We start from the raw sequence: 57,671 nt of genomic DNA on the forward strand, positions 1-57,671 counted from the left end.
AAGGCCGTCTGAAAAGTTTCAGACGGCCTTTTATCTTACCGATTAAGCTAGGAAAAGTTTGTAGGCCGGATTGTCAGTTTCTTCTTTATAAACATAACCCAAGCTATCCAAGAAGTCGGCAAAAGCCTCATTGTCGCTTTCAGGTACATCGATACCGACCAAAATACGACCGTAGTCCGCACCATGGTTGCGGTAATGGAATAAAGTAATATTCCACTCGGCACGCATATGGCTCAAGAAACGGGACAACGCACCCGGGCGCTCAGGAAATTCAAAGCTGACCAAACGTTCGTTGGCTACTTTTTCCGTACGGCCGCCGACCATGTAACGGATATGGATTTTGGCGATTTCATCATTGGTCAAATCGACATTGGGCAGGCCTGCTTCAGTCAGTTGTTCACTGATGACGGCCAAGTCTTGCGCACCGGCAGTTTGCAAGCCGACAAAAATATGCGCATTTTTATCACTGCCGTAGCGATAGTTGAACTCAGTAATGTTCCGGCTTCCCAACAAATTGATAAACTTCAGGAAGCTGCCCTTTTCTTCGGGAATGGTAACGGCGAAAATGCCTTCGTTGCCCTCGCCCAGCTCACTGCGCTCCGAAACGTGGCGTAAGCGGTGGAAGTTCATGTTGGCGCCGCTGGTAACGGCAACCAGGTTTTGACCTTGGATATTGTTTTTCGCAACGTAAGCCTTCAGGCCGGCAAGTGCCAATGCGCCCGCAGGCTCGGTAATGCTGCGCGTATCGTCAAAAATATCTTTAATCGCGCCGCACAACATATCCGTATTGACCGTAATAATCTCGTCCAACAGCTCTTTACACAGGCGGAAGGTTTCATCACCGACAACCTTGACCGCCGTGCCGTCTGAAAACAGGCCGACATCTTTCAAATGTACGATTTCCCCTGCTTCTACCGATTGCTTCATACAACAAGAATCATCGGTTTGCACGCCAATCACTTTAATCTCAGGGCAAACCTGTTTGATAAATGCCGCTACGCCTGCTGCCAAACCGCCGCCGCCAATCGGAACAAAAATCGCATTGATATTGCGGTGTTGGCGGAGAATTTCCATGCCGATGGTTCCCTGACCGGCAATCACATCCGGATCATCAAACGGCGCGATATAAGTCAGCTTTTCCTTTTCGGCCAACTCCATCGCATAATCATAGGCATCATTGTAAGACACGCCTTTCAATACCACTTCGCCGCCACGGCTCTTAACTGCGTCAATTTTAATTTTGGGCGTTGTTTCCGGCATCACGATGACGGCGCGGCAACCCAAATACTGCGCCGACAAAGCCACACCCTGCGCATGGTTGCCCGCGCTGGCAGCAATCACGCCGCAATCCAAGGCTTCTTTCGGCAGCTTCGCCATTTTGTTGTACGCGCCGCGGATTTTGAACGAAAACACCGGCTGCAAATCTTCGCGCTTGAGCAAAACCTGATTGTTCAGACGGCCTGACAGACTGCGCGCCAAGTCCAAAGGCGTTTCTATGGCCACATCATAAACGGAAGCGGTCAAAATACGGGTCAGATAATCGGAAAGAGGAAGAGGATGGTTCATGGTATTCAGTGTTCGAAAATAAATTGTCATTCGGCCGAATCGGCCTGAGGAAAAAGTTAAAACCATACCCCTGAGGCCGTCTGAAGGCAAGAAAAATCTTAGCAAAGCCTGAATGAAACGGTATAATGTCCGCTTACTATCTATTTAGTATGCCAAACCGTTTACTCAATAACAGTATCCACCCATATTCAAATCTACAAACAATGATGAAAAAAACGCTACTTAGCTTAATTTTTGCTGCCCTCCTGAATACCCACGCCCTTGCCGCCGACCCGGTTGCCTCCGCACCTGCCGTACAAGGCGAGGCACAGCCGCAGCCATTGTTGCACAGCATCAACAGCCCGACAACGCCGCCGGAAATCGCGGCGACCGCCTACATCGTTACCGACCTGCACAGCAAGCAAACCTTGGCATCCAACAATGCCGACGCGCCTATCGAACCTGCCGCGTTGACACAAATGATGACTGCCTACCTTGCCTTTAAAGCATTAGAAAATGGTACACTTGAAGCAGGCCAAATGCTGACCGTTTCCAATGCCGCATGGAAAGTCGAAGGTTCGCGTATGTTCCTCGACCCCAAAGTGCCTGTCAGCGTCAGCTCCTTAATTAAGGGGACAACCATCCAATCGGCCAACGATGCCGCCATCACCCTTGCAGAAGCCATCGGCAACGGCTCCATCGATGAATTCGTCAAACAAATGAATGAAGAAGCCAAACGCTTGGGCATGAAGCACACCCACTTCAACAACCCGACCGGCATTTCTTCTAACGGCCATGTTTCAACCGTTGGCGACTTGGCTATTTTGGCAGCCGCGCTGATCAACGACTATCCGAAATACTATCCTTTGTTTGCAAACAAATCTTTCAAATACAATAATATCGAGCAGCCCAACCGCAATCTCCTGCTCTATCGCGACAGCAGTATCGATGGTTTGAAAACCGGCTATAGCGAAGGCGCAGGCTACCATCTCGCCGCTTCCAGCAAACGTAACAACCGCCGTATTGTTTCCATCCTTGCCGGTGCCGAATCCACCGAAGCGCGCGCAAGCGAAAGCAGCAAACTGCTCAACTGGTCATTGCAGGCATTTGATACACCTAAACTTTACAACGGCGGAGAAGTGATTTCCCAAGTCAAAGTTTACAAAGGCAGCACCAAAGCCGTAGATATCGGTTTCTTGGACGATGTTTACATTACCATTCCCCACGATACCGGCAAAAACGTCAAACCAATCTTAGAAACGCTTCAGCCCGTCCTCGCCCCGATTGAAAAAGGCCAAGTATTGGGCAAACTGAAAGTCATGAAAGACGGCAAAATCATTGCCGAAAAAGACGTCGTCGCGCTAAACGGTGTGGAAGAAGGCAGCTGGCTGCGCCGTATGTGGGATGCGATTGTGTTGTGGTTTAAAGGTTTATTCAGTTAATGCTCTTCTAAACAATCAACCATAACAAGATAAGCAACAAAAAGGCCGTCTGAAATCTGTTTTCCAGTTTTCAGACGGCCTTTATTTATCCTAAAAGACAGCTAATTAAATGATTCCAGCGTTGGCGGCAGATGCTGCGTCATCATGAACATCAGCCGTATTGACAGACGAGTAGCTCATGCGCTCAGTGTGCGTATTGACGGCTGACAAATGACTGATATTGCCGTTGCCTGACAATCTACCCATCAACTCTTGCAGGCTCAATGTACCTTCATCGAAACGGAAGGTATCAATCACAGCATCAGTTTTACCGGAAATGAACTGATCATTGATGGTTATGCTGTCCCCTTCTGATCCCTTGATGGTAATTTTCCAATCAGTATTGCCTCGAACATCGGTAGCAACATCAATATGCAGGTCATTAACAGAGATATTTTGGCCGAATTGCAGTGCATTATGTTCGCCCACATTATCGATAATCGTATCCTTACCTTCTCCAAGGCTGAAAACATAAGTATCGGCACCCTTGCCGCCTACCAAGTAATCGATTCCTTGTCCGCCGAACAAAACGTCGTCGCCATCACCCCCACTCAAACGGTCATCGCCACTTTCTCCCCATAAGGTATCGTTGCCATTACCTCCATGTACAGAATCATTACCTATACCGCCATTAAGACGATCGTCTCCATCATAGCCGAAAATGACATCATCACCTGAATCACCGTTAATCGTATCATTACCCAAACTACCTCTGATCCGGTCATTGCCATCGCCGCCGCTGACAAGAGCATGGCTGCTGTCCGTAATGGTTATGATGTTATTCTCCCCTAAATGAAGCGAGGCTTGGGTAAGACTATGATCATCTACTTCCGCTACATTTTTTGCAGAATTATTTTCTGCTACCGAAAGGCTGTGATTATTTTCGATGGTCAATGTAGTCTCGTTTACAGACTCCGGAATATTACCTTCTTTAGGATTACGGGTTTTGGTAATTTCTTGATCGGAAAGATTATTCACAATAGTGTTATTTTCAATTTTGATATTTTTGAGTTCTCCCAAAATATCTTTTTTGGGAGTAGCATAATCCCTGCCTTCTTCCAAATCGATAGATCCTTTAACACGACCATATGTATCTGCATTAGTCCCGTTGCTTACCAGTAAATTATCGTGAACGGAAATACCCATATCATTGAAATCAAAATTATGGCTTTTTTTGAATACAGTGTTTAAGCGTACGCCGCCCCAATTAGCATTATCTTTGATAAGGTTATTGGCTACTTCATGACCTTTACCGCCAAAGATGCCAATACCGGCCGCACGCCAGCCTAATTCAACGGTATTATTCAAAAAGCGGTTATTTTCAGCAACATGGGCATTAGTATTTTCATGAATGCTCGACCATGTTGCTAAGCCATCATCACCATTGCCACGGAGATTGGAATTGATAACGGTGGAATTGCTGGTCCCTTGGGCAAAGTTAACGCCATCTGCCAAGTTATTGCGAATAGTGGCATTAGAAATAGTCAAACCATTAGTGTAGTGCATATCAGATGCTGGGGCATAATCACCAATCCAGGCACCTACTTCAAAATGTTCAATTTTGATATCGTGAATCGATGAACCGTTACCCAAGGTACCGGAAATACCTTTATAGTTCGCGCCTTCGTTATAGCGAGAAGTTAAATCCGAATCCATGGAAACATTTCCAAAATCAATTTTGTTGGTGCCGTGTTCAAACACGATACCACCGCCACCTATTTTAGTACTGGTAAAATGCAATTTAGTGTGCCATTGGCCTGCTCCGCTAATTTTTACACCTTCAGGCGCGTAAATGTGCAGTTGTTCACTAAAATCAAATTGACCTTCAGGAATGTAAACAGATTTTTTAGATGCTTTGGCAGATTCAATTGCAGCCATGAATGCTTGGTAATCATCCGAGCCATCATTGGCGACTGCGCCAAAATCAGTAATGCTGACACTGTTTTCAGGCTGTTTAATAGCATCCGGTGCCTTTTCCAAATCAACCAAGTCAATGCCTACGGGCGTGCTGTCGATATTAGTGATGGTAACCTTATCCCCTACCTTGATATTGGCCTCTTTAAATAATTGGCTAACTTCGTCAAATTGGAAACGGGCAAGCCTATCTGCCGCGGGTGTATCATGAACTTTAATATCGCCATCCGGATGATATTTGTAGTTATCCAAATATTGCCAGTTGGATTTGGAAGATAAATCCAAAGTACCGATCACTGTATTATTGACTTTGACTTCTACTTTACCACTTTCACCGTCAGGAACGGTATAACGGACGGTTACGGCATTGGCATCTGCTTGCGCAATAAATGAAACGGACGCATTGGTCGGCAAATCAACATATGCCTGACCGCTTGCTTCACGGACAGTTGCGTGTTCTGCCTCTGAAGAAGGGGCATTTTTAACAACACCGTTTTTCAGTTCACCTTGTTCTGCCTCATAAGTCGTATAGCCAAGTTTGGCACCATATTGAGAGGCATTGGGTACTACTGTTTTAATGTTTACCATTTAATATATTCCTTCAAAAATATCGTAATATTGAGTTATTATTTTGCAAAAAAGCTTTTATTAGTCATAATTTTGGCATAAAAGTTCAATATGATATTGTTTAATTTTGAAAAGAAAATGCCGTCTGAAAATATAGAAATTTTCAGACGGCATCTCAATGCCTTATTAGATTGTGGGTAAAGATTTAAGCCATACTTTTTCTCCAGATAGCTTTCAATTGCCTGTTTATATTCAGATGTATCATTCAATCCAATGATTCATATGGATATTTTCTTCTAGCAAGTACATACTATCTAGAACCTTAATTTACTGTGACTTATCCTTTTGCCATGCTTTGTATGAACGAATGGCTAAAATCAGGCAGGCAATCCAAATTATGCCCAAGAAGCCCCAAACGCCGGTTGCACCAAACTCATTAAATAACCAAGCCACTGCTCGGCCTTTACGAGAAGCATGTTCAGTGTCGACAACATTTACAGCGTCTCCAAGCGTAATGTACCAGCCCAGTACAGGCAACACGATTAGCGCAAGCAGGTTTTGCAGTAGTTTTTTAAGGTTTGCATTCATGCTATTTCCTACACAATTCCTTTTTTCTCCAGATAGCTTTCGTAATCGCCCAAGTAGTGTTCATATCCGCCTTTGCCATCCAATTCAATGATTTGGGTAGCCAGCGAAGATACAAACTGGCGGTCGTGTGATACGAAAATCAGCGTGCCGTTGTATTTTTCCAGCGCCATGTTCAAGGATTCGATGCTTTCCATGTCCATGTGGTTGGTCGGTTCGTCCATGACCAAGACATTGGGTTTCAACAGCAACAGTTTACCGTAAAGCATACGGCCTTTTTCACCACCGGAAAGAACCTTCACTTTTTTCACGACATCGTTGCTGCCGAAGAGCAAGCGGCCCAAAGTGCCGCGGATGACTTGTTCGTCATCGCCTTCCTGGCCCCATTGACGCATCCATTCAGTCAAATCCATATCAACGTCGAAGTCGTTTTCATGGTCTTGCGGATAGTAGCCGACACTGGCTTTTTCCGCCCATTTGATGGTGCCTTCGTCCGGCAACAGGCCGTCTGAATATTCGGGGTTGTACGCGCCGGCCAAAAGTTTCAGCAGGGTAGATTTACCTGCGCCGTTCGGGCCGATGATGGCGAGGCGTTGACCGGCTTCAAGGATAAAGTTCAGGTTTTTAAACAACTGGGTTTCAAAACGTTTGGCCAGTTTTTCAACTTCCACTGCCTGACGGTGCAACTTGGCTTTTTCGTCGGCTTCAAAACGGATATACGGGTTTTGACGGGTAGAAGGTTTGACTTCAACCATTTCCGATTTGATTTTGTCGGCCTGTTTCAGACGGCTGGTTGCCTGACGGGCTTTGGATTTGTTGGCAGAGAAGCGTGCGACGAACTCTTGCAGCTCTTGCAGTTTCTCTTTGGCTTTGGCGTTGTCTTTCAGGGCGCGCTCACGCGATTGGGCGGAAGCGAGCATATAGTCGTCGTAGTTGCCCGGATAGATGGTGATGGTGTTGTAGTCCAAATCCGCCATGTGGGTGCAGACTTCGTTCAAGAAGTGACGGTCGTGCGAGATGATGATCATGGTGGAATCGTATTGGTTCAACACGCCTTCCAACCAACGGATGGTATTAATGTCCAAGTTATTGGTCGGTTCGTCCAAGAGCAATACATCAGGTTTGGAGAACAGGGCTTGCGCCAGCAATACGCGCAATTTGAAGCCAGGGGCGACTTCCGCCATGGTCGCATTGTGCAAATCTTCGGAAATGCCCACGCCGCTCAATAGCTCGGCAGCACGCGCTTCGGCAGTGTAGCCGTCGTATTCAGCGAACTTGGCTTCCAGTTCGGCGGCTTTCATGTAGTCGTCTTCGGTGGCTTCGGGATTGGCGTAAATCGCATCACGCTCGGTCATCGCCGCCCACATTTCTGTATGACCCATCATCACCACATCCAGCACGCGCATGTCTTCGTAGGCAAACTGGTCTTGACGCAATTTACCCAAACGTACGCCGTTTTCAATCGCCACTTCGCCGGCAGTCTGTTCCAAATCGCCGCCGAGGATTTTCATGAAAGTGGATTTACCCGAACCGTTGGCGCCGATCAAGCCATAACGGTTGCCTTCGCCGAATTTGACGGATACGTTTTCAAACAGCGGCTTTGCGCCGAACTGCATGGTGATGCCGTTGGTAGAAATCATTATTCGTAAAACCTTTATAAATAGAATGTTATAATCGGACGCGATTGTAGCATATTTTTGCAAAGACCTCAGGATTGAGGCCATGGCAAATGTGCCCAATACCTGATGCAAGATGAAAACAGGCAACGCTTCGCGCCAAAACGCGTTGTAGTCAGCATCTTAGGCCGTCTGAAACGGAGAAACGATATGGAAACGCACAAAATCTATTACGCCGTGATTATTTTGGTATGTGCCGCCTCCATGCTGCTCAGCCCGTTTTTCTATATCCGCCGCACGCGCTCAGGCTCCGAATTGCGGCGCGCGCCCAGACAGTGGAAACCCATCCTCTTCGCCAACATCATCATGATTGCGGCTTTGTTTGTTTGGTGGAAATGGTTTTAAGGAAAAATAAAAAATGAACAAAATCTGGATCAGCACATTACTGCTCGCTTTGACAACTGCGGTTTCCGCCGCGCCTATTTTTGAATGTACCGATTCTGCCGGCCGCAAAGTCTATACCCAAGCCGGCGGCAAAAACTGCAAAGCCAGCAATATTGGCAAACCGTCCGTATATACTTCTGCGCCTGTTTCAACACCGGTAACGCCGACTTCCCCAAGCAAAACCGAGCAAGCGGAAGAAGCTGTCGCACAGGTCAATCCGGCTGACGTCGGCGCAGCCAAGCGTGCTTTGGATACCGCTAAGAAAAATTTGGAAGAAGGCAAAAAAGTGCGTTATGGCAATGAACGCAACTATGCCCGCTATCTCGAACGGATCAACGGTTTGGAAAAAGCCGTCCGCTCGGCTCAGGAAAACTACGATGCAGCGCAACGCCAGCCTGCCTCTCAAGATCCTGTTGCCTATTGATACTTACCACACCAGCAAGGCCGTCTGAAATATGATGTTCAGACGGCCTTTTCATGTCTTCAATATAACAAAATCGTCTTTATACCAAACAAAGCATTCTTTCCAGTTTCCAGACGGCCTTGTTAAAGTAAGCGCGTATTAAATTTTGACGGTTGCCATTATGTTGTTACTCAAAACGCCTTCTGTATTGCCGGGTTTCAAGCTCAGCCTGGGTTTGACGGTTTTATGCCTGTCGCTTTTGGTGGTTTTGCCGTTTGCCATGATGGCGGCCAAAGCGGCGGAAATAGGCTGGAGCGGATTTTGGAACACAATTACCGAACCCAATGTCTTAGCGGCCGTCTGGCTGAGCTTGCGGATGTCGTTTTATGCGATGTTGACCAATATCGTATTCGGTACATTGGTTGCCTGGGTATTGGTACGCTATGAATTTCCGGGCAAAGGATTAGTAAACGCTTTGGTCGATTTGCCGTTTGCGCTGCCGACAGCGGTAACAGGCATTGCGTTGGCAACCCTATATGCGCCCAATGGCTGGATAGGCCGTTTTTTCGAGCCTTTGGGCATCAAAATCGCCTTTACGCCTACCGGCATCTGGATTGCGCTGATTGTCGTCAGCCTGCCCTTTATCGTCCGCGCCGTGCAGCCGGTATTGGAAGAATTGTCGGGCGAGTATGAAGAAGCGGCGGCAACTTTGGGCGCAAGTCGTTGGACTACGTTCCGCCGCGTCCTTTTGCCTGAAATCACACCGGCACTGTTGACCGGTGCAGGCATGATGTTTGCCCGCTCTACCGGCGAATACGGCTCGGTTATCTTTATCGCAGGCAATATTCCAATGGTGTCTGAAATCCTACCCTTGATTATTACCGGCAAACTGGAGCAATACGATGCTCAGGGCGCGTCTGTCGTTGCTCTGTTTATGCTGATGATTTCGTTTGTCATCCTGCTGATTTTAAACATCATGCAATGGACTTTAAGCCGCCGCGCCGGAGCGAGGGTTTAACAAACAACAGGCCGTCTGAAACATTAAGCAAACATTTTTCAGACGGCCCAAACAGATACAAGAATAAATCGAGACTACCCTACCATGAAAACCCATTCCACCAATCCAAATTTGAGCGAACCGCGTTGGCTGCGCGTATTGCTGACCGCTACCGCCTTGGGCTTTCTGCTGCTGATGCTGGTCGTGCCTTTGGTTGCCGTATTCTATGAAGCCTTAAAAGGCGGTTGGGATTTGTACCTGCAATCTCTGACCGATCCCGAAGCTTGGTCTGCCATCAAATTGACGCTGATTACCGCGCTGATTGTCGTTCCCATCAATGCCGTATTGGGCGTGGCGATGGCGTGGCTGCTGACCCGTTTCGACTTCCGCGGCAAGCAGTTGCTGACCACCCTGCTCGATTTGCCGTTTTCCGTGTCGCCCGTGGTGGCCGGTTTGATGTTCGTCTTATTGTTCGGTGCACACACGGTGTTGGGCGGCTGGCTTGAAGCGCAAGGCATACAGATTATCTTCGCCATCCCCGGCATTATTTTGGCGACGCTGTTCGTTACTTTCCCCTTTGTCGCGCGCGAAATCATTCCTTTAATGCAGGCGCAGGGCGACAGCGAAGAACAGGCTGCCTTGATACTCGGCGCAAACGGCTGGCAGATGTTTTGGCGCGTTACCCTGCCCAACATCAAATGGGCGCTGCTCTACGGCATCATTCTTACCAACGCCCGCGCGATGGGCGAGTTTGGCGCGGTCAGCGTGGTATCGGGGCACATTCGCGGCGAAACCAACACCATCCCGCTTTTGGTCGAAATCTTCTACAACGAATACAACTTCACCGGCGCATTCGCCCTCTCCGGCGTATTGGCACTTTTAGCCTTGGCCACCTTGCTGGTGCAAAACATCATTACCAAATTACAAGATAAAAAACTCGCCGCCGCCGAAAGGAACGCAGCATGAGCATCACTATTCAAAACTTAAACAAACACTTCGGCAGTTTCCACGCGCTGAAAAACATCAACCTCAACGTCCCCACCGGCAAACTCGTTTCCCTGCTCGGCCCTTCCGGCTGCGGCAAAACCACGCTCCTGCGCATCATCGCCGGACTGGAAAACGCCGACGGCGGCGACATCCTCTTTGACGGCCAAGACGTCACCGCCAAGCATGTGCGCGAGCGCAAAGTCGGTTTCGTGTTCCAACACTACGCCCTCTTCCGCCACATGAACGTGTTTGACAACGTCGCCTTCGGTTTGACCGTATTGCCCAAGTCCGAACGCCCGTCCAAAGAACAAATCCGCACCAAAGTCGAAGAATTGCTCAAACTCGTGCAACTCTCGCATTTGGCAAAATCCTATCCGCACCAGCTCTCCGGCGGCCAACGCCAACGCATCGCCCTTGCCCGTGCCCTCGCCGTCGAACCGAAACTCCTGCTTTTGGACGAACCCTTCGGCGCGCTGGATGCCAAAGTGCGCAAAGAATTACGCACCTGGCTACGCGACATCCATCACAACCTAGGCGTAACCAGCATTCTGGTGACGCACGACCAAGAAGAAGCCCTCGAAGTTTCCGACGAAATCGTCGTCATGAACCACGGCCAAATCGAACAAACCGGCAGCGCCGAAGCCATTTACCGCAAACCCGAAAACGCCTTCGTTACCGAGTTCCTCGGCGAAACCGACGCATTTGAAGGACGCATCGAAAAAGGCATCTGGCACTACCACGGCTTCGAATGGAAATTGGATGCGCAATACAAATGGCAGGAACAAACCGCCATCGGCTATATCCGCCCGCACGAATGGCAGCTTGCCGCCGAAAACGAAACGCCGATGATTCGTGCCAAAATCGAAAAAATCCACGCCGTCGGCGCATTGACGCATATTCTGGTGAAGCACGACAAACAAGACGTGCATATCACGCTGGCTGGCAGCGATGCTGCGCGTTACCAAATCGCCGAAGGCAAAGAATTAAATCTGATTCCGAAACAGGTTTATGTCTTTTCTCAAAACGAGCTGATTGAATATTCGATTTGAGACCAAATCATAAGGCCGTCTGAAAATCTGCTTTCAGACGGCCTTTCAGCTTATTTAAACCTGCCAATCAATCGGCTCTAAACCATTTGCCTGCAAATAAGCGTTTGCCTGCGAAAAATGTTTGCAGCCGAAAAAGCCGCGATACGCCGACAAGGGCGAAGGATGTGGCGCGGTCAGCACCAAATGACGGTTGCGGTCGATAAACGCGCCTTTCTTCTGCGCATGGCTGCCCCACAACATAAAGACTAAATGCTCGCGCTCCTTATCCAATTGTCGGATGACTTCATCGGTAAACGCCTCCCAACCGAATGTCGCATGGGAATGCGCCACACCGGCACGGACAGTCAACACCGTGTTCAACAGCAATACGCCCTGTTCCGCCCAATGCTGCAAATAGCCGTGTTGCGGAATCTGAAATCCCTCAATATCCGTCGCCAGCTCTTTATAAATATTGACCAACGACGGCGGCACCGCAATTTCGGGTTGCACGGAAAACGCCAAACCATGCGCCTGACCCGCGCCGTGATACGGGTCTTGCCCCAAAATCACAACCTTTACACTTCCGAACTCTGTCGTCCGAAAGGCATTGAATACATCGCGCTCAGGCGGATAAACGGTTATCCCCGCCTGCCTTTCGTGGCGAACCTTCTCCAAAATCGTTTGAAAATACGCCTTTTCTTTTTCCGTACCAATCGCCTCGTGCCAAGTTTGCATTATTTGCCGCTCCGTTTTTGAATGGACTTATTATAAAGGATATGCCGCATAACGATATGGTTTGTTGCCGCCACCGTTGTTCTGATTGTCGAATTGTTTATCGGAACGGTTTATCTTTTGGTTGTCAGCGTAGCGCTGGCCGCCGCCGGCATCATGTACGGATTAAGCGGACACTTCTCTACCGCCGTTTTGACCGCCGCCATCATCAGCGCACTCAGTATCTGGCTGGTACACGGCCGTCTGAAAAACCGCTTGACTCCCCAAGCTCTCAACGATGATTTGGATATTGGGCAAAACGTCCGTATCCTACGCCACCTGCATGACAATATTTACGAAGTCGCCTACCGCGGTACACACTGGCAAGCACAAGCCGAACGGCCTCAAGATACTTTTCAGACGGCCTCAAGCGCAGTCATTACTGCCAAAAACGGTAATCTTCTGATTATCCGCACACTCTCCCAACCATCATCATAAGGAAACATTATGGAATTTCTGCTCAGCCTCCCCGTCCTCATCCTCATCGTTGTTGTTGTTTTTGGTTTCAAATCCTTTATCGTTGTACCGCAACAGGAAGTTTATGTAGTCGAACGATTAGGCCGTTTTCACAAAGCGCTGACTGCAGGCCTGAACATCCTTATCCCATTTATCGACCGTGTCGCCTATCGTCATTCGCTGAAAGAAGTTCCTTTGGATGTTCCCAGCCAAGTCTGTATTACCCGCGACAACACCCAGCTGACCGTGGACGGCATTATCTACTTCCAAGTTACCGATCCTAAACTCGCTTCATATGGTTCCAGCAACTACATCATGGCGATTACCCAGCTTGCACAGACAACTTTGCGCTCTGTCATCGGCCGTATGGAATTGGATAAAACCTTTGAAGAACGCGACGAAATCAACAGCATTGTTGTTGCTGCTTTGGACGAAGCGGCAGGCGCATGGGGCGTGAAAGTCTTGCGTTACGAAATCAAAGACTTGGTTCCTCCGCAAGAAATCCTCCGCTCAATGCAGGCACAAATTACCGCCGAACGTGAAAAACGCGCGCGCATTGCCGAATCCGAAGGCCGTAAAATCGAGCAGATCAACCTTGCCAGCGGTCAGCGCGAAGCAGAAATCCAACAATCCGAAGGTGAAGCGCAAGCCGCCATCAACGCATCAAACGGTGAAAAAATCGCCCGCATCAACCGCGCACAAGGTGAAGCCGAAGCCAACGCCGACGCCATCCGCAAAATCGCCGAGGCTGTCCGCTCCGAGGGCGGTGCTGAAGCCGTTAACCTGAAAGTTGCCGAGCAATACGTTGCCGCCTTCAGCAATTTGGCTAAAGAAAGCAACACGCTGATTATGCCTGCCAACGTTGCCGACATCGGCAGCTTGGTCTCCGCCGGTTTGAAAATCATCGACGGCAACAAGCCTAAAGCGTCATAATAGCATTCTGAATCAGGCCGTCTGAAAAACCAATACGGCTTTTCAGACGGCCTTTTTATATCGTTCAATTTTTATATGAATACACAAACCATAAAAACCTATCTTGTCGGCGGCGCCGTCCGCGACCATCTTTTAGGCCTGCCCGTCAAAGACCGCGACTGGGTGATCGTCGGTGCAGATGCGCAAACCATGTTGGCTCAAGGCTATCAACCTGTCGGCAAGGATTTTCCCGTCTTTCTCCATCCGGACAGCCACGAAGAATACGCCCTCGCCCGTACCGAGCGCAAAACCGCCAAAGGCTATGCCGGATTCAGCTTTCATGCCGATAAAGACGTTACGCTGGAACAAGACCTGATGCGCCGCGACCTGACCATCAATGCCATGGCTCAGGATTCAGACGGCACGATCATCGATCCCTTTGGCGGACAACAAGACTTAGCGGACGGCATCCTGCGCCACGTTTCGCCCGCCTTTGCCGAAGATCCCGTGCGTATTTTGCGTATCGCCCGTTTTGCCGCGCGTTATGGGTTTCAAATTGCCGATGAAACCATGTCGCTGATGCGGCAAATGGTAGAAAACGGCGAAGCGGATGCCTTGGTTGCCGAACGCGTCTGGCAGGAATTGGCCAAAGGCTTGATGGAGAAAAACCCGCGCAAAATGATTGAAGTTTTACGCGAATGCGGCGCACTCAAAGTCTTGCTGCCCGAGCTTGACGCCCTTTTCGGCGTACCGCAACGCGCCGACTATCATCCCGAAATCGACAGCGGTATCCATACACTGATGGTTGTACAACGGGCCGCCGAAATGAATCTGTCCCTCGCCGAACGCTATGCCGCCTTATTGCACGACTTGGGCAAGGCAAAAACACCGGCCGATATCCTGCCGAAACACTACGAACACGACATCAATGGTGTCGAACCCGTCCGCGAAGTCAATCAACGCCTGCGCGCGCCCAAACACTGCGCCGAGCTTGCCGAACTCGTCTGCCGCTGGCACATCATGTTCCACCAAGTCGGGCAGTTCAAAAGCAAAACCATTTTGAAGGTTTTGAAAAAAACCGACGCATTCCGCCGCCCAGAACGTTTTCAGACAGCCTTAAACGTCTGCATGGCCGACAAACAAGGCCGTCTGAACCTTGAAGCCACCCCCTATCCGCAACGCGAACACTGGCTGGCTTTACTTGAAGCTGCCAACCAAGTAAATGCAGGCAAAATCGCCGCCGAGTGCCGCGCACAAGGCAAGGCCCATTTAATTACCGAACACATCGATCATGCCCGCTTGGCGCAAATTACACCGCTGCAAAAAGCGTATCAGGCGGACAAATTAGGAGGCTATTGATGACATCTTCGCGTTATAAAATCAAACAAACACCAAGCAAAATTACCTTGTCAGCAAAAATTATTCGAAACCGCCTCAAACTTCTATTAACTTGTAGAGATCTTGTAATCTTACTATTGATATTGGCAAACATTCCAAATTTAAACTTTGAATCAGCATTTAATATCATACTCCTTATATTTTTGGGTCTGCTTTTTTGCCAAGGTATTTATGACTTACTGTGGCAACTTTTTGGACAAGAACATATTCATGTTCAAAATGGGATACTTTCACATCAATTCACGCTATTTGGATTGGGAAAATGTAGAAAATTTTCACTCGTAGAAATATCGCAATGGCAGCCACATGAGAACTATGCAAATACAGAAAACACTAAAATCACACTACATAATTATTTGAGCCAGAGAAGAAATAAATCCATCATCTCCAGCCCCTTACGAAAACCAAATAGCAAACAAGGTGCATGGTCATTTGTTTATCATGGGGAAACCATACACATCGGTGAATTTTTTTATAGCAAAGATTGCCAAGCAATTAACTCGAAATTAAACAGCTTAATGCCCAAAAAAGCCAAAACAGAGACACTTTTCAAACCAGAAAACGACCTTTAAAACAATCACCACAATATCCGCTATAATCTGCATCTTGACCATCTTATTTCAACAATAAAAATCATGACCATCCAGACCGATTTACTTCACAAAAAAATCAGCAATGAAGATTATCAACGCCTCATTGTCAAACACAGCGAATCTTTCAGCGACGGCGAAATCCGCCTATTGAATGAGATTTTGGAAAAATTTGAATTCGATGTCGTACAGGCGCAGGCATTGGCGCAAGCCGTGATGCAGCAGGTGCGCTTTGACCCCAACGCCTACCATATCGACAGCGACGACGAAGACACCACAGGCATCTGCCCCCACTGCATCAATCCGCCCATGCCGCCCCTGCGTGATTATCTGGTTTGGCGCGAAACACGCGGCTAAAAATTTTCCTAATCGATTTTGATAAATTACTAACCATTCGCTATCGAATAAGGCCGTCTGAACAGGTGTCATCGTTACATCTGTTCAGACGGCCTTTTGTAAATAAATGTTCACAATTAGGATAAATCAGTATAATCTGCGCCGTTTGAATTTTCTTCGGAGCTTTTATGAATCAGCTTAAAACGGCGATAGCCGGTGCGCAGATTTTGTTTGTCGCATTCGGTGCTATGGTGCTTGTGCCGCTTCTGACGGGACTGAACCCGGCTTTGGCATTATTGGGCGCAGGCTTGGGCACGTTGTTGTTCCAATTGGTTACCAAACGTAAAGTGCCGATTTTTCTCGGCTCTTCTTTTGCCTTTATTGCACCGATTATCTACTCCATTGGAGAATGGGGCTTGCCTTCTACCATGTTCGGTCTGTTTGCGGCAGGTTTCATGTACTTCGTCTTTGCCGCTCTGATCAGATGGCGCGGTCTGGATGCGGTACACAAGCTGTTGCCGCCCGTGGTTATCGGCCCCGTGATTATGGTAATCGGCTTGTCTGTGGCCGCTGCAGCCAGCAGCATGGCCATGGGTCAATCAGGCGGCAAGCAGGTCATCGACTATATCGACTCGCTGATTCTGTCCGGCTTTACCTTTGCGGTAACCGTCATTGTTTCTGTCTTCGGCAGCAAAATGATGAAGCTGATTCCGATTCTAATCGGCGTGGCTTCCGGCTATGTGTTGGCTTTAATCATGGGCTTGGTCGACACCGGCACCATCATCAACGCTCCTTGGTTTGCCGTCCCTCATTTTGAAACGCCTCAAGTCAACTGGCAGGCTGCCTTGTTTATGTTGCCTGTTGCCATCGCCCCGGCCATTGAACACATCGGCGGCATTATGGCCATCGGTAATGTAACCGGCAAAAACTATACCAAAGACCCGGGCTTGGACAAAACCCTCGCCGGCGACGGCCTGGGCGTATGCGTGGCCGGTTTGATCGGCGGCCCTCCTGTAACCACTTACGGCGAAGTAACCGGCGCGGTGATGATTACCAAAAACAGCAACCCCGTCATCATGACTTGGGCGGCAATTTTTGCGATTTGCATGGCGTTTTTCGGTAAATTTAACGCGTTTTTGGCTTCGATCCCCATGCCGGTTATGGGCGGCATTATGTTGCTGCTGTTCGGCACTATCGCCTCTTTGGGCATCAAAACATTGATTGATGCGAAAGTCGATTTGATGCAGCCGAAAGACCTGGTTATCGTCAGCTCCGTATTGACCACCGGTATCGGCGGCATGATTATCAAAGTAGGTACTTTGAGCTTCGCCGGTGTAGGTTTGTGCGCCGTATTGGCCATTATCCTGAACTGTGTTTTGCCCAATACAAAATCAGAAGAAGCATAAATAGTTTGCTCATAAACTCAAAGGCCGTCTGAAAATGAGATTTCAGACGGCCTTTTGATCATTACGCTTTATATAATGAAAAATGCCGGAGACTCAATCATCTCCGGCATTTTTGAATAAGGTGGCGAGCCGAACCCCCGGCACTGGCTCATCAGAGTGGGCTGCTGGCTTCCGCCCCTGACCCGGTGCTCCGAATTACCATGCGGGGAGACCCGCCGTAGAAGAAACGCATTATAGCGGTTTTACAGAAAAACTCAAGCGATAAAATCTGTCAGGCCGTCTGAAAACCATCTGCATGACAAGATTGTAAACAAAATTACCTAGTTGAAAATCATTCGCATTGAAATGTTTATCGTCTTTTGCATTGAAAAATATCGAAAATTACACTACATTAACACATCACGCCATTAAGAAGAAATCGTATTTTTCAGACGGCCTTTAATATAAAAACATTATACCTATCAACGGAACTCAACCATGACCACGACTACCGCCCCGCAGCGTATTCGGGAAATTCCCTACAACTATACTTCCTACACCGACCGCGAAATCGTCATCCGCCTGTTGGGCGATGAGGCGTGGCAGATTCTGCAGGACTTGCGCGGACAGCGCAGGACGGGGCGTTCGGCGCGGATGTTGTTTGAAGTGTTGGGCGATATTTGGGTGGTCGTGCGCAATCCGTATCTGGTCGATGATTTGCTGGAGCACCCGAAACGCCGTGCCGCGCTGGTGCGGGAAATGCGCCACCGTTTGAACGAAATCCGCAAACGCCGTGACGACAATCCGCAAGTCGATCTATTGGTTGCGGCGGCAGAAAAGGCGGTCGAACGTTTTGACGGCAGTTTTGACGAAACGCGCCAAAAGCGGCGGCAGATTTTAGAGCGTTTGAGCAAAATCACCAAGCCGCACAATATTATGTTTGACGGGCTGGCGCGGGTAACGCACGTTACCGATGCGACCGACTGGCGCGTCGAATATCCGTTTGTCGTCGTCAATCCCGACACAGAGGCGGAAATCGCGCCTTTAGTGCGCGCCTTAATCGAGCTGGATTTGGTCATTATCCCACGCGGCGGCGGCACGGGTTATACCGGCGGCGCCGTGCCTTTGGATGCAAACAGCGCGGTTATCAATACGGAAAAGCTGGACAAGCATCGCGGCGTGGAATTTGTCGAACTGGCGGGTTTAAACGGCAAACATCCGATTATCCATTGCGGCGCGGGCGTGGTAACGCGGCGGGTGGAAGAAACCGCGCATCAGGCGGGTTTGGTGTTCGCCGTCGATCCGACTTCCGCCGATGCGTCCTGCGTGGGCGGCAATGTGGCGATGAACGCGGGCGGCAAAAAAGCCGTGCTGTGGGGGACGGCGTTGGACAACCTCGCCTATTGGCAGATGGTCAACCCGCAGGGCGAATGGCTGCGCATCGAGCGCGTGCGCCACAATTTCGGCAAAATCCACGACGAAGAAACCGCAGTCTTTGACGTTCACACGTTAGATTCAGACGGCCTCAATATCGTTAAAACCGAACGCTTGGAAATCCCCGGCCACAAATTCCGCAAAGTCGGTTTGGGCAAAGACGTTACCGACAAATTCTTGAGCGGCCTGCCCGGCGTGCAAAAAGAAGGCACGGATGGCATCATCACCAGCGTTGCCTTCGTGTTGCACAAAATGCCGAAATACACGCGCACCGTGTGTATGGAGTTTTTCGGTACGGTCGCCACCGCCACGCCTTCTATCGTTGAAATCCGCGATTTCCTGCTCGCCCACGACAGCGTGCGGCTGGCAGGTTTGGAACATTTGGACTGGCGTTATGTCCGCGCCGTCGGCTACGCCACCAAAGCGGCAGGTAAAGGGCGGCCGAAAATGGTCTTACTGGCGGACGTGGTTTCAGACGACGAAGCCGCTGTGCAGGCAGCCGCCGAACACATCTGCGAACTTGCCCGCGCCCGTGACGGCGAAGGCTTTATCGCCGTGTCGCCCGAAGCGCGCAAAACCTTCTGGCTCGACCGCAGCCGTACCGCCGCCATCGCCAAGCACACCAACGCCTTTAAAATCAACGAAGACGTGGTGATTCCGCTGGAGAGGCTGGGCGAGTATTCGGACGGTATCGAACGCATCAACATCGAACTTTCCATCCAAAACAAACTCAAACTCTGTGCTGAATTAGAGCAATATCTGTCCGGCAAACTCCCCATCGACAAAATGGGCACGGACCTGCCGACCACCGAACTTTTAGGCGAACGCGGCAAACACGCCCTTGCCCACGTTTCCGCCGTCAAAGAACGTTGGGACTGGTTGCTCGCCCATCTGGACACGCCGCTTGCCGACTATAAAGCCCGCTACGGCGCAGCCGTCCATGCCGCGCCCGAAGCCAAAGACGACGAGAGCTGTTTCACCGCATTCCGCGATTTCCGCCTGCGCGTGTCCGTCAAAGAAGACGTAATGAAACCACTCGCCGAAATCTTCAGCGGCAAAACCGACACCAAAATCATCGAAGGTTTGGGCAAAATCCACGCCAAAACCGTGCGTGGCAGAGTCTTCGTCGCCCTGCACATGCACGCCGGCGACGGCAACGTCCACACCAACATCCCCGTCAATTCAGACGACGCCCAAATGCTTCAGACCGCCTACCGTTCGGTCGAACGCATCATGAAACTCGCCCGCTCGCTCGGCGGTGTGATTTCCGGCGAACACGGCATCGGCATCACCAAGCTCGAATTTCTGACCGATGAAGACTTGCAGCCGTTTTGGAACTACAAAAACCAAGTCGATCCCAAACACACCTTCAACCGTCACAAATTGATGAAAGGCTCAGACTTACGCAACGCCTACACGCCGTCGTTCGAACTGTTGGGTGCGGAATCGCTGATTATGGAAAAATCAGACCTCGGCACCATCGCCGATTCCATCAAAGACTGCCTGCGTTGCGGCAAATGCAAACCCGTCTGCTCCACCCACGTTCCGCGCGCCAACCTGCTGTACAGTCCGCGCAACAAAATCCTCGGCGTGGGGCTGTTGACCGAAGCCTTCTTATACGAAGAACAAACCCGCCGCGGCGTTTCCATCAAACACTTTGAAGAACTCACGGACATCGGCGACCACTGCACCGTGTGCCACCGCTGCGTCAAACCCTGCCCCGTCAACATCGACTTCGGCGACGTAACCGTAGCCATCCGCAACTACCTTGCCGATTCCGGCCACAAACGTTTCGCACCCGCCGCATCGATGGGCATGGCATTTCTGAACGCCACCGGCCCGAAAACCATCAAAGCCCTGCGCGCCGCCATGATACAGACCGGCTTCCCCGCGCAGAACTTCGCCTACAAAATCGGCAAACTCCTGCCCGTCGGCACCAAAAAACAAAAAGCCGAACCCAAAGCCACGGTTGGTACCGCCCCAATCAAAGAACAAATCATCCACTTCATCAACCGTCCTTTGCCCAAAAGCGTGCCCGCCAAAACACCGCGCTCCATGCTCGGCATCGAAGACGACAAAAGCATCCCCATCATCCGCAATCCGGCTTCTCCGGAAGATGCCGAAGCCGTGTTCTACTTCCCCGGCTGCGGCTCTGAGCGCCTGTTCAGCCAAATCGGACTCGCCGTCCAAGCCATGCTCTGGCACGTCGGCGTACAAACCGTCCTGCCGCCCGGCTATATGTGTTGCGGCTATCCGCAGGACGCAGGCGGCAACAAGGCAAAAGCCGAGCAAATGAGCACCAACAACCGCGTCGCCTTCCACCGTATGGCGAACACCCTCAACTACCTCGACATCAAAACCGTCGTCGTCAGTTGCGGTACCTGCTACGACCAGCTCGAAAAATACCGCTTCGAAGAAATCTTCCCCGGCTGCCGCATCATCGACATCCACGAATACCTGCTCGAAAAAGGCGTGAAACTGAACGGCGTGAAAGGTCAGCAATACCTCTACCACGACCCTTGCCATACCCCAATCAAAACCATGAACGCCACCCAAATGGCCAGCAGCCTGATGGGACAGAAAGTCGTCTTAAGCGACCGCTGCTGCGGCGAATCCGGCATGTTCGCCGTCAAACGCCCCGACATCGCCACACAAGTCAAATTCCGCAAACAGGAAGAAATCGAGAAAAACCTCAAAGAGCTGCCACAAGGCGAACCCGTCAAAATGCTCACCACCTGCCCCGCCTGCCTGCAAGGCCTGAGCCGCTACACCGACGACAACGACATGCCCGCCGACTACATCGTCATCGAAATGGCGAAACATATTCTCGGCGAAAACTGGCTGGACGAGTTCGTAAAAAAAGCCAACAACGGCGGCGTGGAGAAAGTGTTGCTCTAAGGACTTAGACAAAAACTTTGGGCTATAATAAAGGCCGTCTGAAAATCTTTCAGACGGCCTCTTTATTCAAAAGAATCAAGATAAAACAATCAAATCAATCGCTTTTAAAAATAGCGATGCCACACCAGCGGCATTCAATAAAAAACAAAACCTGAGGCATTTATCCCTCAGGTTTTATTTTCAAGCCTTATGCTTTTTCTTGCTGACGTTTTCTTTCTGCCATCATCTCATGCAATGTTTGCTTGGCAGGTTTCATCGGAACATGGTTATTGGTCCAGCTTAACTGCTTGCTTGGCGTCAATGCACGGAATTTGGTAGCCGCCCAACCGAATGCTCGATAAGCTTTACTGCCACTGAAAATACCGTTAAACGTACGCCATGCCATTTGTTCGCCGAAAGTATGCGATGCGCCTTGACCACGGATAGGATGAGGAACGGCTTCTGTTGGCGAACGTTGTGCTTCAACGCGCAGACGTTGCATTTGTTCGGTAATCGGAATGCGTACCGGGCAAACTTCGACACACGCGCCGCACATGGTACACGCAGTCGGCAGATCGCGTGTCGCATCCAAGCCCAACAAATGCGGAGAGATAATCTCGCCAATCGGGCCAGGATAAGTCGTGCCGTAAGCCGCGCCACCGATACGGGTATAAACCGGACAGTGGTTCATACACGCGCCACAACGGATACATTGCAAGGTACGGCGCATTTGATCTTCTGCATACGCTTGGCTACGGCCGTTGTCGAGCAGAACCAAGTGCATTTCTTGAGGACCGTCCAGTTCTTCGCTACGGCGAGGTCCGGTAATCATATTGAAATAAGTGGTAATGTTCTGACCAATGGCGGAGCGTGGCAACAGGCTGTACAAAGGCGGCACATCCGACAGTTTCGCAACCACTTTTTCAATACCGGTAATGGCGATGTGCACAGGCGGTACAGTGGTACTCAAGCGGCCGTTGCCTTCGTTTTCAACCAGACACAAAGTGCCTGTTTCAGCAACGGCGAAGTTTACGCCGCTCAAACCGACGTCGGCAGTGCTGTAAATATCGCGCAGTGCTTTACGGGCGAAGCCGGTCAGTTGGTCCACGTCGTCAGTTAACGGCGTGCCGAGGTTTTGATGGAAAAGTTCGCTCACCTGCTCTTTGGTCTTGTGAATGGCAGGCATCACGATATGGGTTGGTTTCTCGCCGGCCATTTGTACGATAAACTCGCCCAAGTCGCTTTCAACCGCTTTGATGCCCCGGTCTTGCAGATAATGGTTCAGCTCGATTTCTTCGCTGACCATAGATTTGCCTTTCACCATCAGCTTGCCGTTTTTATCGGTAATGATGTTATGAATGATTTGGCAGGCTTCGGCCGGTGTTTCCGCCCAGTGGACTTTAACGCCCAACTTGGTCAGGTTTGCTTCTAATTGTTCCAATAATGCAGGCAATTTGGACAAAGAACGTTGACGGACATGCTCACACAGGTCACGCAGGCTTTGCAGCTCTTCTTCATCTGTCAAAACGGCTTTGCGCTTGGTCATCAGCATATCCATCGCCGTACGCAAGCTTTTACGCAAAGGCTTGTCTTGCAAAGAAATCGCGGCGTTTTGCTTGAACGTTTCCGGCTTCATATGGAATTTAATGGTTTGGGAACTCATGCTTTTTCCTCCAAAACGGCAGGGGAAATATGATCAGGCAGAACGGCCAAAACCACCAAATCACGCGGGCCGTGTGCACCATAGGCCAAAGTCAATTGAATATCGGCAGTCTTAGACGGGCCGGAAATCAAAATAACGTTGGTAGGCATACCTTTTTCTACCAGTTTTTCGCCTTCAACAGCATTGTGGAATTCGTTGTACATTTTGCTGGTGTCAAACAGGCAGAAATGCACAGGAGGAACCAAACTTAAACTGCGCGGCTCCAGAGGACTGGACTCCAGCATAATCGTGCCGGTACGGGCAATACCGCATTTAGAGCCGCTAAATCCGGCCTCAATATCGGCAAAGAATTCGTTTTTCCAGTCGTCAATTTTTCGCTCAAAACCGCGCGGTTCAATATCGGTATCGGCCAAAGCTGCACGAGCCAGCTGGCCGTGTTCTGTTTCCAATGGCAATAGAATATTTTTCAAGCCTTTGCCTTCGGCTGCTTGGCGGAATACTTGTGGCCAATTGGTTTTGGTAACCCAATAGATTTCTGTTTTGACGGCACGCATGGCAGCCGCCCAATGTTTCAAGCGTTCGACATCGTTTGCCCAAGATACGCCCATTTCACGGTAATAATCGAAAACCGGCGGCTCTTCCATCGGTAAGGCATCGGCTTTTTTCAATTTCGCCAAAATATTTTCGCGCGCGCTCATGCTTTACCTCCGGTACGCTCCAACAGGAAGGATGCAATATGTTTCGGACGTGGCATATTCGGTTCGTCTTTAGCGATTTTGCCGCCGATATTCATCATGCAGCCGCAGTCCGCGCTGATGATTTCAGTTGCACCGGTTTCTTTCAGGGCTGCGACTTTGTCGGTTACCATCGCGCCGGAAATATCTGCTTGTTTGACAGAGAATGTACCGCCAAAACCGCAACACTCGCTTTCATGGTCATGAACGATACGCTCGACATTTTCCATGCCGTCAATCAGCTGCCAGCCTGACAAATGGACATTCATCTCACGACGCGCCGCGCAAGAAGTATGAACGGCCACTTTAACCGGCTTGCCTTTATCTTCAGGTTTGTAGCCGATGGCCAGCAGGAAGTGGGTAAATTCAATGATACGGTTGGCGCAATCAATGGCTTTTTGTTCGTACTCGGTACCTTTGAACAAAGTCGGCCAGTGGTGTTTCATCATGCCGCCGCAAGAACCGGACGGTACGACAATCGGCCAATTTTCCGGGAATAAATCCAATTGGGCTTTGGCTACGTCAAAAGCTTCTTTCGGATGGCCGGACGAATAGGCAGGTTGGCCGCAGCAGCTTTGCTCCATTGGATAATGGACGCGGATGCCTTGTTGTTCGATTAAGGTAATGGCATCCATACCCGCTTCCGGCATGAAGATGTCGAGAACGCAAGTACCGAAGAAATAAACATCGGTCGGCTTGCTGTCGTATACAGTGATTTGTGGTGGTTTGATTGCGCTCATCTTTTTGGAACGGGACAACCCGTTTTCTTGTGTAAAAATTAAGATGGATACTTTAAGTAATTGCTTGTAACGGGTCAAGTCTAATTTTAAAAAATAATATTAAACAAGCATGACAAATCAGACAGAGGGCTTTCCCTTATTAACTTGATAATCTACATAATAACCACTATCAATAAGATAGATCATGGATTCATTCAATAATAAACAAGTATCTTTTTGAGTTTCTTCTTTGCAATAAGATACTCTGCCAACCATACAATCTTGATTTACATCAGAAGTCATGAAAATAATCGATATTTCCCAAATTTCGAGAAGACAGATGACCCTCTATGCCGTGCTTATGTTTCAGACGGCCATATGAGAATAAAGGATATCTAAGGCAATAAAAATAAAAGTTTTTCTTAAAAGTTCAGGCCGTCTGAAACATGACTGCGGCTAAAGGCCATATTCTTTTTATTCAACCTTACTTTCAATCAAAATCAAACACTTGAAAAATCCTGTTCAATAACCTTGAAAACCCTATGCACACTCAAGCACTTCCAGTATCATTGAGGCAGTTTCTTGACGCAAAATTACAGTCTTGGCCGCCCACGATCGGCATGGATTTGCAAAAGAAGTGAAACCAAGCTTCAAAACAATTTCACCTTAACTTCGGAGTAGGCATTATGTTGACCCAGACTCAACAGGTTGATTTGACCTTGCATCACCTTAAAGAACGCACCCTATCGATATACACTCCCGAACAGCGTGCAAGCATCGAGGCATCTGAAGACTGGAAACAGTTTGACAGACGGCTTGAAGAACACTTTCCCAAACTGATGCACGAGCTGGACAACGTTTACAACAACAACGAAGCCGTCCTTCCCATGCTGGAGCAACTGATTGCCCAAGCATGGCAAAGCTATTCCCAACGCAACGCATCTTTAAAAGATATTGATATCGCGCGCGAAAACGATCCTGACTGGATTTTATCCAACAAACAGGTCGGCGGCGTGTGCTACGTCGATTTGTTCGCAGGCAATCTGCAAGGTTTGAAAGCCAAAATCCCTTATTTCCAAGAATTGGGCCTGACCTATCTGCACCTGATGCCCTTGTTTAAATGCCCTGAAGGCAAAAGCGACGGCGGCTATGCGGTCAGCAGCTACCGCGACGTCAATCCGGCTTTGGGTACGATAGACGACTTGCGCGATGTCATTGCCGCACTGCACGAAGCAGGTATTTCCGCCGTTGTCGATTTCATCTTCAACCACACTTCCAATGAACACGAATGGGCAAAACGCTGCGCCGCCGGCGATCCGCTCTATGACAATTTCTACTACATTTTCCCTGACCGTTGGATGCCCGACCAATACGACCGCACCCTGCGTGAAATCTTCCCTGACCAACATCCGGGCGGTTTCTCGCAATTGGAAGACGGCCGCTGGGTATGGACAACGTTCAATTCCTTCCAATGGGACTTGAATTACAGTAATCCTTGGGTATTCCGCGCTATGGCAGGCGAAATGATGTTCCTTGCCAACTTGGGCGTTGATATTCTGCGCATGGATGCCGTTGCCTTTATTTGGAAGCAAATGGGCACAAGCTGCGAAAACCTGCCTCAGGCACACGCTCTGATTCGTGCGTTTAACTCCGTAATGCGTATTGCCGCCCCGGCCGTGTTCTTCAAATCCGAAGCCATCGTCCATCCTGACCAAGTTGTCCAATACATCAGCCAAGATGAATGCCAAATCGGCTACAACCCATTGCAAATGGCATTGTTGTGGAACACGCTTGCCACGCGCGAAGTTAACCTGCTCCATCAGGCATTGACCTACCGCCACAACCTGCCCGACCACACAGCATGGGTTAACTACGTCCGCAGCCATGACGACATCGGCTGGACCTTTGCCGACGAAGACGCATGGCAGTTCGGCATCCACGGCTACGACCACCGACAATTCCTCAACCGCTTCTTCGTCAACCATTTCGACGGCAGCTTCGCGCGCGGCGTCCCCTTCCAATATAACCCCAACACTGGCGACTGCCGTGTCAGCGGTACAGCCGCAGCATTGGTTGGTTTGGCTCAAAATGACCCGTATGCCGTTGACCGCATCAAACTTTTGTACAGCATTGCTTTGAGTACCGGCGGTCTGCCGCTGATTTACTTGGGCGATGAAGTCGGTACACTCAATGATGACGACTGGTCGCAAGACAGCAATAAGAGCGACGACAGCCGCTGGGCACACCGTCCTCGTTATAATGAAGAGTTGTACAACCAACGCCATGACAGCTCGACCACTGCCGGTCAAATCTTCCAAGGTTTGCGCCATATGATTGCCATCCGCCAAAGCAATCCGCGCTTTGACGGCGGCAAGTTGGTTACCTTCAATACCAACAACAAACACATCATCGGCTATATGCGCAACAACGCGCTGTTGGCATTCGGCAACTTCAGCGAACATCCGCAAACCATCAGTGCGCATACGCTGCAAGCCATGCCGTTTAAAGCGCACGATTTGATCAGCGGTCAAACCGTTTCCCTGAATCAGGATTTGGTACTGCAACCCTATCAAGTCATGTGGCTTGAAATTGCATAAGCCGAAATTTTGATACACCACTCAAGGCCGTCTGAACACATCAGCGTTCAGACGGCCTTTTAAGAAATAAGATGTATTTTGTATTTTGGGCAGTTTCGCTTAGAATGCATGCTTTAATACCAGATGACACACTAAAAATCAGGAGTAAAAATCCATGTTGAAAAAATTCGTACTCGGCACCATCGCTGCAGTAGTTTTGGCAGCCTGCGGCGGCGAAGGCAGCAACTCAGCTTCTTCTGCACCGGCACAATCCGGCGCGGCCTCCGGCTCGCTGATTGAGCGCATCAACAACAAAGGTACCATCACTGTCGGTACGGAAGGTACTTACGCACCCTTCACCTACCACGACAAAGACGGCAAATTGACCGGCTACGATGTCGAAGTAACCCGCGCAGTCGCCGACAAACTGGGCGTAAAAGTCGAATTTAAAGAAACACAATGGGACTCCATGATGGCAGGTTTAAAAGCCGGCCGTTTTGACGTGGTTGCCAACCAAGTCGGCCTGACCAGCCCTGAGCGTCAAGCGACTTTTGACAAATCCGAGCCTTATAGCTGGAGTGGTGCTGTTTTAGTCGCGCGCAAAGACAGCAATATCAAATCCATCGACGACATCAAAGGCGTCAAAACCGCACAATCCCTGACCAGTAACTATGGTGAAAAAGCCAAAGCGGCAGGTGCAGAACTCGTACCGGTAGACGGCTTGGCGCAATCCCTGACCCTGATTGAACAAAAACGTGCCGACGCAACCCTGAATGACGAATTGGCGGTATTGGACTATCTGAAGAAAAATCCGAATACCGGCGTAAAAATCGTTTGGTCTGCACCGGCTGACGAAAAAGTCGGCTCCGGCTTGATTGTCAATAAAGGCAACGATGAAGCATTGGCTAAATTCAGCACAGCCATGACTGAGCTGAAAGCCGACGGCACGCTGAAAAAACTGGGCGAACAATTCTTCGGAAAAGACATCAGTGTTAAATAATTTCCTTGCCTCTCTGCCGTTTATGACGGAAACACGCGCTGATATGCTCATCAGCGCGTTTTGGCCCATGGTCAAAGCCGGCTTCGCAGTGTCTTTGCCTTTGGCGATCGCTTCTTTCGTTATCGGCATGATTATTGCCGTAGCCGTTGCTTTGGTGCGGATCATGCCCTCCGGCGGTATTTTCCAAAAATGCTTGCTGAAGCTGGTGGAATTTTATATTTCCATCATTCGCGGTACGCCGCTTTTGGTGCAGTTGGTCATCGTATTCTACGGTTTACCTTCCGTCAGCATCTATATCGACCCGATTCCTGCCGCCATCATCGGCTTCTCGCTCAATGTCGGCGCATACGCTTCCGAAACCATACGCGCGGCAATCTTGTCCGTACCTAAAGGCCAATGGGAAGCCGGTTTCTCCATCGGTATGACCTATATGCAGACGTTCCGCCGTATTATCGCGCCACAGGCATTCCGCGTTGCCGTACCGCCTCTAAGCAACGAGTTTATCGGCTTGTTCAAAAACACCTCGCTTGCCGCCGTAGTAACGGTAACAGAGCTTTTCCGTGTTGCCCAAGAGACAGCAAACCGTACTTATGACTTTTTGCCCGTTTATATCGAAGCCGCATTGGTTTATTGGTGCTTCTGCAAAGTGCTGTTTTTGATTCAGGCGCGCTTGGAAAAACGCTTTGACCGCTATGTCGCCAAATAAGGAGTTGTCATGATTAAAATCCGCAATATCCATAAGACCTTTGGCGAAAATACCATTTTGCGCGGCATCGATTTGGATGTCGGCAAAGGACAAGTGGTCGTTATCCTAGGCCCGTCCGGCTCGGGCAAAACCACGTTTTTACGCTGTTTAAACGCTTTGGAAATGCCTGAACAAGGTCGAATCGAGTTTGACAATGCGCAGCCGTTAAGCATCGATTTTTCCAAAAAACCAAGCAAACACGATATTTTGGCACTGCGCCGCAAGTCCGGCATGGTGTTCCAACAATACAACCTCTTTCCGCACAAAACTGCATTGGAAAACGTCATGGAAGGACCGGTTGCCGTACAAGGCAAACCTGTCGCCCAAGCGCGTGAAGAGGCTGTCAAATTGCTTAAAAAAGTCGGTTTGGGCGACAAGATCGACCTCTACCCCTACCAGCTTTCCGGCGGTCAACAGCAGCGTGTCGGCATTGCCCGAGCATTGGCGATTCAGCCTGAACTGATGCTGTTTGACGAACCGACTTCCGCGCTTGACCCCGAATTGGTGCAAGATGTTTTGGATACCATGAAGGAATTGGCACAAGAAGGCTGGACCATGGTTGTCGTTACGCATGAAATCAAATTTGCCTTGGAAGTGGCAACCACCGTCGTCGTGATGGATGGCGGCGTTATTGTCGAACAAGGCAGCCCGCAAGATTTGTTCAATCATCCCAAACATGAGCGGACACAAAAATTCCTGCGCCAAATCCGTGCGGACAATGCTGATCTTCAAATTTAATTGAAACGACAGACAATTTGAAAGCATTTCCGACCGTCATTTCATAAAGGCCGTCTGAATAAGTGAAATAGAAATCGTTACTTTCGTTTTCATACTTGTTCAGACGGCCTTTTATATATCTTTTCAGGTAAAATAACGCCTTTCGTTTTACTCATCCCCTTGCCTGCCATCATGATAGAAATTAAAAAACTCACCTTACAACGCGGCTTGAAAGTCCTGCTCGACAAAGCCGATGCCGTAATCAACCCCGGCCAACGCGTTGGTTTAATCGGTAAAAACGGTACAGGAAAATCCAGCCTGTTTGCGCTGATAAAAGGTGAAATCACGCAAGATGGCGGCGAAATCCTGATTCCCAAAACATGGCGGCTAGCTTCCGTCTCTCAAGAAACGCCCGATTTAGATATTTCCGCTTTAGACTACGTTTTGCAAGGCGATGCCGAATTGCAGGCTTTTCAGACGGCCTTGGCTCAAGCAGAAGCGCAAAACGACGGCATGAAGCAAGCCGAATATCATGCCAAATTGGAAGAAATCGATGCCTATACCGCTCCGGCACGCGCTGCCAAACTGCTTAACGGCTTGGGTTTTGCACAAGAAGAACATATCCGCCCCGTCAAATCCTTCTCCGGCGGCTGGCGTATGCGCCTCAACCTTGCCCAAGCGCTGATTTGCCGTGCCGATTTGCTGCTTTTGGACGAACCGACCAACCATTTGGATTTAGAAACCGTACTATGGCTGGAAAACCATCTCGCCTCCCTGCCCTGTACGCAAATCATCATTTCCCATGACCGCGACTTCTTGAATGCCACCACCACGCAAACCATCGAACTGTCGCAACAAAAACTGACCCAATACGGCGGCAATTACGATTTCTACCAAGCGGAACGCGCCCAACGTCTGGCGCAACAACAAGCCGCCTACGTCAAACAGCAGGCGCAAATCAAACATCTGCAATCCTTTATCGACCGTTTCAAAGCCAAAGCCACAAAGGCCGTACAAGCCCAAAGCCGCATGAAGGCATTAGCCAAACTCGAGCGCATCGCCCCTGCGCATTTAGATAGCGAGTTTTCCTTTGAGTTTGCCAATCCGACTCATCTGCCCAATCCATTACTGAAACTCGACCATGCCGACTTGGGCTATGGCGACAAAACTGTTTTGCACGATATTACCTTGTCTCTGGAAAGCGGCGCACGTTACGGCCTGTTGGGCGTTAACGGCAGCGGTAAATCCACATTTATCAAAGCATTGGCAGGAAAAATCGATTTACTTTCCGGCAGTATCGTCCGCTCCGAAAAGCTCAATATCGGCTATTTTGCCCAACACCAACTGGATACTTTACGCGCCGATCAAAGTCCGGTTTGGCATATCCAACAGCTTTCGCCCGAAGTCCGCGAACAGGAAATCCGCAACTTTTTAGGCGGTTTCAACTTCGTCGGCGATATGGCGGTTCAAAAGACCGAGCCGTTCTCCGGCGGGGAAAAAGCACGGCTCGCCCTTGCCATGATTATCTGGCAAAAACCTAATCTGCTACTGCTTGACGAACCGACCAACCACCTAGACTTGGATATGCGCCACGCCCTGACACTTGCCCTGCAAAGTTTCCAAGGCGCATTGATTGTCGTATCGCACGACCGCAGCCTGCTTGAAGCGACTACCGACAGCTTCCTATTGATTGACAAAGGCCGTCTGAACAACTTCGACGGCGATTTGAACGACTACCGTCAATGGCGGTTGGCACAAGAAAACGCCGCAGCGGCCCCTGCCGCATCTGCACAAAGCCAAAGCCGCAAGGACACCAAGCGTATCGAGGCACAAATCCGTCAGGAAAAAGCCAAACGCAGCAAACCGATTCAGCAGAAAATCGACAAAGCCGAAAAAGAAATCGCGCGTTTGACTGATATTCAGACGGCCTGTGAAGCATTTTTGGCACAAGAATCTGCTTATTCAGAAGAAAATAAACCCAAATTGCAAGAGACACTCGCACAATTAACAGAAACTAAAGTAAAATTAACGCAACTGGAAGAAAACTGGCTGCAATGGCAGGAAGAGCTTGAGCAAATCCAAGCTGATGTCGAAGCCGAGTTTTCCCAATAAAAATAGAGCCATCAGGCCGTCTGAAATAAAACACAATACGGAAAAACATGACTTCAATTATCAAACAAGCCGGATACTTCCTCGTATCCTCTTTCGTTTTGGGCATTTCTCTTCACGCAGCCGCCGCAGTTTATTCCTGCGGCAACGGCAGCTATACCTCCGAGCCCAACTCCTCCTGCGCACAGGCACAATTGCCTAAAATCAGCGGCCATCAAGGCAGCGGTTATCATCTTAACATCCGCAGCCTCAATGCCTCTGATGAACGCGTCAATGCAAAACCCAAGAAAAAGAAGCGTACGGAAAAATCCGACAAACAGGAGAAAAAAGCCGACAAACCGAGCAAAAACAAAAACAGTGCAAAAGCCAAAAAACAGCAGCCCATGCCGTCTGAACAAGAATAAAATGCTCAAATGCAACGAATCAGCCCTACCTGAATCATGAAAAAATATCTGCTTACCCTATCCCTGCTGCCGCTTGCCGTTTTCAACAGCCAAGCCCACGCCGCAAAAATCTACACCTGTGAAGTCAACGGCTCGATTGTTTATACTTCGCGTCCAAGCGGCAACTGCCAAGCCGTCAACGATTTGCCGATTGTCGGCAAATACAGCAGCAGCCGATACGATGCCCCGGTCAGCGATGCGCCTACACTCAACGCGCCGACATCACAAACGGCTCCGGCAAAAAGCAAAAATACGGCGGCAAAATCCAACCATAAGGCAACGCCCAAACCTGCCCCCATCCGCACCGCTTCTGAAACGGCCCCTCCTCCGGTTCCCAAGTCCGCCGGCGTCAACAGCCGCCGCTCTATTCTGGAAACCGAGTTATCCAATGAACGCGCGGCTTTGGCCGATGCCAAAAAGCAACTGAGCCAAGCGCGGACAGCCAAAGGCGGCAGCGTCAATCAACAGGCCATCAGTACGCTGCAAGGTGCGGTTTTGGATAGGGAGAAAAACATTCAAGCCCTCCAGCGCGAACTGGGCAGAATGTAAGTTCAAATCAATCAAAACATCAGGCCGTCTGAACAGGTGGAAACGAAATCCAAAATTTTCGTCACGCCATACAGACGGCCTGAATCCCATAATGATTACGCCCGTTTCAATTTCTCGCGTCTGGTAAATACGGTATAATTTGCCCTTTACGCACATTACCTCCGGTCTTTTCAGACGGCCTTTATCTCATGACTGCAAAATCTTCTAAAACCCAAACAAAAAAACGTGCTTCCACCAAACCGGCTGCCAAACCGACCACACGCAAACCCGCCAAAACACAAACTCAAGCCGACAATAAAGTCTCCCAACGCCTGAAAGCCGCCAAAGAGCTGCAAAAAAACGAAGAAAAAAAAGCGCGCCCCGAACATGTCGTCAACTTGATTAATGATGCCTTATGGCTGTTTGGTTTGGTTATCACCATTTATCTGGCCATTTCCCTGGCCAGTTTCAGCATGGACGACCCTGCATGGTCGCGCAGCGTTCCCAAAAGCCATGATGTTGCCAACCTCGGCGGCCTCTTTGGCTCCTATCTTTCCGATGTCGGGTATTATTTGTTCGGCCTGTCATTTTGGTGGTGGATTGTCGCCTCTTGCGTTTTCCTCTACAAAAACTTCCGCCCCATGAAAAAGCAGGAAAACCATAAGCCCTACAATCACGGCGTAGCCGCTTTGGCATTGTTCCTCCTGCTGGTGTGCAGCCCGATTATCGAGCACTTCCTGTTTGACAACGCATTGAGCGAATCCCTTCCCGTCGGTGCCGGCGGCTTGGTCGGCTTATTGGCGGGTTCAGGCTTGGCTTGGCTGTTGGGCAAATCAGGCAGCCTGTTGATTATGCTGGTGATGTTGCTGTTGTCCATTTCCCTGTTGGCTCAGGTTTCATGGTTGGAAGTCATGGCCAAATCCGGCAGCCATGTGGGCGGCCTGTTTGGCAGCCTGATGAAAAAACTGTCTCAATTCCAAAATAAAAAAGAAGATGTCAGCGCCGAAGCTTTGGAAACCCAAAATACGCGCCGCATGGTTAAAGAAGCCAAAACCATTACCGCTACTCCGGTTGCTCCGTTGGCAGGCAGCAGCAGCAACCGTAAAACCGTTGCCGTATCCGTTGCGCCGCCCCCTAAAATCCAAACTTCCCTGTTTGACGATACCGAACCTAAAAACAACGGTGAATACCACAAACCCAATATGAACCTGTTGCGTATGCCGTCTGAAGAACCGGTTGTCGTCAATCCGGATGAATTGCAACAAACCGCAGAATTGATTGAAACCAAACTGGCTGAATTCGGCATCGGCGTACAGGTTGTTTCCGCCACTTCCGGTCCTGTGATTACCCGCTACGAAATCGAACCGGCACAAGGTGTCAAAGGCAGCCAAATTGTCGCGTTGTCCAAAGATTTGGCGCGCTCGATGTCTCTGCAAGCGGTACGCATTGTTGAGACCATTGCCGGTAAAAACACCATGGGGATTGAATTGCCCAATGAGAAACGCCAAGACGTCATGTTGAGCGAAATCCTCTCTTCTCCCGTGTTTACCGATGCCAAGTCCAAACTGACCGTTGCCTTGGGTAAAGATATTGCAGGTACGCCCGTGGTCGGCGACTTGGCAAAAATGCCGCATCTTTTGGTTGCAGGTATGACCGGATCGGGTAAATCTGTCGGCGTGAACGGCATGATTATGTCCATGCTCTTCAAAGCCACGCCCGACGAAGTCCGATTCATCATGATTGACCCGAAAATGCTGGAATTGAGCATTTATGACGGCATTCCGCACCTGCTCTGCCCGGTTGTAACCGATATGCGCGAGGCAGGACAAGCGTTAAACTGGTGTGTTGCCGAAATGGAAAAACGCTATCGCCTGCTCTCACACGCCGGCGTGCGCAATCTGGACGGCTTCAACCAAAAAGTCGAGCAGGCCAAAGCGGCAGGCAAGCCATTACTCAATCCGTTTAGCTTAAATCCCGATGATCCCGAGCCTCTGGAAAAACTGCCGTTGATTGTGGTCGTCATCGACGAGTTGGCAGACTTGATGATGACCGAACGCAAATCCGTCGAGCAACAAATCGCACGCCTTGCCCAAAAAGCGCGTGCGGCAGGCATTCACATGATTGTCGCCACCCAACGCCCAAGCGTTGATGTGGTTACCGGTCTGATTAAAGCCAACATCCCGACACGCATGGCCTTTACCGTACAAAGCAAAATCGACAGCCGCACCATTCTTGACCAAATGGGTGCAGACGAATTGCTCAAATACGGCGACTCATTGTTCCTGCAACCAGGCAGCGCAGAACCGACACGCCTGCAAGGTGCGTTTGTTTCCGATGATGAAGTGCATCAAGTCGTCAATTTCATTAAAGAACAAGCGCCGACCAATTATGTGGAAGGCTTGCTCAGCGGTGAAGCGGCCATCGAAACCACCAATATTGTCAATCCGAACGCCAACAGCGATGAACTGTTTGACCAAGCCGTTACCTTCGTATTGGAAAGCCGGAAGACTTCCATCTCCTCCCTGCAACGCCAATTGCGCATCGGCTACAACCGCGCCGCCAATTTAATAGATGCGCTTGAAAATGCCGGTGTGCTTTCTCCGGCAGACATCAACGGCAGCCGACGGATTCTGGCGCAAAAAGACCAGCTTTAAAAAACAATGTCAAGGCAAAAAGGCCGTCTGAAAAGAATTTCCCACTTTTCAGACGGCCTTTTTATGTTATTCGTGAAACATTGTGTTATACTAAGCAGCTAAATTTTGACCTTATGCATATTCCCGAAATCCTTCGGGGGATTAAGCAGAAGGATAACCGTTTAAACACAACAAATTTAAGGGCTTACGATGAGCGTAACTGTTGAAACTTTAGAAAATCTGGAACGCAAAGTAGTATTGTCTCTGCCTTGGTCCAAAATCAACGCAGAAACTGAGAAAAAACTGAAACAAACCCAACGCCGTGCAAAAATTGACGGCTTCCGTCCGGGTAAAGCACCGTTCAAAATGATTGCCCAAATGTATGGCGCAAGCGCACAAAACGACGTTATCAACGAATTGGTACAACGCGAATTCTACGATGTTGCCGTTGCTCAAGAATTGAAAGTTGCCGGTTACCCACGCTTTGAAGCCGTTGAAGAACAAGACGATCAAGAGTCTTTCAAAGTTGCCGCTATTTTTGAAGTCTTCCCTGAAGTAACCATCGGCGACCTGTCTGCCCAAGAAGTAGAAAAAGTAACTGCAACCGTTGGCGATGCCGAAGTTGACCAAACCGTAGAAATCCTGCGCAAACAACGCACCCGTTTCAACCATGTTGACCGCGAAGCACAAAACGGCGACCGCGTCATCATCGACTTCGAAGGCAAAATCGACGGCGAACCTTTCGCCGGCGGCGCGTCTAAAAACTACGCTTTCGTATTGGGCGCAGGTCAAATGCTGCCTGAATTCGAAGCCGGTGTTGTCGGCATGAAAGCCGGCGAAAGCAAAGACGTTACCGTAAACTTCCCTGAAGACTACCACGGTAAAGATGTTGCCGGTAAATCTGCCGTGTTCACCATCACTCTGAACAACGTTTCAGAAGCTACTTTGCCTGAAGTTAACACTGACTTTGCCAAAGCTCTGGGCATTGAAGACGGCGACGTTGCCAAAATGCGTGAAGAAGTGAAGAAAAACGTCGGCCGCGAAGTTGAACGCCGCATTGGTGAACAAACCAAAGAATCTGTCATGAACGCCCTGCTCAAAGCGACTGACTTGCAAGTTCCTGTTGCTTTGGTCAACGAAGAAGCGGCCCGCCTGGCAAACGAAATGAAACAAAACTTCGTTAACCAAGGTATGGCTGACGCTGCCAACTTGGATCTGCCTTTGGATATGTTCAAAGAACAAGCAGAACGCCGCGTTGCTTTGGGTCTGATTTTGGCTAAATTGGTTGAAGAAAACAAACTTGAGCCAACTGAAGACCAAATCAAAGCCGTTGTTGCCAACTTCGCTGAAAGCTACGAAGATCCTCAAGAAGTTATCGACTGGTACTACGCAGAGCCTTCCCGCCTGCAAGGCCCGACTTCTTTGGCAGTAGAAAGCAACGTTGTTGATTTCGTTCTGAGCAAAGCCAAAGTAACCGAAAAAGCGCTGTCTTTTGACGAAGTAATGGGCGCACAAGCTTAATTGCTCTAAGGCCGTCTGAAACAGACAATCAAAAGCACCGAAGCGCTTTAAATGGCTTTGGTGCTTTTCCATCATTAACAGGAGACAAAAATGTCCTTCGATTTCAATAACTACCTTGTCCCTACCGTTATCGAACAAAGCGGTCGCGGCGAGCGCGCATTCGACATCTACTCACGCCTTTTGAAAGAGCGCATCGTTTTCTTGATCGGCCCGGTAACAGATGAATCTGCCAATCTGGTTGTTGCGCAATTACTGTTCTTGGAAAGTGAAAACCCTGATAAAGACATCTTCTTCTATATCAACTCTCCGGGCGGTTCGGTTACTGCCGGTATGTCGATTTACGACACCATGAACTTCATCAAGCCTCATGTTTCTACCTTATGCTTGGGCCAAGCAGCAAGCATGGGCGCATTCTTGTTGTCCGCAGGCGAAAAAGGCAAACGCTTTGCCCTACCAAACAGCCGCATCATGATTCACCAACCGCTCATCAGCGGCGGCTTGGCCGGTCAGGCTTCCGATATTGAAATTCACGCTAAAGAGCTGCTGAAAATCAAAGAGAAACTGAACCGCTTACTCGCCAAACATTGTGATCGCGATTTGGCTGACTTGGAACGCGATACCGACCGCGACAACTATATGTCTGCCGATGAAGCTAAAGAATATGGTTTGATTGACCAAGTTTTGGAAAACCGAGCCTCTCTGCAAGCCTAATCTTTATCGGTTTTAAACTAAAAGGCCGTCTGAAAAGTATATATTCAGACGGCCTTTCTTCAATTTTACTTCGTGTTGTCTTTATTATTCACTTGAACCGGATACAGCAAAATCAAAGGATTAGCTTTCACTTGACTCCAGAAGCTCTTCAGCAGATTACGCATACTGCCCAAACGCGTGCCGCGAGAACGGAGCGCAACAGCCAAAGCTAAAGAAAAGCTGACCACCAGATTCACCATACCGATTGCCAATACACTTGCCAAGCCAAGCATAAAAGTGAATATATCTGCATGACCGCTAATCGTGGCATAACCCAAATTTGCCGAAGAAAATGCTACATGGCGAATATCCAGCGGCAAGCCGAAAAGATGGCCGAAATAGCCGGTCATCCCCAAAAGCATACCGAAAATAAAATTGCCCATAAGCGAGCCGTAATGCTTATGAATATAAGCGGCCAAACGGCGGCGCGGCTGCGGACGCATGATTTTTCGTAAAAACGGATTAAACGGCAGGCGCTGACGCAGGTTCAGATAATCGGAACGGTTGTCAAAAAAGCCAGCAATAATCCCTGAGCAAAACAACCATACACCGGCAATAGCGGCATACCACAAGGTCGGTTGGGTAAAAATCTCAATAGATTTGAACTGATAGGCCGTAACTGCCTCATTCAGCAAAGGCTGACCATGCGTATGGGCATAGCCCAAAGCAATTCCTGCCGCCAACAATACCGCAATCGATACATTGCCAAACACAGCGACACTTTGCGAACGGCACACATCAATCAGCAGTTTAGCCAATTTATTGTCCACCGCTTTGCTGCCTTCATTCGAGTCCACCTGTTCGGCAAAGCTCGCCGCCGTCATGGCAGGCTGTTTGGTTGCAACAGTGCAATGCAGCATATGAATCAGCATAAAGCCCAAACCATAATTGAGCCCGGCCAAGAATGAAGTAGTAAATTCGCCGAACCCCAAAGACGCAATATGGATTTTATTCAATGCCATCAAAGCAATAATTACGCCGCCGCCTGCTGCGGAATAAAACATTTTGAAATATTCGCTACGGTTGCGCGTAATGTAATGCTCGCCATGATGACTTTTGTTTTCCGTAATACTGCGTGCCAGCATTCGGATACTGCTTTTACGCAAGTGGCTGGTGCTGTATTGCTCCACCGCCGCATAAATCATCGCATTCATCAGATTGACAGTTAAGCGGGTGCGGCTGGTTTCGATTTGAATATTGGTCAACAATTTCAGGCGGTCTATGGTTTGTTGCAGGCGTTCGAGCAAGTGGGCAACTTTTACCGACGAACCAGACCCTGCTCCCGTACCGCGACGGCGCAGATAGTCAATTTGATTTTCACACTGGTCAAACATAACCTCCAAGTGCGCCGTGTCATAAGTTTCTTCACTATGGCGATAATGTTCCACCATCTTCGCAACTTCGCGCTGTAAAGCGACAAATGCAGAATCCGCTTCCAACAAACGGGGGGCAATCCGTATTAAATCCGGCTCAATCGCTTCGGAAGCAATCCAGATGGACAACATTTCTACCGCACGCAAACGTGCATCTGTCAATTGTCGGCTGGCCGTCTGAAGCAAAGCGGGATCCGCCTTAGCCAACAACAATTCATACATACCCAGCCATTGTCGCAAACTCAGTGTTTGCAACCATTTATCATCGTTTTTAGAATGAAAAAGATATAAAAATACTTCGCGCAAGTTGGAAAAATCTTTATAAGACGGGCTGAACCGCTCATAAATCCGTATGCCCATTTCCCGGGTAAAACTATGGCGAGAGAAAATACCCAGCTTAATCAGCGCAGGATAAATGTGAACTTTAGACAGCCAAGTATAAAAGCGCAGGCTGAATTGACGGCATAAAGCATCGTCTTGTTTTAACGTAGATAAAATCAAATCAAAACGTTCGGAGGCCTTCTTTTTGCCTCCTCGGCGCAAAAATTTGATTAAGGCGTTGAGGATAAGAACAAAGTCGGTATCGTTTAAGCGTTCCGACAAAATAATGTGAAGATTTTGATTAGTCAGTTTTTGCATTGTAGTATTATTACATTAAATCAGATATTTAGCAAGAACCTTGGTAAATAAGTTAAATTATATCGCATTCTTTATCAAACTAAGGCATAAGATTTTGATCAATTTCCCTAAAATTCAAAGAATAATCAAATTACATAACAATTATATAATATGAACCAATAATCAAGAAAGGCCGTCTGAATTCTTTCAGACGGCCTGTTACAACAAAATACTACATTAATTTAATCCTATGCAAACAAGAGTTTACCACCCTCTTCTTTAACATGGATTGTGCTATCGGGCGCATATTTGCCTTCAAGCAAGGCTTTTGCCAGCGTGTTTTCGATTTCCGACTGGATGGCGCGTTTGAGCGGACGGGCACCATACACAGGGTCGAAACCGGCTTTGGCAATCAGATCCAAGGCGGCATCATCGACTTTCAGATGCAGATGTTGCGCTTCCAAACGTTTTTCCAAACCTTTAAGCTGGATTTTCGCAATGCTGCGGATATTGGCCTGATCCAAACCGTGGAACACAACAACTTCGTCAATACGGTTGATCATTTCAGGACGGAAATGTTCTTTCACATCCTCCATCACAACTTCTTTTACTGCTTCGTAGTCCTGAGTACCCATTTGTTGGATATGTTGGCTACCAATATTGGAAGTCATGACGATAACAGTATTTTTAAAGTCCACAGTACGACCTTGTCCGTCGGTCAAACGGCCGTCATCCAAAACTTGCAGCAAGATGTTGAACACGTCTGGATGGGCTTTTTCCACTTCGTCCAAAAGAATCACGCTGTACGGTTTGCGGCGGACTTGTTCGGTCAGGTAACCGCCTTCTTCGTAGCCGACATAGCCCGGAGGCGCACCGATTAAGCGGGCAACGGCGTGTTTTTCCATGTATTCGGACATGTCGATACGGATGAGGTGGTCTTCGCTGTCGAACAGGAAGCCTGCCAAGGCTTTGCACAACTCGGTTTTACCCACACCGGTCGGACCTAGGAACAAGAAGCTGCCGTAGGGTTTGTTCGGATCGGCAAGGCCGGAGCGGCTGCGGCGGATGGCGTCGGACACGGCACGCACGGCTTCGTCTTGACCAACCACACGGCGGTGCAATACTTCCTCCATTTTCAGCAGCTTGTCACGTTCGCCTTCCATCATTTTGGACACGGGGATGCCGGTCATGCGCGATACAATTTCGGCCACTTCGTCCGCGCCGACTTCAGTGCGGAAGAGTTTGTTTTGTTTTTTACCCTCAGGATTGCTTTCCGCCGCCTGCAACTGTGCGCCTAATTTCGGCAACTCGCCGTATTCGAGTTCGGACGCGCGGGCAAAGTCGCCTTGGCGTTTGGCCTGCTCGATTTTGACTTTGATGTCGTCCATCTGTTTCTTGATGTCGGCGGTGCTGGAAGATGCGGCTTTTTCGGCTTTCCAGATTTCGTCCAAATCAGCGTATTCTTTTTGCAAGCCGTCGATTTCTTCGTCTATCAGTTCCAAACGTTTTTTGCTGGCCTCGTCGCTTTCTTTAGCAACGTGCATTTTTTCCATTTTGAGCTGGATGATGCGGCGGTCGAGTTTATCCATCTGCTCAGGTTTGCTGTCCAGTTCCATTTTGATGCGGCTGGCTGCTTCGTCAATCAAATCAATCGCTTTATCAGGCAGGAAGCGGTCGGTGATGTAGCGGTCGCTCAATTCCGCTGCGGCAACGATGGCGGGGTCGGTGATGTCGATGCCGTGGTGGATTTCATAACGCTCCTGCAAACCACGCAAAATGGCGATGGTGTCTTCCACGCTGGGCTCGCCAACCAATACTTTTTGGAAGCGGCGTTCGAGTGCCGCATCTTTTTCGATGTATTGGCGGTATTCGTCCAAAGTGGTCGCGCCGATGCAGTGCAGTTCGCCGCGTGCCAAAGCCGGTTTCAGCATATTGCCCGCATCCATCGCGCCGTCGGTTTTACCCGCGCCGACCAAAGTATGGATTTCGTCGATGAAAATCAGGGTGTTGCCGTCGTCTTTAGCCAAGTCGTTCAACACGCCTTTCAAGCGTTCTTCAAATTCGCCGCGGTATTTTGCGCCGGCAATCAAAGCCGCCAAATCCAAAACCAGCAGGCGTTTGTTGCGCAGGGATTCGGGCACTTCGCCGTTAACAATACGTTGCGCCAAGCCTTCAACAATAGCGGTTTTACCCACACCCGGCTCACCAATCAGCACAGGGTTGTTTTTGGTACGGCGTTGCAGCACCTGAATCGCACGGCGGATTTCGTCGTCGCGGCCGATAACGGGGTCAAGTTTACCGTCACGGGCGCGTTGAGTCAGGTCGAGTGTGTATTTTTTCAGCGCATCGCGTTGGTCTTCAGCATTGGCATCATTCACGTTTTGTCCTCCTCGTACCGCGTCAATTGCGGCATTGATGTTTTGTTCGGTTGCACCGGCATCTTTCAAAATTTTGCCGGTAGCGTCATTCTGCTGCACCAAAGCCAACAGGAAAAGTTCGCTGGCGATATAGGCATCGCCGCGTTTGGTTGCAGCCTTGTCCATCAAGTTCAATACAGCTTGCAGCTCACGGCTGGGCATAATATCGCCACCCTGGCCGGATACTTTCGGCAGGCTGTTTAAATGCTGCTGCAAACGTTGTTTCACTTGAGGCACATTCACACCTGCATGAGCCAGTAACGCAGCAGCTCCACTGTTTTGATCATCAAGCAATGCCTTTAAGATAAAACCAGCCTCGAGATAGCTGCTGTCCGCAGCCAAAGCCAAGCTTTGACCTTCTTGCAGAGCTTGCTGAAATTTAGCAGTCAATTTATCAAATCTCATTTTACGTTCCTCTACAAATATATTTCTGTTGAAGCCTATATAGGCGCAAATGTGGATAACTCAAGAGTTATTTTTTCATTAAATAGTAAATTTTATTTATGTTATTGTTTTATATTGATTTATTTTTATGATTTTATGTGTATAACTTTTCTTTTCCAGTTATCCCGTACGTAAAAGGCCGTCTGAAAAATCAAGAAGAATCAGGTATAATCGGCAACATATTAATTTTCAGACGGCCTTTGCGCCGAAGGATACTTTCATGAGCAAAAAACGAGTTTTAACAGGCGTTACCACAACAGGTATTCCACACTTGGGCAACTACGTCGGCGCCATCCGCCCGGCTATCCGCGTGGCGCAAGATTCCAATACTGAATCATTCCTCTTTTTGGCCGACTATCACGGCATCATTAAATGTCATGAGCCGGAAATGATTCATCAATCTACTCAAGCTGTTGCCGCCACATGGCTCGCCTGCGGACTCAATCCGGAACAGACTACTTTCTACCGTCAAAGCGATATTCCCGAAGTGATGGAGTTGAACTGGATTCTGACCTGTATCACCGCAAAAGGTCTGATGAACCGCGCTCACGCTTACAAAGCCGCAGTACAGGCAAATACCGAAAACGGTCAGGAAGATCCGGATCACGGCGTGGAAATGGGCCTATACAGTTACCCTATCCTTATGACTGCCGACATCCTTATGTTCAATGCCCATGAAGTACCAGTCGGTCGCGACCAAATCCAACACGTCGAAATGGCGCGCGATATTGCCGGTCGCTTTAACCACCGCTTCCAAGAGCTCTTTACCCTGCCCGAAGTGAAGATTGATGAAAATGTCGAACTCTTGGTCGGCTTGGACGGACGTAAAATGTCCAAATCCTACGGCAATACCATTCCGCTTTGGGAAAACGACAAGAAAACCCAAAAATCGGTTAACAAAATCATCACCAACATGAAAGAGCCCGGTGAACCAAAACAGCCTGATGAAAGTCCTCTGTTTGAAATCTACAAAGCCTTCTCCACGCCTTCTGAAACTGCCGAGTTCACACAAATGCTGGCCGAAGGCCTTGCTTGGGGCGAAGCCAAGAAACTCTTGGGCGCAAAAATCAATGCCGAACTCGCAGAACCGCGCGAGCGTTACAATGAGTTGACAGCCAAACCCTCTCAAATTGAAGACATTTTGCAGGCCGGCGCACAAAAAGCGCGTAAAGAAGCACGCGAATTGTTGGATAAAGTCCGCGATGCAGTAGGTATTCGTCCGTTGAAATAATAATAGTAAGGCCGTCTGAAAATTTCAGACGGCCATAATATCGTTTATTATTTGAAATATAATCATTTTTCTAGGGTTTCTCATATGAAAAAAACCTTTCCCCTTATCTTGCTCAGCCTTTCATTGGCTGCCTGCGGCGGTAAATCTGAAGATACTGCAGCCAATGATGCTGCTTCAGGCAAAGCGCCCAAGCCTACCTTCAAAGTTAAATATATCGATGAACAAGCCATAACCGGTTTGGATTTAGGTACAGCTCAAGACGGCGAAACGAAAGAAGGTAAGAAACAACGCACCTATCCGATTAACGGCATAGAGGGCGGTGTTATCAATCTGATTGGTAAGCACCCTACCGACTTAGAAGTCATCAGCGGCCAATGCATGGAAAAAAATGAAAAAGGCGTTTCAGCCGGCTGGTCCGCCAACGGAGTTTGCCACACTGCCTTTGCAAAAATGGTGGACAATATTGCCCAAGACGGCGGCAAACTGACCGACTATCTGATTTCACACGCTGCTTTGCAACCTTATACTGAAGGAAAAAGCGGTTATGCCGCTGTACAAAACGGCCGCTATATTTTAGAAATTGACAGCGAAGGCATGTTCTATTTCCGTCGCCGTCATTACTAAAACCCAGACTATCCTATTTTCCCCTAACACAAGGACTGAATCATGGCTCAAGTTACTTTCCAAGGCTCTCCTATTTCTACAAACGGCAATTTGCCCGCTATCGGCCAAGTTGCACCTGATTTCACATTGGTAGCAGCAGACCTATCTGAGAAATCATTGGCTGACTTTGCAGGCAAACGCAAAGTGCTGAATATTTTCCCTAGCATTGACACCGGCGTATGCGCCCAGTCCGTCCGCACTTTCAACAAACGTGCCTCTTCGTTAGAAAATACCGTCGTTTTGTGTATTTCTGCAGATTTACCGTTTGCACAAGCCCGTTTCTGCGGTGCAGAAGGTTTGGAAAATGTAGTGACACTTTCTACATTCCGCAGCAGCTTTTCTAACGATTACGGTGTTACACTGACAGAAAGCCCATTACGCGGCCTGACTGCCCGGGCAGTGGTGGTTTTAGATGAGCAAAACCAAGTTCTCCACGCTGAGTTGGTTTCTGAAATTGCGAATGAGCCTGACTATGAAGCAGCTTTGGCTGTTTTGTAATTAACCAAATAAAATCAGGCCGTCTGAAGATTTTCAGACGGCCTTTAGCTTATCTTCAAAATAAAAACGGTAGCTTAAAAGCTACCGTTTTCTGTTTCAAACCTTATACAGATTTATCTGTTTTGTCTGCTTCTACTGACTCAGTATTTTGAACCTCATTTTGCTCAACAGATTCAACAGCTTCAGCAACAGGCGCTTCAGGCTCTTCTACTTTGTCATCACGGACATTGTGGCTGTAATCTTTAGGTGGACTAGGTTGTTTACCGGCCATAATTTCCAAAACTTGGTCTCGATCGATGGTTTCCCAATCCATCAGTGCTTTGCACATGGTTTCCATCTTATCGCGATTTTCATCCAAGATTTTGTAAGCCACTTGGTATTGCTCATCCAAAATACGGCGGATTTCCGCATCGATATCTTGTTGGGTTTTCTCGGAAATATTTTGAGAACGGGTTACGCTGCGACCCAAGAATACTTCACCTTCGTTCTCAGCATAAACCATCACACCCATTTTGTCGCTCATACCATAACGCGTTACCATCTCGCGAGCCATTTGAGTTGCACGCTCAAAGTCGTTAGATGCGCCGGTAGAAATACGGCCGACAAAAATATCTTCAGCAATACGACCACCAAACAAGATTGAGAGCTGGCTCAGCATTTGGTCTTTATACATGCTGATGCGGTCACGCTCAGGCAGCTGCCAAGTCAAACCCAATGCACGGCCACGAGGCATAATCGTTACTTTGTGAACCGGATCGGTAAACGGCAGGCTTTCCGCTACGATTGCATGGCCAGCCTCATGATAGGCTGTCGCACGTTTTTCATCTTCGTGCATTACCATGCTACGACGTTCCGGACCCATGTAGATTTTGTCTTTCGCATCTTCAAAGTCGCTTTGATCGACTTTAACTTTATTACGACGGCCGGCAAACAAAGCTGCTTCATTGACCAAGTTTGCCAAATCCGCACCTGAAAAACCAGGTGTACCTCGTGCTAAAGAAGTCAAATCTACGGATGCATCCAAAGGTACTTTTTTAGCGTGTACTTTCAAGATTTGCTCACGGCCACGGATATCAGGCAATGGAACAACGACTTGACGATCAAAACGGCCCGGACGCTGCAACGCTGGGTCAAGTACATCAGGACGGTTGGTTGCTGCGATCACAATAACGGTTTGGTTGCTTTCAAAACCATCCATTTCAACCAACAATTGGTTCAATGTTTGCTCACGCTCATCATTGCCACCACCCAAACCGGCACCGCGCTGACGGCCGACCGCATCAATTTCATCGATAAAGATGATACATGGCGCGTTTTTCTTAGCCTGCTCGAACATATCGCGGACACGGCTCGCACCGACACCGACAAACATTTCTACAAAATCAGAACCTGAAATACTGAAGAATGGCACACCGGCCTCACCAGCAATCGCTTTAGCCAGCAATGTTTTACCCGTACCAGGGCTACCTGCCAACAAAATACCGCGCGGTACACGACCACCCAGACTTTGGTAGCGATTGGGCGATTTCAGGTAATCCACGATTTCTTGTACTTCTTCTTTTGCCTCATCACAACCGGCAACATCGGCAAAAGTCACTTTATTGGAATCTTTATCCAACAAACGCGCACGGCTTTTACCAAAAGAGAAGGCGCCGCCTTTACCGCCACCGCCGCTTTGCATGCGCATGAAGTAGAACCATGCACCAATCAACAACAAAACAGGCAGCAGGCTGTAAAACAGACTGGCCAGCATGCTTGGTTTTTCTTCCGGAGTCACTTTGACGCGTACTTTGTTGTCCAACAGTGTTTTAACCAAGTTGTCATCCAAAGGCGCATTGGTATAGAAGGCAGTTTTATCGGTGCGCTCACCTTTAATCAGATAGCCGCTGACAACAGATCCTTCAATATTGACATTGGATACTTCGCCACTATTAACTTGCTGAATAAATTGAGAATATTCGATTTGCTGTTTATCTTCCTGCTTATCGCTGAGTGCATTGAATGCTGCTAAAAGCATAGCACCACCCACTACCCAAACTAATATGTTTTTAATGGTATTCCCCACTGAACAGGCTCCATGGTTACAAAATAAATAAAATCAAGGGAAAGAATTTTAAAGCACCCACCCTACATTGTCAGCGTTTATTTTTGCCTAATAGGTAAATCTCACTGGAACGATTGCGGGAAGCATCCGGCTTTCGAGTTTGCACACTGGCAAAAATTTCGCTCATTGCCGCCGTATATTCCTGATAGCCCGCGCCTTGAAACACCTTCACCAAAAAACTGCCTCCGGGTTTCAAATGCTGCGAGGCAAAATCCAAAGCCAGTTCACACAGGTAAAAACTGCGTGCCTGGTCTGTTACGGCATTGCCTGACATATTGGGTGCCATATCACAGATTACAAGGTCTAACGGGCGATTATCCAACAAAGCTTCAAACTGCTCCAAAACAGCATCTTCCCGAAAATCGCCCTGAATAAACGACACACCATCAATCGCATCCATCGGTAAAATATCCAAAGCAAACACCGCTCCTGTTTTACCGACCAGCTTGGCTGCCACCTGTGACCAACTTCCCGGCGCACTGCCCAAATCCGCCAAAACCGTACCTGGTTTGATTAATTTATCTTTTTGATTGATTTCCAATAATTTATAAGCCGCCCGGGCACGATATCCGTCCTTTTGTGCCATATGGACATAATGATCATTGACGTGCTCATGCAGCCATGCTTTTGAAGATTTTGAGCGTACAGCCATCTTGATTTGAAATGCTTAAGTTAAAATCAGCATTGTACGTTATTTCCCCCGTAAATGTTCTAAATCGCGTACAATATAGCCATTATTCTTTTTAATTGGATACTTATTGATATGAGCGACAACAAATTAAGCACCAAAGAAATTTTGGCCTTGAAAGCCCAAGCACACCACCTCCACCCTGTCGTTATGGTTGGCCAACAAGGCTTGACCGAGTCAGTCATCAAAGAAACCGATGCCGCATTGACAGCACACGAATTGATTAAAGTCCGTGTTTTTGGTGATGATCGTGCTGAACGTATTGAAATTTGTGATGCACTATGTGAAACACTGGGTGCTCAATTGGTACAACATATTGGTAAATTACTTGTTTTGTGGCGTAAAAAACCTAACGATGAATAATTTAAACTGAATAAATAGCAGAAGTATTTTCTCAACCCACTTTATTCTATCTTCTGTTGTATTTATGCAGCATAAAACAATTTATTCCATTATTCTAAGCATAAAAATACAAATACGGTTGCCTGTTTTTGTAAATAACCCCAAAATTACAAAATCATAACGGCCGCACCCTGTCGGCCGATTATTTTATTCTTAATCCTTCACAAAATATAAAAGCAAACCGATGAATGCTCAACAATATGAAGAATCTTTTCTGCTGGCAGAAAAATTAATCACTCAAGATCCACCTGACTTTGCACGAGCCATCCCATTGCTCTGCGAGGCAGCAGAGGCGGGACATATCGAGGCTGCATTTCAGCTGGCAGGATGCCTGTTTGAAAACCACGAAAACGAACAAGATTTGGCAATTGCAGTTGAATATTTAAAACAAGCGGCAAGAGCCGGTCATCCCTATGCCCGCTACAATCTTCTCCAATTACAAGAAAATAACGGCGCAGAAGTAGAAACGCTTATTTCAGCCTATCAAGAGCTTGCCGAAGAAGGCTTGGTCCCGGCCCAGCTGCGCCTGATGCGTTTATATGCAGATAGCGGCAATGAACAGCAAGCAGTCAAATGGGCATTGAAAGCTGCCGAGCAACAAAACCCTCAGGCGCAATATTTCTTAGCCCAACACTACCAATACTCAAGCACCCCCGATTTAGAATATTCCCATACGCTCTACCAGCAATCTGCTGCACAGGGGTTTATTGCAGCACACTGGCAACTTGGTCTTCAATATAAATTGGGCCAAGGTGTCGCACAAAATCCTGAAAAAGCAATCGAACATTTACGCATTGCCGCCAATTACGACATTGTTCCGGCGCAAACTTCTCTTGCAGAACTCTTGTCGGCATCAAACCCTGCCGAGGCATTAGAATGGTTTGAAAAAGCGGCAGAACAAGGAGACAGCAATGCGCATGTAGCACTTGCCGAAATCTATCTATTGGGCAAAAACACCGAGCGAGACCCTCAAAAGGCCTATCTGCACGCTAAATTTGCTGCGGATCAAAATGATCCGGAAGGCTTGCGCCTTTTAGGTGATATCTATCGCTACGGATTAGGACGAGCAGTTGATGCAGACACCGCGCGTCAATATTATCAACGCTCGGCTGATTTAGGTAATCTTGTCGCCTACCAAAAACTTCTGTCTGACAGCGCATTGAATAACCAGCAAAACTATGAGCTGACGAAAGAAATCGCCCTCCAACGTCAGGAGGCTGAACGTCTATACAAGCTGGCATTTGCAGCGCACTATGGCTTAAAACGCCAACAGAATTACGCTGAAGCACTGGATCTATACCACCAATCCGCAGAACGTGGGCACAGCAAATCCCAAACCAATCTTGGCATGATGTATTACAGTGGACAAGGTGTACCTGTCGACTATGCCCAAGCTGCAAAATGGTTTGAAGCAGCAGCCAAACAAAGAGACACGATGGCTCAATATAATCTTGCCTGTCTGTATTATCACGGTATGGGCGTAGAAAAAGACATCAATAATGCTTGTTTCTGGCTGCAAGAAGCCATCCAACATGGACATGAACAGCAAGATGTTCTCAAAGAGCTTTTGGCTCAATGGAAGCAATTCGCTCAAAAAGGCTCTGCCGATTAAAGGCCGTCTGAAATTCTAACTTCCTACATAAATGACATGTCAGAGCTAAACTAAACAGCCTGTACATGTCATTTTTTTCATTTACCCTTCCTCAATAATCGTTATCTTCAAATCCCATTCCCTCTTAATCTCTTTAAAGTCTTCAGACGGCCTACTCTCTTTGTAAAGAATCAGATAATCTAAATTTTCCCTTTCAAACCCTAAACCCAATCCAAACTTTCAATTTACAACAAAATTTTAAAAATGTTTTTCGTATTCGAATCTATTTACTCAAACACCTGATACTTTTTACTGTATCCACTCAATATCTCGATTTAAAACAAACTCTATAACTCTTTTAAAAAATCCTAATTCCAACCTCTACATCCTATCAATATCTACAGCATGATTTGCCAGTTTGCCCAATTACTGATAGCATTTGCAGGTTAGCCGGTTCGCAAAAAGTTCAATTCTTTCTGATTTTTCATCAATGGTTATAACGTATTGAAAATATTTCAGTAATTAAAACTTTTTCGAATTTGACTCTAGGAATTTTCGTTTTTAACTCACATTTGTTCGCAAACGAAAATATCGGAGTAATACTCCGTCATTGAAAAACACTCAACACAAGGATAGATATTATGTCCACCCAATTACACGATGTTGACCCAATTGAAACCAAAGAATGGTTAGACGCGTTAAGCTCTGTTTTAGAATATGAAGGCAGCGAGCGCGCCCAATACCTGCTGGAAAGTTTGGTCAAATACAGCCGTGACAAAGGCATCCGTATGCCTCACGGCACCACTACTCCATACTTGAACACTGTTTCCGTTGAAGACGAAAAAGGCATCCCCGGCGACCAAAACATCGAACACCGCATCCGTGCATTCGTTCGTTGGAACGCTGCCGCTATCGTTTTGCGCGCGGGTAAAAAAGATTTGGAATTGGGTGGACACATTGCATCTTTCCAATCAGCCGCCACTATGTACGAAGTCGGCTTCAACCACTTCTGGAAAGCTAAAGGCGAAGGCGAAGAAGGCGATTTGGTATTCTTCCAAGGCCACGTAGCCCCTGGCATCTATGCACGCGCTTTCGTTGAAGGCCGTCTGACTGAAGACCAGCTGAACAACTTCCGTCAAGAAGTTGACGGCAAAGGTCTGCCTTCTTACCCTCACCCTCACCTGTTGCCTGACTTCTGGCAATTCCCAACCGTATCTATGGGTCTTGGCCCATTGATGGCAATTTACCAAGCACGCTTCCTGAAATACTTGGAATCTCGCGGTCTGGCTAAAACCAAAGGCCGTAAAGTATGGGTATTCTGTGGCGACGGCGAAATGGACGAACCTGAAAGCCAAGGTGCTATTGCTCTGGCTTCACGCGAAGGCTTGGACAACTTGGTATTCGTTATCAACTGTAACCTGCAACGTTTGGACGGCCCAGTACGCGGTAACGGCAAAATCATTCAAGAGCTGGAAGGCAACTTTGCCGGCGCCGGCTGGAATGTTGTGAAAGTCATCTGGGGTCGTCGTTGGGACCGCCTCTTGGCAAAAGACAAAGATGGCATCTTGCGCAAACGTATGGAAGAGTGCCTGGACGGTGACTACCAAACTTACAAATCCAAAGACGGTGCATACGTTCGCGAACACTTCTTCAATACGCCTGAACTGAAAGCATTGGTCGCCGATATGACCGATGAACAAATTTGGGCATTGAACCGCGGTGGTCATGACCCTCAAAAAGTGTACAACGCTTACGACCGCGCAGTGAACCACGCCGACGGCAAACCTACTGTAATCTTGGCGAAAACCATTAAAGGTTACGGCATGGGCGCATCCGGCGAAGGCCAAAACGTTGCCCACCAAGCCAAAAAAATGGACAAAGCGTCTCTGAAACAATTCCGTGACCGCTTTGACATTCCTGTAACTGACGAGCAAATCGACAGCGGCGACCTGCCTTACCTGACTTTTGCTCCCGACAGCGAAGAATACAAATACCTGCATGCACGCCGTGAAGCTTTGGGTGGCTACCTGCCTCAACGCAAACCTACCCCAGAAGTTCTGGAAGTGCCTGAACTGTCTGCATTTGATGCTCAACTGAAATCCAGCGGTGACCGTGAATTCTCAACCACCATGGCTTTCGTTCGCATCCTGTCTACTTTGCTGAAAGACAAAAAAATTGGCAAACGCGTGGTGCCTATCGTTCCAGATGAAAGCCGTACGTTCGGTATGGAAGGCATGTTCCGTCAATACGGTATTTGGAACCCTAAAGGCCAACAATACACTCCTCAAGATAAAGACCAACTGATGTTCTATAAAGAGTCTGTTGACGGTCAAATCTTGCAAGAAGGTATTAACGAACCAGGTGCTATGGCTGACTGGATTGCTGCTGCGACCAGCTACGCAAACAACGACTTTGCCATGATTCCTTTCTACATCTACTACTCTATGTTCGGTTTCCAACGCGTTGGCGACTTGGCATGGGCAGCAGGCGATATGCATGCACGCGGTTTCCTGCTGGGTGGTACTGCCGGCCGTACAACACTGAATGGCGAAGGTTTGCAACACGAAGACGGCCACAGCCATGTTCAAGCGGATTTGATTCCAAACTGCGTTTCTTACGATCCGACATTCCAATACGAAGTAGCCGTTATCGTACACGATGGCTTGCGCCGCATGTATGTTAACCACGAAGACGTGTTCTACTACATCACCCTGATGAATGAAAACTACACCCATCCAGACATGCCTGAAGGCGTAGAACAAGACATCCTGAAAGGTATGTACCTGCTGAAAGCCGGCAGCAAAGGCGACAAGAAAGTTCAATTGATGGGTTCCGGTACCATCCTGCAAGAAGTCATTGCCGGTGCTGAATTGTTGAAAGCCGACTTCGGCGTAGAAGCAGACATTTGGTCTTGCCCATCTTTCAACCTGTTGCATCGCGACGCTATCGAGGCAGAACGTTTCAACCGCCTGAATCCTTTGGAAACTGCAAAAGTACCGTTTGTTACTTCTCAACTGCAAGGTCATGACGGCCCAGTGATTGCCGCTACCGACTATATCCGCAGCTATGCTGACCGCATCCGTGCCTACATCCCTAACGACTACCACGTCTTGGGTACTGACGGCTTCGGTCGCTCCGACAGCCGTGCCAACCTGCGCAGCTTCTTCGAAGTTGACCGCTACAACGTTGCCGTTGCTGCATTGAGCGCATTGGCTGAGCAAGGCAAAGTCAGCAAAGAAACCGTTCAACAAGCTATTGAAAAATATGGTATCAAAGCCGATGCAGCTCCTAGCTGGAAACGCTAATTGATGTTTCAGACGACCTGTTTGCTTCATTCAGACATCAGGCCGTCTGAAAACCGAATGCTTGAATGGTTTGAACAAACTGTACCGATGCCGTGTGCAACAGTTTTCAGACGGCATCAAACTGAAAATATTAAAGGAACTCAAATGAGTATCGTAGAAATCAAAGTCCCTGATATCGGCGGTCATGAAAACGTCGACATCATCGCCGTAGAAGTTAAAGTAGGCGACACTATTGCCGTTGACGACACCCTGATTACGTTGGAAACCGACAAAGCCACTATGGATGTACCTGCTGATGCAGCTGGTGTCGTGAAAGAAGTTAAAGTTAAAGTTGGCGATAAAATCTCTGAAGGCGGCGTTATTCTGACCGTTGAAACCGGTACTGCCGCTGCTGATGCTGCTCCGGCACCTGCAGCAGAAGCTCCTGCTGCTCCAGTTGCTGCGCCTGCAGCCGCTCCTGCCGGTGGTGCTACCGTACAAGTTGTTGTACCTGATATCGGCGGCCACTCTGACGTAGATGTTATTGCCGTTGAAATTAAAGTTGGTGACACTGTTGCCGTTGACGACACCCTGATTACGTTGGAAACCGACAAAGCCACTATGGACGTACCATGTACCGAAGCCGGTGTGGTTAAAGCCGTATTCCTGAAAGTTGGCGACAAAGTATCCGAAGGCTCCGCCATTATCGAAGTAGAAACTGCCGGGTCTGCCGCAGCAGCTCCTGCTCCTGCCGCTCAAGCTGCCGCACCTGCACCAGCTGCCGCTCCGGCTCCTGCTGCACCAGCCGCTGCGCCTGCACCGGCTGCTCCTGCTGCTGCCAAAATCGACGAAGCTGCATTTGCAAAAGCTCATGCAGGTCCTTCCGCACGCAAACTGGCACGCGAATTGGGCGTAGATTTGGGCCAAGTCAAAGGTACCGGTCTGAAAGGCCGTATCATGGGCGAAGACGTTAAAGCCTTCGTTAAATCCGTTATGCAAAGCGGTGCAGGCAAACCTACCGCTGCTTCTTTGGGCGGCGGTCTGGACTTGTTGCCATGGCCTAAAGTTGACTTCTCTAAATTCGGCAGCGTCGAAGTTAAAGAACTGTCACGCATTAAGAAAATCTCCGGTCAAAACCTGTCTCGCAACTGGGTTGTGATTCCTCACGTTACCGTACACGAAGAAGCGGACATGACCGAATTGGAAGAATTCCGCAAACAGCTGAACAAAGAATGGGAACGCGAAGGCGTGAAACTGTCCCCATTGGCGTTCATCATCAAAGCCTCTGTTGCTGCGCTGAAAGCCTTCCCTGAATTCAACGCCTCTCTGGATGGTGACAACTTGGTGCTGAAAAACTACTTCAACATCGGTTTCGCAGCAGACACGCCGAACGGCTTGGTTGTTCCAGTGATCAAAGACGTGGATCAAAAAGGCTTGAAACAAATCAGCCAAGAGCTGACCGAATTGTCTAAAAAAGCCCGCGAAGGCAAGCTCAAGCCACAAGAAATGCAAGGCGCATGCTTTACCATTTCCAGCTTGGGCGGTATCGGCGGTACAGGCTTCACACCAATCGTGAATGCTCCTGAAGTTGCTATCTTGGGCGTGTGCAAATCCCAAATCAAACCGGTTTGGAACGGCAAAGAATTTGCTCCTCGCCTGATGTGCCCGTTGAGCCTGTCCTTTGACCACCGTGTCATCGACGGTGCCGCCGGTATGCGCTTTACCGTATTCCTGGCTAACCTGTTGAAAGACTTCCGCCGCATTACTCTGTAATCCGAGCATTTTCAGACGGCCTGAATAAAAAGGCCGTCTGAAAAAAGAAGTCCGAACATCATTCAGAAAGATTAGACATGAGCTTAGTTGAATTAAAAGTACCCGACATTGGCGGTCACGAAAATGTAGATATTATTGCGGTTGAAGTAAATGTAGGCGATACCATTGCTGTGGACGATACCCTGATTACTTTGGAAACCGATAAAGCGACTATGGACGTACCTGCCGAAGTTGCAGGTGTCGTTAAAGAAGTTAAAGTTAAAGTCGGCGATAAAATCTCCGAAGGCGGCTTGATTGCAGTCGTTGAAGCCGAAGGCGCGGCTGCCGCTCCTAAAGCAGAAGCACCTGCTGCTCCTGCACAAGAAGCACCTAAAGCTGCTGCTCCGGCTCCTCAAGCTGCACAATTCGGTGGTTCTGCCGATGCCGAATACGACGTAGTCGTATTGGGTGGCGGCCCCGGCGGTTATTCCGCTGCATTTGCCGCTGCCGATGAAGGCTTGAAAGTTGCCATCGTCGAGCGTTACAAAACTTTGGGCGGCGTTTGCTTGAACGTCGGCTGTATCCCTTCCAAAGCCTTGTTGCACAACGCTGCCGTTATCGATGAAGTACGTCACTTGGCTGCGAACGGTATCAAATACCCAGAACCAGAACTCGATATCGACATGCTGCGCGCCTACAAAGACGGCGTGGTTTCTCGCCTGACTACCGGTTTGGCAGGTATGGCCAAAGGCCGTAAAGTAGACGTTATCCAAGGCGACGGCCAATTCTTAGATCCGCACCACTTGGAAGTGTCGCTGACTACCGGCGACGTGTACGAGCAAGCGACCCCTACCGGCGAGAAAAAAATCGTTGCCTTCAAAAACTGTATCATTGCAGCAGGCAGCCGCGTAACCAAACTGCCTTTCATTCCTGAAGATCCACGCATCATCGATTCCAGCGGTGCTTTGGCCCTGAAAGAAGTACCGGGCAAACTGCTGATCATCGGCGGCGGTATCATCGGCCTCGAAATGGGTACAGTTTACAGCACGCTGGGTTCTCGCCTCGACGTCGTTGAGATGATGGACGGCCTGATGCAAGGCGCAGACCGCGACTTGGTAAAAGTATGGCAAAAACAAAACGAATACCGTTTTGACAACATCATGATCAACACCAAAACCGTTGCTGTCGAGCCTAAAGAAGACGGCGTTTACGTTACCTTCGAAGGTGCAAATGCACCTAAAGAACCACAACGTTACGATGCCGTACTGGTGGCTGCCGGTCGTGCGCCTAACGGCAAACTCATCAGCGCTGAAAAAGCCGGTGTTGCCGTAACTGACCGCGGCTTCATCGAAGTGGACAAACAAATGCGCACCAACGTGCCGCACATCTACGCTATCGGTGACATCGTCGGTCAACCGATGTTGGCGCATAAAGCCGTTCACGAAGGCCACGTTGCCGCTGAAAACTGTGCCGGCCACAAAGCCTACTTTGACGCGCGCGTTATTCCGGGCGTTGCCTACACTTCTCCTGAAGTGGCATGGGTGGGCGAAACCGAGTTGTCTGCCAAAGCCTCCGGTCGCAAAATCACCAAAGCCAACTTCCCATGGGCTGCTTCCGGCCGTGCGATTGCCAACGGTTGCGACAATGGTTTCACTAAGCTGATTTTTGATGCTGAAACCGGCCGCATCATCGGTGGCGGTATCGTTGGTCCTAACGGCGGCGATATGATCGGCGAAGTCTGCTTGGCCATCGAAATGGGTTGCGATGCAACCGACATCGGCAAAACCATCCACCCACACCCAACCTTGGGCGAATCCATCGGTATGGCTGCGGAAGTAGCATTGGGTGTATGTACCGACCTGCCGGCTCAGAAAAAGAAATAAGTTCACTCAAATAAAGTTTGAACGAACTTAATGGAACAAAGGCCGTCTGAATGTTTCAGACGGCCTTTTCTCAAATAAGGAGATTTAATATGAAAAAAATCGAAGCCATTATCAAACCTTTTAAACTCGACGATGTACGCGAAGTCTTGACCGAAATCGGCATTACCGGCATGACCGTCAGCGAAGTCAAAGGCTTCGGCCGCCAAAAAGGTCATACGGAAATTTATCGCGGCGCAGAATACGCGGTTGATTTCCTGCCCAAAGTGAAAATCGAATTGGTATTGGCTGACGACAAAGTCGATCAGGCTGTTGATGCCATTTTGGAAACCGCACATTCCGGCAAAATCGGTGACGGTAAAATCTTCATTTATCCAGTTGAAGAAGCCATCCGCATCCGAACCGGCGAACGTTCGGATGCCGCGCTTTAATAGAAATCACAAGATACAGAATACAAATGTCGTCTGAAAAAAGTCATGACTTGTTTTAATCAGGAATTATTTTTCAGACGGCATTATTGAATAACACCCCCCATTTTCTAAAGTCTATCCAAGCAAATCTGTTACTGAAAACCTCACGCTATCAAGCATGGAAGAATTCAAGGCAATGCTTCACCTGAACTTCATGAACGACTTTACCGTATCAAATAGCTCTTTTCAAAGTAATACTTACCCAATCAAAACCTCAACGCCCTCCTTTTAAAATCAAATCCCTCGTATTTTTTTCCTATTCTTATTATTGTCTAACTTTTCAGACGACCCCTTTATCCAAACTCCGTTATAATGACGGCTTTAAAATTAATTTATCCAAAGACAGTCTTATCATGAAACACATCCACATTATCGGTATCGGCGGCACATTT

General features: G+C 48.7%; 45 protein-coding genes and 1 other RNA gene (1 of these 46 running past the window's edge). 33 read left to right on the plus strand and 13 right to left on the minus strand.

The features are described 5' to 3' along the window. Window positions 1-42: 42 nt before the first annotated feature. On the minus strand, window positions 43-1,566 hold the full coding sequence (gene ilvA, locus HMPREF2711_RS07770; protein ID WP_003746790.1) for a threonine ammonia-lyase, biosynthetic: 1,524 nt from the start codon (window positions 1,564-1,566) through the stop codon (window positions 43-45). 203 nt (window positions 1,567-1,769) lie between these two features. Here ilvA and HMPREF2711_RS07775 point away from each other — a divergent pair, with 203 nt between their 5' ends. Further along, the gene (locus tag HMPREF2711_RS07775; RefSeq protein ID WP_003746792.1) at window positions 1,770-2,987 is read left to right on the plus strand and encodes a D-alanyl-D-alanine carboxypeptidase family protein; all 1,218 of its coding nucleotides are present in this window, start codon (window positions 1,770-1,772) and stop codon (window positions 2,985-2,987) included. A 105-nt stretch (window positions 2,988-3,092) separates the two neighbouring features. Here the strand turns inward: HMPREF2711_RS07775 and HMPREF2711_RS07780 are convergent, their stop codons facing one another. From HMPREF2711_RS07780 to HMPREF2711_RS07790, 3 genes are all read right to left on the minus strand, one after another. Next, complete coding sequence (locus HMPREF2711_RS07780) at window positions 3,093-5,528, minus strand: right-handed parallel beta-helix repeat-containing protein (protein WP_003746794.1); 2,436 nt, start codon at window positions 5,526-5,528, stop codon at window positions 3,093-3,095. A 306-nt stretch (window positions 5,529-5,834) separates the two neighbouring features. Then, window positions 5,835-6,095: a hypothetical protein gene (locus HMPREF2711_RS07785; protein WP_003746797.1), complete on the minus strand. Its 261-nt coding sequence runs from the start codon at window positions 6,093-6,095 to the stop codon at window positions 5,835-5,837. Window positions 6,096-6,103: 8 nt separating this feature from the next. After that, window positions 6,104-7,732: an ABC-F family ATPase gene (locus tag HMPREF2711_RS07790; RefSeq protein WP_003746799.1), complete on the minus strand. Its 1,629-nt coding sequence runs from the start codon at window positions 7,730-7,732 to the stop codon at window positions 6,104-6,106. A 186-nt stretch (window positions 7,733-7,918) separates the two neighbouring features. Between HMPREF2711_RS07790 and HMPREF2711_RS07795 the strand changes: the two genes are divergently transcribed. The 5 genes from HMPREF2711_RS07795 (at window position 7,919) to HMPREF2711_RS07815 (ending at window position 11,588) form a co-directional block, all read left to right on the plus strand. Then, on the plus strand, window positions 7,919-8,113 hold the full coding sequence (locus tag HMPREF2711_RS07795; protein ID WP_036493670.1) for a hypothetical protein: 195 nt from the start codon (window positions 7,919-7,921) through the stop codon (window positions 8,111-8,113). Window positions 8,114-8,126: 13 nt separating this feature from the next. Then, entirely contained in the window at window positions 8,127-8,576 is a 450-nt protein-coding gene (locus HMPREF2711_RS07800) for a DUF4124 domain-containing protein (RefSeq protein WP_003746801.1), read from the plus strand. Window positions 8,577-8,736: 160 nt separating this feature from the next. Then, window positions 8,737-9,573 carry a sulfate ABC transporter permease subunit CysT gene (cysT, locus tag HMPREF2711_RS07805; protein ID WP_003746803.1) on the plus strand — a complete coding sequence of 279 codons (837 nt, stop codon included), beginning with the start codon at window positions 8,737-8,739 and terminating at the stop codon, window positions 9,571-9,573. 84 nt (window positions 9,574-9,657) lie between these two features. Continuing rightward, window positions 9,658-10,518: a sulfate ABC transporter permease subunit CysW gene (gene cysW, locus HMPREF2711_RS07810; protein ID WP_003746805.1), complete on the plus strand. Its 861-nt coding sequence runs from the start codon at window positions 9,658-9,660 to the stop codon at window positions 10,516-10,518. Further along, the gene (locus tag HMPREF2711_RS07815) at window positions 10,515-11,588 is read left to right on the plus strand and encodes a sulfate/molybdate ABC transporter ATP-binding protein (RefSeq protein ID WP_003746808.1); all 1,074 of its coding nucleotides are present in this window, start codon (window positions 10,515-10,517) and stop codon (window positions 11,586-11,588) included. Before cysW ends, HMPREF2711_RS07815 begins: the two co-directional genes overlap by 4 nt. 54 nt (window positions 11,589-11,642) lie before the next feature. Here HMPREF2711_RS07815 and ung read toward each other — a convergent pair whose 3' ends face one another. Beyond that, window positions 11,643-12,302 carry a uracil-DNA glycosylase gene (gene ung, locus HMPREF2711_RS07820; RefSeq protein WP_003746810.1) on the minus strand — a complete coding sequence of 220 codons (660 nt, stop codon included), beginning with the start codon at window positions 12,300-12,302 and terminating at the stop codon, window positions 11,643-11,645. 48 nt (window positions 12,303-12,350) lie between these two features. Between ung and HMPREF2711_RS07825 the strand changes: the two genes are divergently transcribed. The 6 genes from HMPREF2711_RS07825 to HMPREF2711_RS07850 all read left to right on the plus strand — a co-directional run bounded on the left by HMPREF2711_RS07825 (window position 12,351) and on the right by HMPREF2711_RS07850 (window position 17,436). Beyond that, window positions 12,351-12,776, plus strand: coding sequence for an NfeD family protein (locus HMPREF2711_RS07825; RefSeq protein ID WP_036493673.1), 426 nt, complete (start codon window positions 12,351-12,353; stop codon window positions 12,774-12,776). 9 nt (window positions 12,777-12,785) lie between these two features. Then, entirely contained in the window at window positions 12,786-13,727 is a 942-nt protein-coding gene (locus HMPREF2711_RS07830) for an SPFH domain-containing protein (RefSeq protein ID WP_003746815.1), read from the plus strand. 75 nt (window positions 13,728-13,802) lie between these two features. After that, window positions 13,803-15,065, plus strand: a complete 1,263-nt coding sequence (locus HMPREF2711_RS07835) for a multifunctional CCA addition/repair protein (protein ID WP_003746817.1) — start codon at window positions 13,803-13,805, stop codon at window positions 15,063-15,065. Next, window positions 15,065-15,676 carry a hypothetical protein gene (locus HMPREF2711_RS07840; RefSeq protein WP_003746820.1) on the plus strand — a complete coding sequence of 204 codons (612 nt, stop codon included), beginning with the start codon at window positions 15,065-15,067 and terminating at the stop codon, window positions 15,674-15,676. Before HMPREF2711_RS07835 ends, HMPREF2711_RS07840 begins: the two co-directional genes overlap by 1 nt. A 63-nt stretch (window positions 15,677-15,739) precedes the next feature. Next, the gene (locus HMPREF2711_RS07845) at window positions 15,740-16,051 is read left to right on the plus strand and encodes a hypothetical protein (protein ID WP_003746822.1); all 312 of its coding nucleotides are present in this window, start codon (window positions 15,740-15,742) and stop codon (window positions 16,049-16,051) included. Between the two features lie 167 nt (window positions 16,052-16,218). Further along, complete coding sequence (locus HMPREF2711_RS07850) at window positions 16,219-17,436, plus strand: uracil-xanthine permease family protein (protein ID WP_003746824.1); 1,218 nt, start codon at window positions 16,219-16,221, stop codon at window positions 17,434-17,436. A gap of 120 nt (window positions 17,437-17,556) precedes the next feature. Here the strand turns inward: HMPREF2711_RS07850 and ffs are convergent. After that, an RNA gene (gene ffs / locus HMPREF2711_RS07855) (signal recognition particle sRNA small type) lies at window positions 17,557-17,653 on the minus strand. 260 nt (window positions 17,654-17,913) lie between these two features. Between ffs and HMPREF2711_RS07860 the strand changes: the two genes are divergently transcribed. Further along, window positions 17,914-21,747, plus strand: a complete 3,834-nt coding sequence (locus HMPREF2711_RS07860) for a DUF3683 domain-containing protein (protein WP_003746826.1) — start codon at window positions 17,914-17,916, stop codon at window positions 21,745-21,747. A gap of 187 nt (window positions 21,748-21,934) precedes the next feature. Here the strand turns inward: HMPREF2711_RS07860 and HMPREF2711_RS07865 are convergent, their stop codons facing one another. The 3 genes from HMPREF2711_RS07865 to HMPREF2711_RS07875 are packed head-to-tail and all read right to left on the minus strand — an operon-like array spanning window position 21,935 to window position 24,863. Continuing rightward, window positions 21,935-23,389 (minus strand): LutB/LldF family L-lactate oxidation iron-sulfur protein, encoded by a 1,455-nt coding sequence (locus HMPREF2711_RS07865; RefSeq protein WP_003746828.1) that lies wholly within the window; start codon window positions 23,387-23,389, stop codon window positions 21,935-21,937. Continuing rightward, the gene (locus HMPREF2711_RS07870) at window positions 23,386-24,087 is read right to left on the minus strand and encodes a LutC/YkgG family protein (RefSeq protein WP_003746829.1); all 702 of its coding nucleotides are present in this window, start codon (window positions 24,085-24,087) and stop codon (window positions 23,386-23,388) included. The genes HMPREF2711_RS07865 and HMPREF2711_RS07870 overlap by 4 nt, the downstream gene beginning before the upstream one ends. Beyond that, window positions 24,084-24,863: a (Fe-S)-binding protein gene (locus HMPREF2711_RS07875; protein ID WP_003746831.1), complete on the minus strand. Its 780-nt coding sequence runs from the start codon at window positions 24,861-24,863 to the stop codon at window positions 24,084-24,086. Before HMPREF2711_RS07875 ends, HMPREF2711_RS07870 begins: the two co-directional genes overlap by 4 nt. Window positions 24,864-25,528: 665 nt before the next feature. On the opposite strand from HMPREF2711_RS07875, the gene HMPREF2711_RS07880 reads away from it, so the two are divergent. From HMPREF2711_RS07880 to clpP, 10 genes are all read left to right on the plus strand, one after another. Continuing rightward, window positions 25,529-27,439: an alpha-amylase family protein gene (locus HMPREF2711_RS07880; protein WP_003746833.1), complete on the plus strand. Its 1,911-nt coding sequence runs from the start codon at window positions 25,529-25,531 to the stop codon at window positions 27,437-27,439. 154 nt (window positions 27,440-27,593) lie between these two features. Continuing rightward, on the plus strand, window positions 27,594-28,418 hold the full coding sequence (locus HMPREF2711_RS07885) for an amino acid ABC transporter substrate-binding protein (RefSeq protein WP_003746835.1): 825 nt from the start codon (window positions 27,594-27,596) through the stop codon (window positions 28,416-28,418). After that, window positions 28,408-29,124 (plus strand): amino acid ABC transporter permease, encoded by a 717-nt coding sequence (locus HMPREF2711_RS07890; protein ID WP_003746838.1) that lies wholly within the window; start codon window positions 28,408-28,410, stop codon window positions 29,122-29,124. Before HMPREF2711_RS07885 ends, HMPREF2711_RS07890 begins: the two co-directional genes overlap by 11 nt. 9 nt (window positions 29,125-29,133) lie before the next feature. Continuing rightward, on the plus strand, window positions 29,134-29,901 hold the full coding sequence (locus tag HMPREF2711_RS07895; RefSeq protein WP_003746840.1) for an amino acid ABC transporter ATP-binding protein: 768 nt from the start codon (window positions 29,134-29,136) through the stop codon (window positions 29,899-29,901). Between the two features lie 171 nt (window positions 29,902-30,072). Next, window positions 30,073-31,992, plus strand: coding sequence for an ATP-binding cassette domain-containing protein (locus tag HMPREF2711_RS07900; RefSeq protein ID WP_003746842.1), 1,920 nt, complete (start codon window positions 30,073-30,075; stop codon window positions 31,990-31,992). Between the two features lie 47 nt (window positions 31,993-32,039). After that, a complete protein-coding gene (locus HMPREF2711_RS07905; protein WP_003746844.1) occupies window positions 32,040-32,393 on the plus strand; it encodes a hypothetical protein in 354 nt (117 codons plus the stop codon). A gap of 36 nt (window positions 32,394-32,429) precedes the next feature. Continuing rightward, window positions 32,430-32,981: a hypothetical protein gene (locus HMPREF2711_RS07910; RefSeq protein WP_003746845.1), complete on the plus strand. Its 552-nt coding sequence runs from the start codon at window positions 32,430-32,432 to the stop codon at window positions 32,979-32,981. Between the two features lie 188 nt (window positions 32,982-33,169). Further along, window positions 33,170-35,614 carry a DNA translocase FtsK gene (locus HMPREF2711_RS07915; RefSeq protein WP_003746847.1) on the plus strand — a complete coding sequence of 815 codons (2,445 nt, stop codon included), beginning with the start codon at window positions 33,170-33,172 and terminating at the stop codon, window positions 35,612-35,614. 189 nt (window positions 35,615-35,803) lie between these two features. Then, window positions 35,804-37,114, plus strand: a complete 1,311-nt coding sequence (tig, locus tag HMPREF2711_RS07920; RefSeq protein ID WP_003746849.1) for a trigger factor — start codon at window positions 35,804-35,806, stop codon at window positions 37,112-37,114. A 90-nt stretch (window positions 37,115-37,204) separates the two neighbouring features. Beyond that, a complete protein-coding gene (gene clpP / locus HMPREF2711_RS07925; RefSeq protein ID WP_003683589.1) occupies window positions 37,205-37,825 on the plus strand; it encodes an ATP-dependent Clp endopeptidase proteolytic subunit ClpP in 621 nt (206 codons plus the stop codon). A 65-nt stretch (window positions 37,826-37,890) separates the two neighbouring features. On the opposite strand, the gene HMPREF2711_RS07930 is transcribed toward clpP, so the two are convergent. Together HMPREF2711_RS07930 and clpB are read right to left on the minus strand one after the other, a co-directional pair. Then, a complete protein-coding gene (locus tag HMPREF2711_RS07930) occupies window positions 37,891-39,876 on the minus strand; it encodes a site-specific recombinase (protein WP_070615940.1) in 1,986 nt (661 codons plus the stop codon). A gap of 227 nt (window positions 39,877-40,103) precedes the next feature. Continuing rightward, complete coding sequence (gene clpB, locus HMPREF2711_RS07935) at window positions 40,104-42,677, minus strand: ATP-dependent chaperone ClpB (protein ID WP_070615942.1); 2,574 nt, start codon at window positions 42,675-42,677, stop codon at window positions 40,104-40,106. Between the two features lie 259 nt (window positions 42,678-42,936). On the opposite strand from clpB, the gene trpS reads away from it, so the two are divergent. From trpS to tpx, 3 genes are all read left to right on the plus strand, one after another. Further along, window positions 42,937-43,947 carry a tryptophan--tRNA ligase gene (trpS, locus tag HMPREF2711_RS07940; protein ID WP_070615943.1) on the plus strand — a complete coding sequence of 337 codons (1,011 nt, stop codon included), beginning with the start codon at window positions 42,937-42,939 and terminating at the stop codon, window positions 43,945-43,947. Window positions 43,948-44,031: 84 nt separating this feature from the next. Further along, a complete protein-coding gene (locus HMPREF2711_RS07945; protein ID WP_070615945.1) occupies window positions 44,032-44,571 on the plus strand; it encodes a hypothetical protein in 540 nt (179 codons plus the stop codon). 42 nt (window positions 44,572-44,613) lie between these two features. Further along, complete coding sequence (gene tpx, locus HMPREF2711_RS07950) at window positions 44,614-45,108, plus strand: thiol peroxidase (RefSeq protein WP_070615947.1); 495 nt, start codon at window positions 44,614-44,616, stop codon at window positions 45,106-45,108. Window positions 45,109-45,211: 103 nt separating this feature from the next. Here tpx and ftsH read toward each other — a convergent pair whose 3' ends face one another. Continuing rightward, on the minus strand, window positions 45,212-47,173 hold the full coding sequence (gene ftsH, locus HMPREF2711_RS07955; protein ID WP_003746860.1) for an ATP-dependent zinc metalloprotease FtsH: 1,962 nt from the start codon (window positions 47,171-47,173) through the stop codon (window positions 45,212-45,214). Between the two features lie 70 nt (window positions 47,174-47,243). After that, window positions 47,244-47,864, minus strand: a complete 621-nt coding sequence (locus HMPREF2711_RS07960; protein ID WP_003746862.1) for an RlmE family RNA methyltransferase — start codon at window positions 47,862-47,864, stop codon at window positions 47,244-47,246. Between the two features lie 111 nt (window positions 47,865-47,975). On the opposite strand from HMPREF2711_RS07960, the gene yhbY reads away from it, so the two are divergent. From yhbY to mpl, 7 genes are all read left to right on the plus strand, one after another. Then, a complete protein-coding gene (yhbY, locus tag HMPREF2711_RS07965; RefSeq protein ID WP_003746863.1) occupies window positions 47,976-48,263 on the plus strand; it encodes a ribosome assembly RNA-binding protein YhbY in 288 nt (95 codons plus the stop codon). Window positions 48,264-48,486: 223 nt separating this feature from the next. Further along, window positions 48,487-49,914, plus strand: a complete 1,428-nt coding sequence (locus HMPREF2711_RS07970; RefSeq protein ID WP_003746867.1) for a tetratricopeptide repeat protein — start codon at window positions 48,487-48,489, stop codon at window positions 49,912-49,914. A 620-nt stretch (window positions 49,915-50,534) separates the two neighbouring features. Further along, the gene (gene aceE, locus HMPREF2711_RS07975; protein WP_003746869.1) at window positions 50,535-53,198 is read left to right on the plus strand and encodes a pyruvate dehydrogenase (acetyl-transferring), homodimeric type; all 2,664 of its coding nucleotides are present in this window, start codon (window positions 50,535-50,537) and stop codon (window positions 53,196-53,198) included. 144 nt (window positions 53,199-53,342) lie between these two features. Further along, window positions 53,343-54,950 carry a dihydrolipoyllysine-residue acetyltransferase gene (gene aceF / locus HMPREF2711_RS07980; RefSeq protein ID WP_003746871.1) on the plus strand — a complete coding sequence of 536 codons (1,608 nt, stop codon included), beginning with the start codon at window positions 53,343-53,345 and terminating at the stop codon, window positions 54,948-54,950. A gap of 77 nt (window positions 54,951-55,027) precedes the next feature. Next, a complete protein-coding gene (lpdA, locus tag HMPREF2711_RS07985) occupies window positions 55,028-56,812 on the plus strand; it encodes a dihydrolipoyl dehydrogenase (protein ID WP_003746873.1) in 1,785 nt (594 codons plus the stop codon). 89 nt (window positions 56,813-56,901) lie between these two features. Beyond that, window positions 56,902-57,240: a P-II family nitrogen regulator gene (locus tag HMPREF2711_RS07990; protein ID WP_003746874.1), complete on the plus strand. Its 339-nt coding sequence runs from the start codon at window positions 56,902-56,904 to the stop codon at window positions 57,238-57,240. 392 nt (window positions 57,241-57,632) lie between these two features. Then, window positions 57,633-57,671, plus strand: partial view of a UDP-N-acetylmuramate:L-alanyl-gamma-D-glutamyl-meso-diaminopimelate ligase gene (gene mpl / locus HMPREF2711_RS07995; protein ID WP_070615950.1) — the beginning only. 1,338 nt of this gene lie beyond the right edge of the window; only the first 39 of its 1,377 coding nucleotides appear in the window; the start codon lies at window positions 57,633-57,635; its stop codon lies beyond the right edge, outside the window.

Source organism: Neisseria sp. HMSC070A01 (assembly GCF_001810165.1).
GTDB lineage: Bacteria > Pseudomonadota > Gammaproteobacteria > Burkholderiales > Neisseriaceae > Neisseria.

Excerpts from the sequence above, each read along its gene's own strand:
- ilvA (WP_003746790.1), bottom strand. The coding sequence starts at position 1,566 with ATGAACCATCCTCTTCCTCTTTCCGATTATCTGACCCGTATTTTGACC.
- HMPREF2711_RS07775 (WP_003746792.1), top strand. The coding sequence starts at position 1,770 with ATGATGAAAAAAACGCTACTTAGCTTAATTTTTGCTGCCCTCCTGAAT.
- HMPREF2711_RS07780 (WP_003746794.1), bottom strand. The coding sequence starts at position 5,528 with ATGGTAAACATTAAAACAGTAGTACCCAATGCCTCTCAATATGGTGCC.
- HMPREF2711_RS07785 (WP_003746797.1), bottom strand. The coding sequence starts at position 6,095 with ATGAATGCAAACCTTAAAAAACTACTGCAAAACCTGCTTGCGCTAATC.
- HMPREF2711_RS07790 (WP_003746799.1), bottom strand. The coding sequence starts at position 7,732 with ATGATTTCTACCAACGGCATCACCATGCAGTTCGGCGCAAAGCCGCTG.
- HMPREF2711_RS07795 (WP_036493670.1), top strand. The coding sequence starts at position 7,919 with ATGGAAACGCACAAAATCTATTACGCCGTGATTATTTTGGTATGTGCC.
- HMPREF2711_RS07800 (WP_003746801.1), top strand. The coding sequence starts at position 8,127 with ATGAACAAAATCTGGATCAGCACATTACTGCTCGCTTTGACAACTGCG.
- cysT (WP_003746803.1), top strand. The coding sequence starts at position 8,737 with ATGTTGTTACTCAAAACGCCTTCTGTATTGCCGGGTTTCAAGCTCAGC.
- cysW (WP_003746805.1), top strand. The coding sequence starts at position 9,658 with ATGAAAACCCATTCCACCAATCCAAATTTGAGCGAACCGCGTTGGCTG.
- HMPREF2711_RS07815 (WP_003746808.1), top strand. The coding sequence starts at position 10,515 with ATGAGCATCACTATTCAAAACTTAAACAAACACTTCGGCAGTTTCCAC.
- ung (WP_003746810.1), bottom strand. The coding sequence starts at position 12,302 with ATGCAAACTTGGCACGAGGCGATTGGTACGGAAAAAGAAAAGGCGTAT.
- HMPREF2711_RS07830 (WP_003746815.1), top strand. The coding sequence starts at position 12,786 with ATGGAATTTCTGCTCAGCCTCCCCGTCCTCATCCTCATCGTTGTTGTT.
- HMPREF2711_RS07835 (WP_003746817.1), top strand. The coding sequence starts at position 13,803 with ATGAATACACAAACCATAAAAACCTATCTTGTCGGCGGCGCCGTCCGC.
- HMPREF2711_RS07840 (WP_003746820.1), top strand. The coding sequence starts at position 15,065 with ATGACATCTTCGCGTTATAAAATCAAACAAACACCAAGCAAAATTACC.
- HMPREF2711_RS07845 (WP_003746822.1), top strand. The coding sequence starts at position 15,740 with ATGACCATCCAGACCGATTTACTTCACAAAAAAATCAGCAATGAAGAT.
- HMPREF2711_RS07850 (WP_003746824.1), top strand. The coding sequence starts at position 16,219 with ATGAATCAGCTTAAAACGGCGATAGCCGGTGCGCAGATTTTGTTTGTC.
- HMPREF2711_RS07860 (WP_003746826.1), top strand. The coding sequence starts at position 17,914 with ATGACCACGACTACCGCCCCGCAGCGTATTCGGGAAATTCCCTACAAC.
- HMPREF2711_RS07865 (WP_003746828.1), bottom strand. The coding sequence starts at position 23,389 with ATGAGTTCCCAAACCATTAAATTCCATATGAAGCCGGAAACGTTCAAG.
- HMPREF2711_RS07870 (WP_003746829.1), bottom strand. The coding sequence starts at position 24,087 with ATGAGCGCGCGCGAAAATATTTTGGCGAAATTGAAAAAAGCCGATGCC.
- HMPREF2711_RS07875 (WP_003746831.1), bottom strand. The coding sequence starts at position 24,863 with ATGAGCGCAATCAAACCACCACAAATCACTGTATACGACAGCAAGCCG.
- HMPREF2711_RS07880 (WP_003746833.1), top strand. The coding sequence starts at position 25,529 with ATGTTGACCCAGACTCAACAGGTTGATTTGACCTTGCATCACCTTAAA.
- HMPREF2711_RS07885 (WP_003746835.1), top strand. The coding sequence starts at position 27,594 with ATGTTGAAAAAATTCGTACTCGGCACCATCGCTGCAGTAGTTTTGGCA.
- HMPREF2711_RS07895 (WP_003746840.1), top strand. The coding sequence starts at position 29,134 with ATGATTAAAATCCGCAATATCCATAAGACCTTTGGCGAAAATACCATT.
- HMPREF2711_RS07900 (WP_003746842.1), top strand. The coding sequence starts at position 30,073 with ATGATAGAAATTAAAAAACTCACCTTACAACGCGGCTTGAAAGTCCTG.
- HMPREF2711_RS07905 (WP_003746844.1), top strand. The coding sequence starts at position 32,040 with ATGACTTCAATTATCAAACAAGCCGGATACTTCCTCGTATCCTCTTTC.
- HMPREF2711_RS07910 (WP_003746845.1), top strand. The coding sequence starts at position 32,430 with ATGAAAAAATATCTGCTTACCCTATCCCTGCTGCCGCTTGCCGTTTTC.
- HMPREF2711_RS07915 (WP_003746847.1), top strand. The coding sequence starts at position 33,170 with ATGACTGCAAAATCTTCTAAAACCCAAACAAAAAAACGTGCTTCCACC.
- tig (WP_003746849.1), top strand. The coding sequence starts at position 35,804 with ATGAGCGTAACTGTTGAAACTTTAGAAAATCTGGAACGCAAAGTAGTA.
- clpP (WP_003683589.1), top strand. The coding sequence starts at position 37,205 with ATGTCCTTCGATTTCAATAACTACCTTGTCCCTACCGTTATCGAACAA.
- HMPREF2711_RS07930 (WP_070615940.1), bottom strand. The coding sequence starts at position 39,876 with ATGCAAAAACTGACTAATCAAAATCTTCACATTATTTTGTCGGAACGC.
- clpB (WP_070615942.1), bottom strand. The coding sequence starts at position 42,677 with ATGAGATTTGATAAATTGACTGCTAAATTTCAGCAAGCTCTGCAAGAA.
- trpS (WP_070615943.1), top strand. The coding sequence starts at position 42,937 with ATGAGCAAAAAACGAGTTTTAACAGGCGTTACCACAACAGGTATTCCA.
- HMPREF2711_RS07945 (WP_070615945.1), top strand. The coding sequence starts at position 44,032 with ATGAAAAAAACCTTTCCCCTTATCTTGCTCAGCCTTTCATTGGCTGCC.
- tpx (WP_070615947.1), top strand. The coding sequence starts at position 44,614 with ATGGCTCAAGTTACTTTCCAAGGCTCTCCTATTTCTACAAACGGCAAT.
- HMPREF2711_RS07960 (WP_003746862.1), bottom strand. The coding sequence starts at position 47,864 with ATGGCTGTACGCTCAAAATCTTCAAAAGCATGGCTGCATGAGCACGTC.
- yhbY (WP_003746863.1), top strand. The coding sequence starts at position 47,976 with ATGAGCGACAACAAATTAAGCACCAAAGAAATTTTGGCCTTGAAAGCC.
- HMPREF2711_RS07970 (WP_003746867.1), top strand. The coding sequence starts at position 48,487 with ATGAATGCTCAACAATATGAAGAATCTTTTCTGCTGGCAGAAAAATTA.
- aceE (WP_003746869.1), top strand. The coding sequence starts at position 50,535 with ATGTCCACCCAATTACACGATGTTGACCCAATTGAAACCAAAGAATGG.
- aceF (WP_003746871.1), top strand. The coding sequence starts at position 53,343 with ATGAGTATCGTAGAAATCAAAGTCCCTGATATCGGCGGTCATGAAAAC.
- lpdA (WP_003746873.1), top strand. The coding sequence starts at position 55,028 with ATGAGCTTAGTTGAATTAAAAGTACCCGACATTGGCGGTCACGAAAAT.
- HMPREF2711_RS07990 (WP_003746874.1), top strand. The coding sequence starts at position 56,902 with ATGAAAAAAATCGAAGCCATTATCAAACCTTTTAAACTCGACGATGTA.